Annotated in this window: 55 protein-coding genes (2 of these 55 cut by a window edge); 36 read left to right on the top strand and 19 right to left on the bottom strand. The window is 65.5% G+C overall.

Annotation, left to right across the window (positions count from 1 at the left end):
* On the bottom strand, nt 1-570 hold part of the coding region annotated (locus tag ACF07D_RS12765; protein WP_391505150.1) for an Ig-like domain-containing protein (this coding region is incomplete at its 3' end). The annotated region extends 529 nt beyond the left edge of the window; 570 of 1099 annotated nt are visible.
* A 434-nt stretch (nt 571-1004) separates the two neighbouring features.
* Here ACF07D_RS12765 and ACF07D_RS12760 point away from each other — a divergent pair.
* The 4 genes from ACF07D_RS12760 (at nt 1005) to ACF07D_RS12745 (ending at nt 5496) form a co-directional block, all read left to right on the top strand.
* Nucleotides 1005-2546, top strand: coding sequence for a LuxR C-terminal-related transcriptional regulator (locus tag ACF07D_RS12760; protein ID WP_391505149.1), 1542 nt, complete (start codon nt 1005-1007; stop codon nt 2544-2546).
* 192 nt (nt 2547-2738) lie between these two features.
* Complete coding sequence (locus ACF07D_RS12755; RefSeq protein WP_119281793.1) at nt 2739-3632, top strand: ABC transporter substrate-binding protein; 894 nt, start codon at nt 2739-2741, stop codon at nt 3630-3632.
* A 68-nt stretch (nt 3633-3700) separates the two neighbouring features.
* A complete protein-coding gene (locus tag ACF07D_RS12750; protein WP_119281792.1) occupies nt 3701-4720 on the top strand; it encodes an amino acid ABC transporter permease in 1020 nt (339 codons plus the stop codon).
* The gene (locus ACF07D_RS12745) at nt 4717-5496 is read left to right on the top strand and encodes an amino acid ABC transporter ATP-binding protein (protein ID WP_304941399.1); all 780 of its coding nucleotides are present in this window, start codon (nt 4717-4719) and stop codon (nt 5494-5496) included. The genes ACF07D_RS12750 and ACF07D_RS12745 overlap by 4 nt, the downstream gene beginning before the upstream one ends.
* Before the next feature lie 108 nt (nt 5497-5604).
* Here the strand turns inward: ACF07D_RS12745 and tagD are convergent, their stop codons facing one another.
* Nucleotides 5605-6003 carry a glycerol-3-phosphate cytidylyltransferase gene (gene tagD / locus ACF07D_RS12740; RefSeq protein WP_119281790.1) on the bottom strand — a complete coding sequence of 133 codons (399 nt, stop codon included), beginning with the start codon at nt 6001-6003 and terminating at the stop codon, nt 5605-5607.
* 117 nt (nt 6004-6120) lie between these two features.
* On the opposite strand from tagD, the gene ACF07D_RS12735 reads away from it, so the two are divergent.
* Nucleotides 6121-6324, top strand: a complete 204-nt coding sequence (locus ACF07D_RS12735; RefSeq protein ID WP_391505148.1) for a hypothetical protein — start codon at nt 6121-6123, stop codon at nt 6322-6324.
* A gap of 239 nt (nt 6325-6563) precedes the next feature.
* Here the strand turns inward: ACF07D_RS12735 and ACF07D_RS12730 are convergent, their stop codons facing one another.
* A complete protein-coding gene (locus tag ACF07D_RS12730; RefSeq protein WP_391505147.1) occupies nt 6564-6782 on the bottom strand; it encodes an SCO4848 family membrane protein in 219 nt (72 codons plus the stop codon).
* 50 nt (nt 6783-6832) lie between these two features.
* Here ACF07D_RS12730 and ACF07D_RS12725 point away from each other — a divergent pair, with 50 nt between their 5' ends.
* Complete coding sequence (locus ACF07D_RS12725) at nt 6833-7246, top strand: acyl-CoA thioesterase (protein WP_119281787.1); 414 nt, start codon at nt 6833-6835, stop codon at nt 7244-7246.
* Here the strand turns inward: ACF07D_RS12725 and ACF07D_RS12720 are convergent.
* Nucleotides 7243-7689 (bottom strand): GNAT family N-acetyltransferase, encoded by a 447-nt coding sequence (locus ACF07D_RS12720; protein ID WP_119281786.1) that lies wholly within the window; start codon nt 7687-7689, stop codon nt 7243-7245. The genes ACF07D_RS12725 and ACF07D_RS12720 overlap by 4 nt on opposite strands.
* A complete protein-coding gene (locus ACF07D_RS12715) occupies nt 7686-7976 on the bottom strand; it encodes a cupin (protein ID WP_119281785.1) in 291 nt (96 codons plus the stop codon). Before ACF07D_RS12715 ends, ACF07D_RS12720 begins: the two co-directional genes overlap by 4 nt.
* A gap of 255 nt (nt 7977-8231) precedes the next feature.
* Between ACF07D_RS12715 and ACF07D_RS12710 the strand changes: the two genes are divergently transcribed.
* Nucleotides 8232-8807, top strand: coding sequence for an HdeD family acid-resistance protein (locus tag ACF07D_RS12710; protein WP_119281784.1), 576 nt, complete (start codon nt 8232-8234; stop codon nt 8805-8807).
* A gap of 88 nt (nt 8808-8895) precedes the next feature.
* Here the strand turns inward: ACF07D_RS12710 and ACF07D_RS12705 are convergent, their stop codons facing one another.
* The 4 genes from ACF07D_RS12705 to ACF07D_RS12690 are packed head-to-tail and all read right to left on the bottom strand — an operon-like array spanning nt 8896 to nt 11348.
* Nucleotides 8896-9351: an SseB family protein gene (locus ACF07D_RS12705; RefSeq protein ID WP_119281783.1), complete on the bottom strand. Its 456-nt coding sequence runs from the start codon at nt 9349-9351 to the stop codon at nt 8896-8898.
* 9 nt (nt 9352-9360) lie between these two features.
* Nucleotides 9361-9984, bottom strand: coding sequence for an energy-coupling factor transporter transmembrane component T family protein (locus ACF07D_RS12700; RefSeq protein WP_391505146.1), 624 nt, complete (start codon nt 9982-9984; stop codon nt 9361-9363).
* Nucleotides 9981-10685: an energy-coupling factor ABC transporter ATP-binding protein gene (locus tag ACF07D_RS12695; protein WP_391505145.1), complete on the bottom strand. Its 705-nt coding sequence runs from the start codon at nt 10683-10685 to the stop codon at nt 9981-9983. Before ACF07D_RS12695 ends, ACF07D_RS12700 begins: the two co-directional genes overlap by 4 nt.
* A gap of 9 nt (nt 10686-10694) precedes the next feature.
* Nucleotides 10695-11348 carry a biotin transporter BioY gene (locus ACF07D_RS12690; RefSeq protein ID WP_391505144.1) on the bottom strand — a complete coding sequence of 218 codons (654 nt, stop codon included), beginning with the start codon at nt 11346-11348 and terminating at the stop codon, nt 10695-10697.
* Between the two features lie 72 nt (nt 11349-11420).
* Between ACF07D_RS12690 and ACF07D_RS12685 the strand changes: the two genes are divergently transcribed.
* The 3 genes from ACF07D_RS12685 (at nt 11421) to ACF07D_RS12675 (ending at nt 12599) form a co-directional block, all read left to right on the top strand.
* Nucleotides 11421-11954: a TetR family transcriptional regulator gene (locus tag ACF07D_RS12685; protein ID WP_119281779.1), complete on the top strand. Its 534-nt coding sequence runs from the start codon at nt 11421-11423 to the stop codon at nt 11952-11954.
* A gap of 107 nt (nt 11955-12061) precedes the next feature.
* Nucleotides 12062-12259 carry a hypothetical protein gene (locus ACF07D_RS12680; protein WP_391505143.1) on the top strand — a complete coding sequence of 66 codons (198 nt, stop codon included), beginning with the start codon at nt 12062-12064 and terminating at the stop codon, nt 12257-12259.
* Nucleotides 12260-12401: 142 nt separating this feature from the next.
* The gene (locus ACF07D_RS12675) at nt 12402-12599 is read left to right on the top strand and encodes a hypothetical protein (RefSeq protein WP_391505142.1); all 198 of its coding nucleotides are present in this window, start codon (nt 12402-12404) and stop codon (nt 12597-12599) included.
* A gap of 46 nt (nt 12600-12645) precedes the next feature.
* Here the strand turns inward: ACF07D_RS12675 and ACF07D_RS12670 are convergent, their stop codons facing one another.
* From ACF07D_RS12670 to ACF07D_RS12655, 4 genes are all read right to left on the bottom strand, one after another.
* The gene (locus ACF07D_RS12670; RefSeq protein WP_119281776.1) at nt 12646-13014 is read right to left on the bottom strand and encodes a DUF4190 domain-containing protein; all 369 of its coding nucleotides are present in this window, start codon (nt 13012-13014) and stop codon (nt 12646-12648) included.
* A gap of 159 nt (nt 13015-13173) precedes the next feature.
* Nucleotides 13174-13866 carry an endonuclease NucS gene (gene nucS, locus ACF07D_RS12665; RefSeq protein ID WP_119281759.1) on the bottom strand — a complete coding sequence of 231 codons (693 nt, stop codon included), beginning with the start codon at nt 13864-13866 and terminating at the stop codon, nt 13174-13176.
* 9 nt (nt 13867-13875) lie between these two features.
* The gene (locus ACF07D_RS12660; protein ID WP_391505141.1) at nt 13876-15144 is read right to left on the bottom strand and encodes an MFS transporter; all 1269 of its coding nucleotides are present in this window, start codon (nt 15142-15144) and stop codon (nt 13876-13878) included.
* Nucleotides 15145-15237: 93 nt separating this feature from the next.
* Nucleotides 15238-16575 carry an MATE family efflux transporter gene (locus tag ACF07D_RS12655; RefSeq protein ID WP_391505140.1) on the bottom strand — a complete coding sequence of 446 codons (1338 nt, stop codon included), beginning with the start codon at nt 16573-16575 and terminating at the stop codon, nt 15238-15240.
* A gap of 113 nt (nt 16576-16688) precedes the next feature.
* Between ACF07D_RS12655 and ACF07D_RS12650 the strand changes: the two genes are divergently transcribed.
* From ACF07D_RS12650 to ACF07D_RS12635, 4 genes are all read left to right on the top strand, one after another.
* Nucleotides 16689-18947 (top strand): carbon starvation CstA family protein, encoded by a 2259-nt coding sequence (locus ACF07D_RS12650; protein ID WP_391505139.1) that lies wholly within the window; start codon nt 16689-16691, stop codon nt 18945-18947.
* Nucleotides 18931-19158: a YbdD/YjiX family protein gene (locus tag ACF07D_RS12645; RefSeq protein ID WP_255808812.1), complete on the top strand. Its 228-nt coding sequence runs from the start codon at nt 18931-18933 to the stop codon at nt 19156-19158. The genes ACF07D_RS12650 and ACF07D_RS12645 overlap by 17 nt, the downstream gene beginning before the upstream one ends.
* Nucleotides 19159-19240: 82 nt before the next feature.
* A complete protein-coding gene (locus ACF07D_RS12640) occupies nt 19241-21244 on the top strand; it encodes a M13 family metallopeptidase (RefSeq protein ID WP_391505138.1) in 2004 nt (667 codons plus the stop codon).
* Between the two features lie 204 nt (nt 21245-21448).
* A complete protein-coding gene (locus ACF07D_RS12635; RefSeq protein WP_255808814.1) occupies nt 21449-22732 on the top strand; it encodes a YibE/F family protein in 1284 nt (427 codons plus the stop codon).
* A gap of 1 nt (nt 22733) precedes the next feature.
* On the opposite strand, the gene ACF07D_RS12630 is transcribed toward ACF07D_RS12635, so the two are convergent.
* A complete protein-coding gene (locus ACF07D_RS12630) occupies nt 22734-23768 on the bottom strand; it encodes a hypothetical protein (RefSeq protein ID WP_391505137.1) in 1035 nt (344 codons plus the stop codon).
* Nucleotides 23769-24210: 442 nt separating this feature from the next.
* Between ACF07D_RS12630 and ACF07D_RS12625 the strand changes: the two genes are divergently transcribed.
* From ACF07D_RS12625 to ACF07D_RS12600, 6 genes are all read left to right on the top strand, one after another.
* Nucleotides 24211-24630, top strand: a complete 420-nt coding sequence (locus ACF07D_RS12625; protein WP_391505136.1) for a GntR family transcriptional regulator — start codon at nt 24211-24213, stop codon at nt 24628-24630.
* 8 nt (nt 24631-24638) lie between these two features.
* Nucleotides 24639-25532 (top strand): ABC transporter ATP-binding protein, encoded by an 894-nt coding sequence (locus ACF07D_RS12620; protein ID WP_119281752.1) that lies wholly within the window; start codon nt 24639-24641, stop codon nt 25530-25532.
* Nucleotides 25529-26239 carry a hypothetical protein gene (locus tag ACF07D_RS12615; protein ID WP_119281751.1) on the top strand — a complete coding sequence of 237 codons (711 nt, stop codon included), beginning with the start codon at nt 25529-25531 and terminating at the stop codon, nt 26237-26239. Before ACF07D_RS12620 ends, ACF07D_RS12615 begins: the two co-directional genes overlap by 4 nt.
* A gap of 132 nt (nt 26240-26371) precedes the next feature.
* A complete protein-coding gene (locus tag ACF07D_RS12610) occupies nt 26372-27799 on the top strand; it encodes a 3' terminal RNA ribose 2'-O-methyltransferase Hen1 (RefSeq protein WP_391505135.1) in 1428 nt (475 codons plus the stop codon).
* The gene (locus ACF07D_RS12605; protein ID WP_391505134.1) at nt 27796-30480 is read left to right on the top strand and encodes a polynucleotide kinase-phosphatase; all 2685 of its coding nucleotides are present in this window, start codon (nt 27796-27798) and stop codon (nt 30478-30480) included. The genes ACF07D_RS12610 and ACF07D_RS12605 overlap by 4 nt, the downstream gene beginning before the upstream one ends.
* Before the next feature lie 345 nt (nt 30481-30825).
* Nucleotides 30826-31323, top strand: a complete 498-nt coding sequence (locus ACF07D_RS12600) for a glutathione peroxidase (protein WP_119281748.1) — start codon at nt 30826-30828, stop codon at nt 31321-31323.
* 75 nt (nt 31324-31398) lie between these two features.
* Here ACF07D_RS12600 and ACF07D_RS12595 read toward each other — a convergent pair whose 3' ends face one another.
* Both ACF07D_RS12595 and ACF07D_RS12590 read right to left on the bottom strand, forming a co-directional pair.
* On the bottom strand, nt 31399-32127 hold the full coding sequence (locus ACF07D_RS12595) for an SDR family oxidoreductase (RefSeq protein ID WP_391505133.1): 729 nt from the start codon (nt 32125-32127) through the stop codon (nt 31399-31401).
* Nucleotides 32108-34240: an FAD/NAD(P)-binding protein gene (locus ACF07D_RS12590; RefSeq protein ID WP_391505132.1), complete on the bottom strand. Its 2133-nt coding sequence runs from the start codon at nt 34238-34240 to the stop codon at nt 32108-32110. Before ACF07D_RS12590 ends, ACF07D_RS12595 begins: the two co-directional genes overlap by 20 nt.
* 227 nt (nt 34241-34467) lie before the next feature.
* Here ACF07D_RS12590 and ACF07D_RS12585 point away from each other — a divergent pair, with 227 nt between their 5' ends.
* Genes ACF07D_RS12585 through ACF07D_RS12560 form a run of 6 tightly spaced genes read left to right on the top strand, consistent with a single transcriptional unit; the run spans nt 34468 to nt 41945 of the window.
* Complete coding sequence (locus ACF07D_RS12585) at nt 34468-36120, top strand: TIGR04028 family ABC transporter substrate-binding protein (RefSeq protein WP_119281745.1); 1653 nt, start codon at nt 34468-34470, stop codon at nt 36118-36120.
* Between the two features lie 33 nt (nt 36121-36153).
* Nucleotides 36154-37179 carry an ABC transporter permease gene (locus ACF07D_RS12580; RefSeq protein WP_391505131.1) on the top strand — a complete coding sequence of 342 codons (1026 nt, stop codon included), beginning with the start codon at nt 36154-36156 and terminating at the stop codon, nt 37177-37179.
* Nucleotides 37176-38126 carry an ABC transporter permease gene (locus tag ACF07D_RS12575; protein WP_391505130.1) on the top strand — a complete coding sequence of 317 codons (951 nt, stop codon included), beginning with the start codon at nt 37176-37178 and terminating at the stop codon, nt 38124-38126. Before ACF07D_RS12580 ends, ACF07D_RS12575 begins: the two co-directional genes overlap by 4 nt.
* A complete protein-coding gene (locus ACF07D_RS12570; RefSeq protein WP_391505129.1) occupies nt 38123-39916 on the top strand; it encodes a dipeptide ABC transporter ATP-binding protein in 1794 nt (597 codons plus the stop codon). The genes ACF07D_RS12575 and ACF07D_RS12570 overlap by 4 nt, the downstream gene beginning before the upstream one ends.
* 59 nt (nt 39917-39975) lie before the next feature.
* The gene (locus ACF07D_RS12565; protein ID WP_391505128.1) at nt 39976-41277 is read left to right on the top strand and encodes an alkylhydroperoxidase domain protein; all 1302 of its coding nucleotides are present in this window, start codon (nt 39976-39978) and stop codon (nt 41275-41277) included.
* Nucleotides 41277-41945 (top strand): VOC family protein, encoded by a 669-nt coding sequence (locus ACF07D_RS12560; protein WP_391505127.1) that lies wholly within the window; start codon nt 41277-41279, stop codon nt 41943-41945. Before ACF07D_RS12565 ends, ACF07D_RS12560 begins: the two co-directional genes overlap by 1 nt.
* 298 nt (nt 41946-42243) lie before the next feature.
* On the opposite strand, the gene ACF07D_RS12555 is transcribed toward ACF07D_RS12560, so the two are convergent.
* On the bottom strand, nt 42244-43560 hold the full coding sequence (locus ACF07D_RS12555) for an ATP-dependent RecD-like DNA helicase (protein ID WP_119281739.1): 1317 nt from the start codon (nt 43558-43560) through the stop codon (nt 42244-42246).
* A gap of 95 nt (nt 43561-43655) precedes the next feature.
* Here ACF07D_RS12555 and ACF07D_RS12550 point away from each other — a divergent pair, with 95 nt between their 5' ends.
* Nucleotides 43656-44888 (top strand): MFS transporter, encoded by a 1233-nt coding sequence (locus ACF07D_RS12550; RefSeq protein WP_391505126.1) that lies wholly within the window; start codon nt 43656-43658, stop codon nt 44886-44888.
* A gap of 44 nt (nt 44889-44932) precedes the next feature.
* Here ACF07D_RS12550 and ACF07D_RS12545 read toward each other — a convergent pair whose 3' ends face one another.
* On the bottom strand, nt 44933-46324 hold the full coding sequence (locus ACF07D_RS12545; RefSeq protein ID WP_391505125.1) for an MFS transporter: 1392 nt from the start codon (nt 46322-46324) through the stop codon (nt 44933-44935).
* A 354-nt stretch (nt 46325-46678) separates the two neighbouring features.
* Here ACF07D_RS12545 and dnaK point away from each other — a divergent pair, with 354 nt between their 5' ends.
* Genes dnaK through ACF07D_RS12500 form a run of 9 tightly spaced genes read left to right on the top strand, consistent with a single transcriptional unit; the run spans nt 46679 to nt 55491 of the window.
* Nucleotides 46679-48526 carry a molecular chaperone DnaK gene (dnaK, locus tag ACF07D_RS12540; protein ID WP_255808828.1) on the top strand — a complete coding sequence of 616 codons (1848 nt, stop codon included), beginning with the start codon at nt 46679-46681 and terminating at the stop codon, nt 48524-48526.
* Between the two features lie 2 nt (nt 48527-48528).
* The gene (locus ACF07D_RS12535; RefSeq protein ID WP_119281735.1) at nt 48529-49170 is read left to right on the top strand and encodes a nucleotide exchange factor GrpE; all 642 of its coding nucleotides are present in this window, start codon (nt 48529-48531) and stop codon (nt 49168-49170) included.
* Nucleotides 49163-50116, top strand: coding sequence for a DnaJ C-terminal domain-containing protein (locus ACF07D_RS12530; RefSeq protein WP_119281734.1), 954 nt, complete (start codon nt 49163-49165; stop codon nt 50114-50116). Before ACF07D_RS12535 ends, ACF07D_RS12530 begins: the two co-directional genes overlap by 8 nt.
* Before the next feature lie 44 nt (nt 50117-50160).
* On the top strand, nt 50161-50580 hold the full coding sequence (locus tag ACF07D_RS12525) for a heat shock protein transcriptional repressor HspR (RefSeq protein ID WP_255808830.1): 420 nt from the start codon (nt 50161-50163) through the stop codon (nt 50578-50580).
* Complete coding sequence (locus tag ACF07D_RS12520) at nt 50568-51743, top strand: class I SAM-dependent methyltransferase (protein ID WP_391505124.1); 1176 nt, start codon at nt 50568-50570, stop codon at nt 51741-51743. Before ACF07D_RS12525 ends, ACF07D_RS12520 begins: the two co-directional genes overlap by 13 nt.
* 47 nt (nt 51744-51790) lie before the next feature.
* Nucleotides 51791-52435, top strand: coding sequence for a histidine phosphatase family protein (locus ACF07D_RS12515; protein WP_119281732.1), 645 nt, complete (start codon nt 51791-51793; stop codon nt 52433-52435).
* A complete protein-coding gene (locus tag ACF07D_RS12510; protein ID WP_119281731.1) occupies nt 52432-53061 on the top strand; it encodes a TlpA disulfide reductase family protein in 630 nt (209 codons plus the stop codon). The genes ACF07D_RS12515 and ACF07D_RS12510 overlap by 4 nt, the downstream gene beginning before the upstream one ends.
* Nucleotides 53061-53834 carry a cytochrome c biogenesis CcdA family protein gene (locus ACF07D_RS12505; protein WP_119281730.1) on the top strand — a complete coding sequence of 258 codons (774 nt, stop codon included), beginning with the start codon at nt 53061-53063 and terminating at the stop codon, nt 53832-53834. The genes ACF07D_RS12510 and ACF07D_RS12505 overlap by 1 nt, the downstream gene beginning before the upstream one ends.
* Entirely contained in the window at nt 53818-55491 is a 1674-nt protein-coding gene (locus ACF07D_RS12500; protein WP_119281729.1) for a cytochrome c biogenesis protein ResB, read from the top strand. The genes ACF07D_RS12505 and ACF07D_RS12500 overlap by 17 nt, the downstream gene beginning before the upstream one ends.
* A 374-nt stretch (nt 55492-55865) precedes the next feature.
* Here the strand turns inward: ACF07D_RS12500 and ACF07D_RS12495 are convergent, their stop codons facing one another.
* Nucleotides 55866-56613: the final stretch of a phospho-sugar mutase gene (locus tag ACF07D_RS12495; protein WP_391505123.1), read on the bottom strand. Its footprint extends 1016 nt past the window's final position; the window shows 748 of its 1764 coding nt (coding positions 1017-1764); its start codon lies off the right edge, out of view; the stop codon is at nt 55866-55868.

Here is a 56613-nt window from a genome sequence, read left to right as displayed (position 1 = left end):
GTCACTGAGCCACCAGCCGACTTTCGAGTTGCTCTGACCAGTACCGGCGGGGCCATCTGGAAGCAGCGTGAGCGGAAGCGTCCACGAGCTTGTACCAGTGAAGTGGAGGTCGTAGTCGGCGCCGTCGATGGTGTTCACGTTGTCGCGGTTCCATGCGAGGGAGAAATAGGCACTTCCCTGAATGTTCTGCTTGCCGCGCACAAACTCGGCAAGGGTGAAGGTAGCTGTATTGCCACTCCACCTGCCTTCAGCCACAACTTCGCCCGGGCTCCGCTCAAGATCGAACTTTGCGGTGCTCGCAGGACGAACCTCGGTGGGGAGCACGATAGTAAAGGTGTCGCCTGGCTGCGCCCCATCCGGCACGGCCCAGTTGAATGACATGCGGATCTTGTCACCGCTGCCCGCCGAGCTCTTGTCGAGTTGTGCGTTGGTAATCGACACGTTGGTTGTGGCTGCGTTGGCCGCGGGCGCCGTGAAAACGGAGCCGAGGGTGAGTAGCGCGACGAGCAGCAGACCGAGGACTCCGGGAGCCCCCAACCTGTCCCTGAGCGGTACCTTTGTGATTCTCAAAATGTTTCCTTTACTACCAGTGGCAAGAGAGCCTGTGGGGGCGATTTCGGCGCGCGCGACTGAAGTCCGCAATCGGTATTGCGGGCTCAGCAAGATGCTCTCTGCCGACTGGCGAGTGCGCACTCCCCCTCAGTGCGGTCATCACTCTCGCACGCGCACCCGGGCGGCCGTGTAGCGTTCGCGAGGGTTTCACCCCTCGGATCACCCTCCACGAGTTGCGATGCCGCAATCCGCCGATCGCTGGCGTAATCCCGCCAATTCCTCACTCGTCCGCGTGTTCACCTGGAAGTTTGCGATGCGCCGGACGGAATCATCCGTGCGGGCGTCTTCACTGGGCACGAGAGAAGGCCAATAAGCAGTATGCTCACCTTCGACGCGCACAGGGGTGACGTGCCAACGGGCCAGGGCGCGGCCTGTGTCGATGAGGAGCGACGATGGGGAGTGAATGCACCTGTGGGGGCGTCTCCGCTAACGTGACGAAGATCGTGCGGAGTTTTCTCGCGGCTGCTGACGACGGAGACCACCGAACGGTGCGCACGCTCGTAGACGAGCACGGGCTCGTGTTGTGCTTCTATGTCCCCCCGGCGCGCTTGCTTCGGATTCTCAATGCGACTGTCGCCGCCGATCCGATGCTCAGCGACATTGCGCAGGTGCTGCAGCTATTCTTGTCGCCGCTGAAGACGCGGCGGTTGCGTATCGGTGCGGTGGCTGACGGCGTCGGGCACCGTGGCTCTGCCGCGCTGTCTTCCAAAGCACATCTTCTGTATATGCTCGATCTTCGGCTGAAGGGGCACCCGAAGGCGGCCGCGCGCCACAGCCAGGGGCTCCGCGAGGGAACCGCGACCATCCACCCCCTGCGCGACGCCTGTGACGGCTGGCCGCAGTTCGTCGCCGTGCAGCGAGGAATCACTGAGATGCTCGCCGGCGACTTCACCGCAGCGCTTACAAGCTTCCAGGAAGCCCAGCTGCGAGCGACGACTCCTGGCCTGGAGTTCTTGCATCGTGAGGCGCTCGCCCGGGCAGCACTGATTCATGCGACCTTTGGGGACGCTGTCGTTGCGGCTAATCTAGTGGCCCGCGCAGCCTCGACCCCTCGCACTGCGAGTTGGCTGGAAGCCTCACTTGATGTGACGGTAGCTCTCGTTGAGGTGATGGTCGAACAAGATCCTGTCGTTGGCATCCGCATCCTCTCTGAGCTTGACCAATCCCATATTGGAGAGATGTGGCCCTTCTTTATCCACGCTGAGTACCGCGTTCTTGAAGTGGCTGGTGCGTACTCTCGCGTCTCGCGAAGGCTTGAGCATTTGGCGAAGCTTCCATTCGCGCGAACGGACGGGGAGGGCTATTCGGGCAGCGTACTGGCCCTCGCCGAGGCGTCCAATCACATTGCGACCGGAGCGTTGCGCCAGGCCAAGACTCACTTGGCGCGGGCGGATCAAAGTGTTGTACTGACCCGGGTGATGAGCGCCCTGCTTGAGGCTCAAACGGGCACCTCGCAGAAGGCCATCGCCCTGGCCAGAGAAATCAGGCAGCACACGGTGCACCTGAGACGAATGGAGATCTGGCGAGTGTCGATCCTCGCTGGCGCCTACCTTGCGCAGGGGGACGGTGCCAGCGCCGTAAACGCGCTTCAGGAGGTGGGCCAGCTTGACCGGCCACTGGATGCGCATGAAGCGACGTACTTCTCGGCTGAGCTGAGAGCGCTCGGGGAGCAGCACGTCCCTAAGTGGCCAGAGCTCGCCAAGGTATCCGTGACCTATATGGATCGGCTTCCGAATCAGGGAGAACTGCTCACAGGAAGGGAACTGGAGGTGCTGCGTCTCCTGGCCCGCGGCCTCTCGCGCCAGGAGATTAGCGACACGCTCTTTGTGACTCTGAATACTCTCAAAAGTCAGCTCCGGTCGGTGTACAAGAAGCTCGGTGCGTCTTCGAAGGAAGAGGCGCTGCGGAAAGCGTCATCTCGGGGTCTTGTTTGAATCGTAGGTATTTCACAGTCCAGGCATGGCGTGTCGGCAGTTCCCCGACACAGTTCGACAACAAAACCCCATGATCCAGTCCGGGTATGGAGCCGGATAGATACTCTGGCTACATCCGAAGTGGTGTAGCTCGCTACACTCGGCTTCGAGGTTTCACTGTCTGAATACCCCACCCTCACTAAGGAGGAATCGATGAAGATTCGCTACGCACTCCCAGCCCTTGCTGCAGTGGCAGCGCTCGCGCTCACTGGCTGCGTGAATAACGCCGAGAAGGAGGGGACCAGCGGCGGCAACGAAACGGCCTCGACAATTCAGGCAGATGAAGCGGCCGTTGCGCTGCTTCCCGCCGACGTCAAGGACTCCGGAGCACTCTCGATCGGCACCGACGCCGAGTACCCGCCGAACGAGTACAAGGATGCGAACGGCGAGCCCATTGGCTGGGGCGTCGACCTCGCCGAGGCGGTCGCCGCGAAGCTTGGCCTCGAACCGAAGTGGGAGATCCTCGGGTTCGACAGCATCATTCCCCGCATCCAAGAGGGCGTGCTGAACATGGGCTCCTCGTCGTTCACGGACAACGTCGAGCGCCAGAAGTCGGTCGACTTCGTCAACTTCCTGAACGCCGGCTCGCAGTGGGCGGCGCCGATTGGCTCGGACATCGACCCCGACGACGCGTGCGGGCTCACCATTGCCGTCCAGACCGGAACGGTGCAGCACACGGACGAGCTGCCGGCGAAGTCCGCGGCCTGCGAGGCGGCAGGTAAGGACGCGATCGAGATCCTGCCGTTCGACGGCCAGCCCGAGGTGACGAACGCCGTGATCAATGGCAAGGCTGACGCCTTCTCGGCCGACCTGCCGGTCACGGGCGACGCCGTTGGCAAGCTCAGCGATCAGCTCGAGGCTGTTGGCGAGATGTTCGACGCGGCTCCCTACGGCTTCGCGACGCAGAAGGGCAGCGACATGACGAAGGCTGTCCAGGCCGCGCTGCAGTCACTCATCGACGACGGCACCTACCTTGAGATCCTCAAGGGCGCGGGCATCGAGTCCGGCGCGCTCGACGAGGCAACAATCAACGCCGGGGCGAACTAGTAACCGGATGCAGGGGCGGCCAGTGACACACGCTGGCCGCCCTATTCAATGACCGAGGAAGTGTAGAGATGACACACTCACCAGCCGATGGCCCCGTGCAACACGCGGAGCCGGCGCCCATCGAAGCGATCAAGCTTCGACACCCGTGGCGGACCGTGTTCGCCGTCGTACTCATCGTGCTCGTCGGGATCTTCGTCTACGACGCCGCGGTAAACCGCCCCGTGTACAACTGGGCAGAGGTCGGTACCTACGTTTTCGATACGCGGATCGTGTCGGCAATCGGGTACACCCTGCAGCTCACTGTGTACTCGATGATCATCGCGATCGTGCTTGGCGTCGCACTCGCCGTGATGCGGCTGTCGCCGAACCCGGTGGTGCGCGTGGTGGCTTGGGTCTACCTGTGGATCTTCCGGGGCACCCCTGTCTACGTCCAGCTCACGTTCTGGGGTCTCGTGCCGGCGATCTACAAGTCGATCGAGCTTGGAATCCCGTTCACTGACGCCGTGGTCACCATTGCGACGAAGGAGCTGCTCAGCTTCTTCACGCTCGCGGTCATCGGTCTCGCGCTGAACGAGGCTGCGTACATGGCAGAGATCGTGCGCGCAGGCCTGCTCGCGGTGGACAAGGGGCAGGACGAGGCTGCGACCGCCCTGGGGCTCGGGTGGTGGCATACGATGACTCGTGTTGTGCTGCCGCAGGCGATGCGCGTCATCATCCCCCCGACAGGCAACGAGGTCATCTCGATGCTGAAGACGACATCACTCGTCACAGCAGTTCCGTTCACCCTTGAGCTTTACACCCGCTCACGCGACATCGCGGCAGTCACCTACCAGCCCGTGCCGATGCTCATCGTCGCGTCGATCTGGTACCTCGTCATCACGTCGATCCTGATGGTGGGCCAGTACTACCTCGAGAAACACTTCGCGAAGGGAGTCGGGCAGCGACCCGACGTACAACGCCCGAGCGTCGCGACCGAGACAATCACAGTCGTCGGCGAGGTCGAGAACGACCACCCGACGTACACCGAAAGTGACGGGCGTACGAGCATCGTGCCCCCGCACTCCGGAACAGGGGGAGGCGGACGATGACCGGCACACTCACGACGACGCCGATGGTGAAGGCCGAGGCAATCTCGAAGTCGTACGGTTCGAACGAGGTACTGAAGTCGATCTCCCTCGAGGTTGCGCGCGGCGAAGTGCTCTGCCTTGTCGGTCCATCGGGCTCAGGCAAGTCGACGTTCCTGCGCTGCATCAACCACCTCGAGACCATCAACGCAGGTAGGCTCTCGGTCGACGGCGAACTCGTCGGATATCGGCAGCACGGCGACAAGATCTACGAGATGCGGCCACGGGAAGCGGCGAAGCAACGCCGCGACATCGGCATGGTGTTCCAGCGATTTAACCTCTTCCCACACAAGACGGCGCTCGAGAACGTGATGATGGCGCCGACGCTTCTGAAGAAGGGTTCGAAGTCCCAGCTGCAGTCGCGCGCGATGGAGCTACTCGCCAGGGTGGGGCTTGCCGACAGGCACGACTACTATCCGGCGCACCTGTCTGGCGGCCAGCAGCAGCGCGTCGCGATCGCGCGGGCGCTTGCGATGGACCCGAAGCTGATGCTGTTCGATGAGCCAACGAGCGCGCTTGATCCGGAGCTCGTCGGTGAGGTCCTTGACGTGATGAAGGGGCTCGCGGAGAGCGGGATGACGATGATCGTCGTCACGCATGAGATGGGGTTTGCGAAGCAGGTCGCCGACAAGCTCGTGTTTATGGATGGTGGCGTTGTCGTCGAATCCGGTGATCCCGTCGAGGTGCTCACGAACCCGCAGCGTGAGCGAACGAAGGCGTTCCTCTCGAAGGTGCTCTAGCCTCCCCGGCAAACGGCGTGGAGATAGCGAAGCGGCCGGCGATCCTGATCGAATGGATTGCCGGCCGCTTGCGCATTCCACGCCGCAACTGCGGCGTGCGCTCGATTGCTACGAGTTCACGCCAAGGTCACGCTTGATCTTGGTTGTCGAGACGCCCTCGGTGCGGTCGAGGTAGACGACGTTGCAGTAGGGGGTAAGGATCTCGAAGCGCTCGTCGCCCTCCCAGTCGCCCCCCATGACGACAGTGTCGATCTCGTACTTGCGGACATCTTCGATCTTCTGATCCCACGAGTCCTCGGGGATGACAAGGTCGACGTAGCGCACGGCCTCGAGCATGTTCTTGCGCGTCTCGAAGTCGTGGTAGGTCTTCTTGCCCTTGCCCGCATTGAACTCCTCGGTCGACGCGGCGACGACGAGGTAGTCACCGAGGCTTCGCGCGCGCTTCAGGAGCCGAATGTGGCCCCAGTGGAGCAGGTCAAAGGTGCCGTAGGTCAGGATCCGCTTCATCCCGCCATCCTATTAGTCTGCGCTGAGGATCGCGCGTCTCGGAGAAAGCCCTGGTTGTGCCGCCCAAAGCTGCGTAGACTCTGTGGCACACGTTTCACCGCTGAAAGGGGAGCGACTATGGCTGAAGAAACACAGAAGGCACTGCCGGATCACGACTCTGATCCAGCCAGAACCCCGGGCGACGGCTGGGTCGGTGAGGGCGGTGCATCGCACCTCGGCCCTGCCACGCACACCGCATCTGGACACGAGGGCTCCGCGGAAGACGCTGGTGGCGACGCGGGTGAACTCGCTGAGAACGCCGCCGACGACGAAGCGGAGTAGCGCGACGTAGTTGGCAGGGCCGTGGGCCGCGATTTCTTGCGGCCCACGGCCCTTTGGCTCGTGCGGCCCCAGTCGTCGGGACCCTGGCGCTGGGGCGCTGCAAGGTCGCGAGGTGGCAGTTGTTGTCGCCTGGCGGCCGCTGAAGCGACAACAACTGCCACCTCCAAATGCGCGGCACGGTGGAGTCGGGCGCTGACGTGCCGGGCGCGGCACGGTCGGGTCGGTCAGGGGCCGGGCGGTTAGCCCGCCGTGAGTACGAGCACGCCCGCCACAGCAGACACCGCGGCGATGAGGAGTGCGATCGAAATTAGCACTGCGTGCACGGTGAGGAACTTGGTCGCGCGGCCCTGCTCGTCGCGAGCGCGCGGGTCCTGAGCTACGCGGGTCCAGAACCGAGGCCACACGATCACGTTGTAGGCGGCGTTTACGAGCAACAGGATTCCTGCGAAGACAACCATGCCCTCAGTCTACGGCCGGGGCTGGCAGCGCCGTCGCCTAGGCTTTAGCTATGAGCGGGCACAGGGACATCGTACGCAAATGGGTGAAGCCGGAAGATCTGAATCAGCACGACGCACTGTTCGGCGGCCGCCTACTCGAGTGGGTTGACGAAGAGGCGGCGATTGTCGCTGTCGTGCAGCTCGGCACCACAGACCTTGTTACGCGGCACATGTCGGCGGTCGACTTCGTCGGACGAGCCAATCGCGGGGACCTTCTTGAACTCGAGTACCGCGTCGTTGCGTTCGGCCGTACCTCGATCACGCTGAGCTGCCGTGTAGACAACGTGGTTACTGGGCAGGAGATCCTGCGGCTCGACAGCATCGTGTTCGTCGCCGTCGACGATTCAGGGCACCCGATGCCGCACGGCTTTACCGGCCCTACAACGGGGACCGAGCGTCTGCGCGCGGGGATCGAGATCTCCTAGACAGTGATGTCGTAGGTAACCCAGGGCGTCTGCGTTGCGAGCTTGTCGTAGAGTCCGCGAGCGGTTGCGTTTGAGTCGGCAGTGATCCACCTGACGAGCGTCGCACCCTCGTCGCGCGCGATCTCTTCGAGCCGGCCGATGAGGGCCGATGCCGCACCCTTGCCGCGCGCCGCCGGGGTCGTGAACAGGTCGTCGAGATAGATGCCTGTCGAGCCGACGAGCGGCCGGGCGAATCGGCGGTAGTGTGCGAGACCGACGATTTCGCCGCCGAGCTCAGCGACAAGGCCGCGGGTTTCGTGGGCGGGGTCGTGGAGCCAGCCCCACACAGTGTCGAAGACGGCTGGATCGTGTTCCTTCTCGTAGAAGTCGCGGTATCCGCGGTACGTGGCTTCCCACGCGGCCCGTTCGGCGGGGTCAACGGCGCGAATGATGAGCGCGCTCACGCGAGCTTCTCCACTTCAACGAAGACGATGTCGGCGTCTGAGTACGGGTTCGAGACCTCATGCTCCGAGCCCGCGGGCCGGGTGTAGCTCACACCGTGCTCGAGCGTCGCGTCGAAGACGCTGCCGTCGGTCCCTGTCACCCGCATGGTGTCTGTGACAAGCGGGATCACCACGTACTCGAAGTCGTGGCGGTGCATCGGGATGACGCCACCGGGCTTGATCGTCCACTGGGTGACGCGGAAGTGCTCGTTTTCAAGTTGCACGTCGCCGTGCGATCCGGTGCTCATGACATCCCCTTCGAGTGTGGGTCGGCCCTGGGGCCGAGCGTTTCACAAGCCTATCGCTGCGGTGTTGGCGAGACTGCTCTGCGGATCGATTCGGGCCGTGTCGCCGCCATAAAATGCATAGCCCACTAAAAGAAAACCTACAGTCATGGCCCACCAATTCGGTCATGAAAATTCACCACTTTGCGCGCGAAAAGTGAGAAGGTGAGTACATACGCCCGCTTGAGGGCGCGAGCAATGCTGATAGGAGCATCGAATATGACTGCAACAGATACCCAGGAGCGCCCGGTCGAGGAACGGGCTACTGACGGCGCACGCGTGCTGTTCGGCGTTGGCGGTCTCATCGCCATCGTTCTCGGCCTCTTTGTGATCTTCGCGCCGAAGACTTCCGCCGGCGTGACGCTGACGCTCGTCGCGGCGCTCATCGGCGCATACGCCATCGTCACTGGCATCGTGTACTTCGGCACGGCGATCTTCTCGCGCGGGCTCGGAGGCTGGTCGCGAGTCGGGCACATCCTGCTCGGCATCCTCTATGTTGTCGGTGGCGTCATCATCATGTCGAACCTCATGTTCGCTGGTGTTGTGACCGCGCTGATGTTCTCGATCATGGTCGGCATTCTCTGGCTGTTCGAGGGCATCCTCGCATTCGCGACCGCGTCGAAGTCGGACAACAAGGTATGGACGATCATCTACGGCATCATCTCGGTGATCGCAGGTATCACGCTGATGTTCTCCCCGCTCATGGGCGCGGTGACGCTGTGGTGGCTGCTCGGAATCTCGATGGTTGTTCTTGGCGTCGTGCAGGTCGTACGCGCGTTCCGCGTCGGCAAGTAACGACACGTAACGGCACAGCCGAAGCGGGGGTACGTCCCCCGCGCACGCAAAACGCCCCCTCGCGAGAGGGGGCGTTTTGCACGCGCGGTTACGCCTGCAGTGACTCGGCGGTGATCTCGTCGTCGCCGAGCACGATCATGATGAACTTCCGCAGGCACACGAGCGAGGACGACGCTTTGTCGAACTCGGCAGCGACGAAGCGGTCTGCTGTGATGAGCGACAACGCCGCGCGTGCGGGCATGATCGCGCCCTTGAGTTCAGCTCCACCCGAGGTGGGGGCAAGCGCGCGAAGCTCGGCCATCGATGTGAACACAGGGAGCACGAGCTGGCCCTTGGTCGACCGGATGGTGCGGACCCTTGGGCCCTTCTTCTTCGCCGAAGTGCCCGTCACGTCGACGACAAGGTAGCCCTCGCGCAGCGCAGTGAGAAACGTGGCGAGGTGCTCGTAGTCTGGCGAAGCAGTGAACGCGACGAGCGCGGCTCGCGCAGCCTCGTTCTCGTAGTTCTCGTCGACGCCCTCTGGGATCTCGTGCGATTCAGCCATGGCTCTAGCCTACGGGGCCTGCTCATCGCCGATGCCCCGCGCAGCGAGCGCCTGACCCGTGAGCTGTGCCTGGGAGACGGTGCGGAGCACAAGCGGCACGGTCCGGGCGCGAAGGCTGCGGTCGAGGCCGCGAGCTCGGGCGGCCTGCTGCGCGTCGCGCGCGAGATCCTGAACCGTCGGAATCATGCGAATGGCGAGCGAGAACGTCAGCGAGACGCGTTCGGTGTCGACGCCGAACCGCGCGAGTGGGGTGAGGGCCCACGAGATCGTGTCGAGCATGTCGCTCGCCCTGGTGCTCGCGGTGACTGCGCTCGCGGCGAAGATGAGGGCGAGAATGTCGGCGATGACCTCGATGCCGCGTTCCCAGCCCGAGCTCCACGTTTGAAAGACGAAGAGCGGGACCCCGATAAGTGCAAATGCCCGAGCGACCCGCCAGAAGTCGCGCCATCGGAGCCCCGCGAGGAGCGCGAGCGTGATGCCGATCGCAAGTGCGACGAGCGCGGCGATCCAGCCAGGAGCCGCAATGATCGCGATCGCGAAGGCGAAGAGCCCGACAAGTTTCGCGCCCGGCCGGAGTGCGTGAAGCGGTCCCGGGCGCGTGATGTAGGCGCCGAGAGGCGAGGCGATGCTCACGCCGCCGCCACGCGATCGCGATAGTGCGAGATCGCCGACGCCGCTTCGCCGTCATAGACGATGCGACCGCGATCCACGACGAGCGCCCGGTCAGCTCGCGCGGCAAGTTCGAGGTTGTGGGTGACGATCACAACCTGCTGTGGCAGCGACGTGAGTAGGTCGCCGATGATGCGGGTGTTGCGCAGATCGAGCAGGGTCGTGGGCTCGTCGGTGACGAGGATCCGTGGCCCTGTCGCGAGCACTGTCGCGATCGCGAGAAGCTGCTGTTGTCCCCCCGAGAGCGCGTGAACGCTCCGCTCGGCGAAGCCGTCGAGCCCGAAGCGCGCGAGCGCGGCGAGCGCGGCCCGTCTGCGCTCTGCCGCGTCGCGGTGCTCCCGGCGCAGCGAGAGTTCGACGTCTTCGATGACCGTCGGCATGATGAGCTGGGCGGCCGGGTCGGTGAACACGAACCCGACGGCCCGGCGGACGGCTGCCCCGTCAGTGACGGTGTCAAGCGGTGGAGCCGAGGTGTCGGCTGCCTCGATCGTGACTACACCTGAGGTTGGCTCGACGAGGCCGTTGATGAGCCTGGCGAGGGTCGATTTGCCAGATCCGTTCGCACCGATGACCGCGATCCGCTGCTCCGTAAGCTGGAGCGAGAACGGATGCAGGATCGTGGCGCCGTCGTGTGAGACGACGCTTGTTTGGTTGAACGAGATCACCAGGCGATCCTATGCGGTGGTGGAGGCGCTGGAGGCGGTGGGGGTCGCCGCCGGTGTCGCCGCGGCGCGACCGCGGGCTGGCAACAGCTCTGGAAACGCCCGGTGGACTGAGGTGGCGACGATCGCCATGAGTACGTTTTTCAACAGGTCGCCGGGAATGAACGAGAGGCCGAAGACGAACGCCTGGCCGAACGTGAGGTCTGCGCGCCACGCCATGCCGAGCGCTCCGAGCGGGTAGGTGATCAGGATCGACGCCAGGGCGCCGGCGATGAAAATCATGGGGATGCTCGTCGCGATTCGCTGACGGGGTAGCCGCTCAACGATGAATCCGGTGAAGAACGCGGCGATTGGGAAGGAAACAAGATAGCCAACCGAGGGGCCTGCGAACGGGGCGAGGCCAGCACCACCGGCGGTGAACACTGGGAGACCAATGATGCCGACAGCCATCCAGAGGAGCACGGCGAGCGCACCACGTGTCGAGCCGAGTACGGCGCCAGCGAGAATGACGGCAAACGTCTGGAGGGTGATCGGGACGACGCCGATCGGAATTGCGGGCAAGAACGAGCACGCGCCGATGAGAGCGGCAAAGCTCGCGATGAGCGCGAGGTCTGTCGCGGTGCTACGGCGCCCCCGCGCTGAGGCTGCTGGTGGTGTGGCGGTCATGAGGACTCCCAAAAAATCAAACCTGAACAGTGTTCTGGTGAACGGTGTTCAGGTTACAGATAGAATGGCTTGATGCGCAACACGAGAGCCGATGTCGTCGCCGCGGCGCTTCGTGTGCTCGCCACGCAGGGGCTCGAAGCGTGCTCGATGCGACGTGTCGCCGCCGAGATCGAGGTGCAGCCGAGCGCGCTCTATCATCACGTGCCGAACAAACAGAGCCTGCTAGCGCTCATGGCTGACGAGATCCTGCGCGGCGTACGCCTCGACTCCTCCGACCCGCGCGCACTCTGCGTCTCGCTGCGGCGCGCGATGCTCTCGGTACGTGACGGCGCCGATGTGGTCGCTACTGTCGAGGCGTTCAGGCTCGGGTCGTCGGCGATCGAGCGGCGGCTCGCCGAGCTCGTTGGTGTTGAGGGTGCGCGGACCCTCTTGCTGTACACGTTCGGCCACGCGCAGTCGACGCAGACGCACACACAGGCGGCCGAGTTTGGGGCGCTGCTCGACGACGCAAGCGGTCAAGAAGCTGCCACGGGGATCGACCTCGAGGCTTCGTTCGACGGCGGCATCGACATCATCCTCGGTGGCCTCCAAGCTCGCGAAAGATAGCGCGATCCAACTGAAATCTGTCTGAAAGTTGCGGCGAATCGGGGCGTTTTCTTTCAGGGAGCCGCGAAATACTGGTGACCCACCGCAGCAAACGAAGGGGGAACACAATGGGTTTTCTTGAAGATGCAAAGGACAACGCTGCCAAGGCGGCGAAGAAGGTCGGAGACGCCGTCGAAGAGGGCGTCGACAAGCTGAAAGACAAAGCCGACGAGGTTCGCGCAGAGGCTGACGTCAAGCGCGCCGAGGCCGAGCGCGACGCCCTGAAGGCTCGCAACGAAGTGAAGGACGAGCTCCGCGACAAGTAGTCCGAGTTTGTGCCTCAGGCATGATGAACTTGTTTGCCCCCGCCCTGTGGCGGGGGCAAATATGTTTCGGGGCAGGGGCCGCGGAAATGGGCCACGGGGGAGGCGACGGGTGTTTTCGGCGGCCGCGCGTTACGGTTGATACATGGAGAACAACGATTCCCGCGACCCCGCGAAGCGCAAAGCGACGATCTGGATGGTTGGGAGCGTCGCCGTTCTCGGCGCGATCGGTGGTGTGATCGGCGCGCAGCTCGGCTGGGTCGGCTGGGGCGCGGGTGTCGGCATCGGCATCGGAGCCGTCGTTGGCTTCCTGATGGGTATGTCCCCCGAGGAGAAGGACTAACGCGGCTGCGGTGCTCTGGCCGGGTCAGGCCAGAGCGCTGGGGGACTTAGAACGACGTGCTCATGCCCGAGTCTGTGCCGAACGCGATGACTGAACCCCAGAAGAGTGTCGCAGCGATGATGATCGCGAGTGTGGCGTAGCCAAACACGAGTCCGGTGATCGCCGGCCCTCGGCCTGCACCAGTGCGCTTGGACGTGCGGAGCCCCGTGTGCCCGAAGATGATCGCGAGCAGGGCGGGAATGAACGCGATGGCCCCCGCGATGATCCCGAAGATCGGAAACGGCGCCCACACGCCGATGAGCCCGCCGATGATGCCGAGCACGAGCGACGCCACAGCCATGCCGTTGACAGGCGGCGGAACTGGCGGCTGGACGGGCTGCTGATAGACGACCCGCGGTGGTGGCGTGTAGCTCATGCCTCCGATGGTACCCACTCATTGCGCGGCAAGCACGCGCGAATTCGAGATCCACAACGACACTCTCAGGCTAGCTGAAACGAGGTGCGGGGATCATCTCTCGTCAGACGGGAGCTGACGGGAGGAGTCGTGTGCCAAATAGAGGCCGTTGACAGGCGGCTAGAACAGGGTGTTCTTGTCTTCCATGCCGCGCATCGCGTCGTAGTCGAGCACAAGGCAGCGGATCCCGCGATCCTCAGCGAGCGTGCGCGCCTGCGGCTTGATCTCCTGCGCCGCGAAGACCCCCGACACGGGGGCGAGCAGCGGGTCGCGGTTCATGAGCTCAAGGTACCGGGTGAGCTGCTCGACGCCGTCGATCTCGCCGCGGCGCTTGATTTCTACAGCGACCGAGACGCCCGCCGAATCTCGGGCGAGGATGTCGACGGGGCCGATCGCCGTCATGTACTCGCGGCGCACGAGCGAGTGCCCGTCGCCGAGTAGGTCGATCTGATCGGCGAGGAGCTCCTGTAGGTGCGCCTCAACGCCGTCCTTGATGAGGCCGGGGTCGACGCCGAGATCGTAGGAAGAGTCGTGGATGATCTCGAACAGCGAGACCACGAGCTTGTCGGCGGTCTTCTTGTGCGTGACCTGCCACTGTTCGACGATGCCAGCTTCGCGCACGTCGTCGTCGAGTTCTAGCGGCTCGAGCGAACACGGAGGGCTCATCCAGTTCAGCGGCTTGTATGAGCCACCGTCTGAATGGACGAGGATCGAACCGTCGCCCTTCAGCATCAGTACGCGCTTCGCGCGCGGCAGGTGGGCCGACAGCCGACCCGCATAGTCAACGGAACAGTCAGCAACCACGATTCGCACCGTGACAGTTTAGCCGGTTGTGGTGCTGCCTGCCTGTCTGCCGGGTTCGCGGGCGGCCCCGGCTGCGAAGACAACGAAGATAAGGAATGCGACGAGCGGAAGAAACGCGTTCAAGAGCCCGAGATGCTCGCCGAGCAGGCCGATTGCCATCGGCCCGACAAGAAATGCAGCGTAGGCGATTGCCGAGACGGTCGCGACGCCGCGTACTGCCTTTGTCGGGTCATCGGCGGCGGCCGAGATGCCGATCGGGAACCCGAGGGCGCTGCCGACGCCCCACAGCCCGGCGCAGATGTACGCTGCCCAGCTGAAGGGAAGCACGTTGATGAGCACGATGCTTGCGCCGGCGGTGATCGCGCTCGCTCGGAGGATCCAGACGCGGCCGAATCGTTCGAGGAGCCAGCTGCCTGCCGCGCGGGTTGTGAGCATCGCAACGAAGAAGACGCCGAGTGCGAGCGCCGCCGCGGAGTTCGAGAAGCCGCGGTGGTCTGCAAGCGCGAGGGGGAGCCAGTCTGTCGCGGTTCCCTCGGTGAGGCTGAGGCTCATCGCCACGAAGCCGATGACGATGATGCGGGGGTCGCGCCACGGGTTGTAACTTGTGTGCTTGGGCGGCGCCGTCTCGGCTGCCGGATTCGCGAGCAGCTGGATGGGGCCGGTGTTCGTGTTGACTGGCACCGGCTCGGCAGCTGGTTCCACGGGCTCGACGCCCGGAATGCTGCGGATTGCCACGAGGACGCCAGCGATGATGACGATGAAGACGGCGGCGAGATGCACGGGGACTGGAATCTTTAGCATCTCGGCGAGCGCACCAACGCCCATCGCGCTCACACCGCCGAAGCTGTATCCGCCGTGCAGGATCGGCATGCGCGATTTTCCGAGTGCTCGCTCGGCTGCTGCCCCGCTCACGTTCATAGCGACGTCGCTCGTGCTGAAGAAGAACCCGAAGCACGCGAGTGCGAGCATTCCAGGGATCGGCATGCCAAACCACAGCAGCGTGGCGCCAAGCGGCATGAATAGCGCCTGGCCGAGCGCCCCGTAGAGAATCGATTGGCGGGGCCCGAGCCATGTCACCGTGCGGCCGGCGAACACGAGGCCGAGAAGCGATCCCGCGGCGAGCGTGAGCCCGATCACGCTCATCTCGAATGTGCTCGCGTCAAGGCGGTCGCGAACTGCAGGGATTCGGGCGAGCCAGTTGCCAAAGCCAAAGCCGAACATCGTGAACACGATGAGCACGCCGAACGTCCACCTCGACGGGGAGGGAGGCGAGTCTTTGGCAGCCACAGTGCTCCTGACGAAAAAGGTGACCGCGCTGCGGCTGAACCCCACTATTCTAGGCGTTTCGGTGGCGGTCGCGGCGAGGTGTGGCGCAGACCGCTACACGCCGAGCACGATCCACCGTCCGCCCCTGGCTCGCAGTCCGAGCGTCGTCGCCCTGGCGAGCATGAACGCGATCATGAAGCTCGCGGTGATCGCCACAAGCGCGGCGGTGCCGGTCGGTACGAGCGAGGTCGCGAGCCAGAGCACTGGCAGGTAGACGGCGAGGTTCACGAGGCTTGTCCATGCGAGATACCTGACGTCGCCTGCTCCCATGAGTACGCCGTCCAGCACGAACACGAACCCACCGAGCGGGAGCGAGATGCCAAGCACGATGAGGGCGGGCGGGAGCAGCTCGAGGACCCCGGTGTCGCTCGTGAACGCCCGCCCGATCACCTGACTGCCGAGCGCGAGCACCGCCCCAATTACAGCGCCCGCAACGAGCCCCCAGAAGATGCAGCGCGCAACGATCCTGCGCGCGAGGGTGGCGTCCCGCGAGCCGAGCGCGTCTCCGATAAGGGCCTGGGCGGCGATCGCGAGCGCGTCGAGCGCGAAGGCTGCGGTCGAGAAGATTGTGAAGACGACCTGGTAGGCGGCGGTCGCCTCGGTACCGTGGCTCGTGGCGGCAAACACGGTGGCGAGGAACGCGGCGCGGAGCCCGAGCGTGCGAACAAAGAGCCACCCGCCGGAGCGGCCAGCCTGCGACAGCCCGTCGCGGTGGGGGAGCCAGTTCGCGCCTGCGCGTCTCGCGTGGTGCGCGACGACTGCGATGTAGACGGCAACCATGCCCCACTGCGCGGCGACTGTGCCCCACGCGCTTCCGGCGATGCCCCAGCCGAGGCCGTAGATGAACCACCAGTTGAGCAGCGCGTTTGCTGAGAAGCCGATCGTCGCGACGTAGAGCGGGGTGCGGGTGTCCTGGAGACCGCGGAGCAGCCCGGTTGCGGCGAATACGAGCAGCATTGCTGGGATCCCGAGGCACGACACGGTGAGGTAGGCGAGCGCCTGGTCCGTCGTCGCCGCGTCGGCTCCAAAGAGCCGCACGATTGGGGCGCTCACCAGCCAGAGCGCCGCGCCGACGACGATCCCGATCCCGAGCGCGAGCCAGAGCCCGTCGATGCCCGCCTGCACGGCGCCGCGCACGTCGCCTGCGCCACGCCTGCGCGCGACCATTGGCGTCGTCGAGTAGGCGAGGAAGATCATGAGGCCGACTGCGGTCTGCAGGATCGCGCTTGCGATCGCGAGCCCGGCGAGGGGCGCGGCGCCAAGGTGCCCGATGAAGATCGCGTCGAGGGTGAGCAGCATGGGCTCGACGATGAGCGCGCCAAGCGCCGGGAGAGCGAGGGCTGCGATCCTGCGGTCGATGGTGCTGCGCAACGGGAACTCGCTCGGCGGCATGCGGCTAGGGTACCGCGAAACCGATCCGCCTATTAGGGTGAGGAGACATTGGGGGAATAGTCGTGCCTGATGGCACATGCAGAGCCAAATCAATGATGAAAGTAGGGATGCACATGAACTCAATGCACCAAGCGACCCCGGAGGCACACGACTCCAGCCCGCCGCTTCCGCCGGTCGCGTTGACCGCGGACGAGATCGCGGCGGACTCGCGCAACAAGCGCGGCCTGAAGATCGCGCTGTGGGTCGGGATCGGGCTCATCGGCGCCATCGGCTGGGCAATGCTTGCGCTCTCGCGCGGCGAAACCATCAACGCGATCTGGTTCGTGTTCGCTGGCGTCGCGACCTACCTCATCGCTTACCGGTTCTACTCGCGCTTCATTGAAGCGAAGATTGTGCACGCCGACGACACCCGCGCGACGCCGGCCGAGTACAAAGCGAACGGCAAGGACTATGTTGCCACGCACCGCAACGTTCTTTTCGGGCATCATTTCGCCGCGATCGCCGGCGCGGGCCCGCTCGTCGGCCCCGTGCTCGCCGCGCAGTGGGGATTTCTTCCTGGCACGATATGGATCATCGTCGGCGTCATCGTCGCAGGCGCCGTGCAGGACTACCTCGTCATGTTCTTCTCGACCCGCCGAGGTGGACGGTCGCTTGGGCAGATGGCCCGGGACCAGCTCGGCCGCGTCGGCGGCACCGCCGCGATCATCGCCACGCTGCTCATCATGGTGATCATCGTCGCGATCCTCGCCCTCGTCGTCGTGAACGCTCTCGCCGAAAGCCCGTGGGGCGTCTTCTCCGTCGGCATGACCATCCCGATCGCGCTCTTCATGGGCGTCTACCTCCGCTGGATTCGCCCAGGCAAGATCACCGAGATCTCGATCATCGGCTTCGTGCTGCTCATGGTCGCGATCGTCGCGGGTGGCTGGGTCGCCGGCACCGAGTGGGGCACAGCCCTGTTCACCCTCGATAAGGTCTCGCTCGCCTGGTTTGTCGCAATCTACGGCTTCGTTGCCGCCGTGCTACCCGTCTGGCTGCTGCTCGCGCCGCGTGACTACCTGTCGACGTTCATGAAGATCGGCGTGATCGTGCTGCTCGCCGCGGCAGTCGTTATCGCGAACCCGCTGGTGCAGGCGCCGCGGGTCAGCCAGTTCGCCGCGACCGAGGTGAACCCAGTGGTATCGGGCAACATCTTTCCGTTCCTGTTCGTCACGATTGCGTGTGGAGCGCTCTCGGGCTTTCACGCGCTCATCGCCTCGGGCACGACACCCAAGATGGTGCAGAAGGAGCGTCAGACCCGATTCATTGGGTTCGGCGGCATGCTCATGGAGTCGTTCGTCGCGCTCATGGCGCTCGTCGCCGCAGTCACCCTCGATCAGGGCATCTACTTTGCGATGAACTCGTCAGCCGCAGCGACAGGCGGCACCGTCGAGGGCGCGGTCGAGTTCGTGATGGGGCTCGGCATCGCGGGCGTCGACGTGACCCCCGAGATGCTCACTTCAGCGGCCCAGGCTGTCGGTGAGGAAAGCATCGTCTCGCGCACGGGTGGCGCTCCAACCCTCGCCCTTGGCCTCGCAAACATCATGAAGGACGTCATTGGCGGCCCGGCAATGATGGGCTTCTGGTACCACTTCGCGATCATGTTCGAGGCGCTGTTCATTCTCACCGCCGTCGACGCCGGTACCCGCGTGGCTCGCTTCATGCTGCAGGACACGATGGGCAACTTCGCCCCGAAGTTCCGCGACAACTCGTGGCGACCAGGCGTGTGGCTCACGACACTCATCATGGTTGCTGCGTGGGGCGCGATCCTGCTCATGGGCGTGACAGACCCGCTCGGCGGCATCAATACGCTGTTCCCGCTGTTCGGCATCGCGAACCAGCTGCTGGCAGCCATCGCGCTCGCTGTGGTGATGGCGATCATCGCCGCGAAGCAGAACTTCAAGTACCTGTGGGTCGTCGCCGCGCCGCTCGCGTTCATCGCCGTGGTCACGATTACTGGCTCCCTGTACAAGATCTTCTCGCCGGTCCCAGCTGTTGGGTACTTCGCGAACCACGTGAAGTACCGTGATGCGCTCGCCGCAGGCGACACGTCGCTCGGCCCAGTGGAGAGCCTCGAAGCAATTGTGCGCAACACAATGGTGCAGGGCGTGCTGTCGATCGTCTTCGTGACGCTCGCCATCATCGTGATTGTCACCGCGGTTGCCGCTGTTATTCGCTCGTACCGGACTGGGAAGGTCGTCGACACCGAGGATCCCTACGTGCCGAGCCGGACCTTTGGGCCAGCAGGGTTCATTGCAACCCCGAGCGAGCGCAAGCTGCAGGCAGAGTGGGACGCGCTGCCCGAGGAGCTGAGGCCCGATGTTCAGCAGCACTAGTCGCGCAGCGCGCCGCCCCGGCAGCGGCTTGCGCCGCAGACTACGCGCCGCGCTGAAGTACCTGCACGAGCTCACGGGTGAGGGCGCCTACGCGGCCTATGTCGCCCACGCTGGGCGCGCGCACCCGGGTGCCGCAGTGCTCACCGAGCGCGAATTCTGGCGTGAGCGTTACGCAGACGAAGACGCTCACCCTGGATCCCGCTGCTGTTGACCATCGTCGGCGTTCACTCACAGACGGATCGCTGTGAGTGAACGCCGGTCGCGCCCTCGCGCGCCCCGGCTAGGCTGAGTGCATGAGCAACGCAGCGCCCGGCAAGTCCGGCATCGACCTCTCCGAACTTGATCCGGCGGTGCGCCCGCAGGACGACCTCTTCCGTCACATGAACGGCAAATGGATCGACCGAACCGAGATCCCAGCCGACAAGGCCCGCTACGGCTCCTTCGCCGTGCTCGCCGAGAACGCTGAGGAAGCGGTGCGCGACATCATTACAGGCACCGAGGCGCCAGCGGCAGGGCTCATCGAGGGCGGCGCCGACGCGGAGGCCGACAAGGTCGCCGCACTTTACGCGAGCTTCATGGACACGGAGCGGATCGACGCTCTCGGAGCGGAGCCGATTCGCGCAGACCTCGACAGGGCGCTTTCCGTCCCGTCGATCCCCGAGCTCGTACGGGTGACCGCTGAGCTCGAGCGGAAGGGCCTCGGCGGCTTCTATGGCATGTTCATCGACAATGACCCGGGCGACCCCGCGCGCTACATCCTCTTCGTCATGCAGGGCGGCATCGGGCTGCCCGACGAGTCGTACTACCGCGAGGAGCAGTTCGCCGAGGTTCGCGAGCAGTACCGCGCGCACATCGCCCGCATGCTCACGCTCGCCGGCGTCGGATCGAAGACCGCCGGAGACCCTGAGCGCCTCGCCGAGCTCGCCTTCGACCTTGAGACGCGCATCGCCGCAAGCCACTGGGATACCGTCGCGAGCCGCGACATCCAGAAGCTCTACAACCTGCGAGATTTCGCCGGCCTGCAAGAGATCACACCACAGCTCGACTGGCAGTCATACATCGCTGCGATGGGCGCCCCAGAGGCGGCCTTCTCCGAGGTCGTCGCCGCTCAGCCCGACGCGCTTGCGGGGCTCGCTTCGCTGCTCGTCGAGGACGAGCTCGAGGCGTGGCAGGCCTGGCTCGCGTGGTCGATCGTCCGCTCATCCGCTGCGCTCCTTACGCAGGAGATGTCGCGCGCGAACTTCGACTTCTACGGCACCGCGCTCACCGGAGCGACCGAGCAGCGCGAGCGCTGGCGCCGCGGCGTCTCGTTTGTCGAGGGGGCCATGGGTGAGGCCGTCGGCCGCATCTACGTCGAGCGCCACTTCGACGAGAACTCGAAGGCAGCAATGGACGAGCTCGTCGGCCACCTCATTGAGGCGTACCGCGACTCGATCAAAGAGCTGTCATGGATGGGTGAGGGCACGCGTGAGCGCGCGCTCGAGAAACTCGGCAAGTTCACCCCGAAGATCGGCTACCCCGAGAAGTGGCGCGACTACTCGGCGCTCGCCGCAGACGCGGGCGACCTCGTCGGCAACTCGCAGCGCGTGGCAGAGTACGAGTTCCAGCGCGAATTTGGCAAGATCGGCAAGCCCATCGACGCGACAGAGTGGTTCATGACTCCGCAGACGGTGAACGCATACTACAACCCGGGTATGAACGAGATCGTGTTCCCCGCGGCGATCCTGCAGCCCCCGTTCTTCGACGTGACCTGGGACGCGGCGACGAATTTCGGCGCGATCGGCGCCGTCATCGGACACGAGATCGGTCATGGATTCGACGATCAGGGTTCGCGCTACGACGGTGACGGCAAGCTCACCGACTGGTGGACCGAGCAGGATCGCGAGGCGTTCGAGAAGCTCACCGGGGCGCTCATCGGCCAGTACAACGAGCTCTCGCCCGAGGGTGCCGACGGCCAGACCGTCAACGGCGAGCTCACGATCGGCGAGAACATCGGCGACCTGTCGGGCCTCGAGATCGCGTGGAAGGCGTACCTGCGCTCGCTCGCCGGTGCCGAGTCGCCAGTCATCGACGGTCTCACTGGTGCCGAGCGCTTCTTCCTGGCTTGGGCGCAGGCGTGGCAGCAGAAGTCGCGCCCGGCTGAGGTCGTGCGGCTCCTGACTATCGACCCGCACTCGCCGAACGAGTTCCGCTGCAACCAGATCCTGAAGAATCTCGACGCGTACCACGAGGCGTACGCGACGAAGCCTGGCGACAAGCTGTACCTCGCGCCCGAGGAGCGCGTGAGCATCTGGTAATTTGACGGCTCGTCGAGCGCCCCGGGGTGTACCCCCGGGGCGCTCGATCTGTTTGCGGGTCCAATCGACCGCGGCTGGCTGCGAAACGCGCCCGACAGGCGCCGGCAAGTAATGAAAACCAATATCATTAACGCATGAGATGCCGCGCTTTGCTCCATTTGTCCCAGTGTTCAGTGGCCCGCCAGCGCGAGGCGGGCCCGACTCATGCGGGCTAGCGCCGGCGCAGCGGGCAGCTTCGCAGGCAAGTGGCTGGCGAAGGTGCGCGGCGGCGGGCGCTGGCGGATGCATGCGGTGCTTGGCGCCATCGTTGGGGCCATCCTCATCGCGACGTCGCTCGCGACCGCCGCGCTCTGGCCAGACTCGGAGCAGGTCCCGATCCACGGCGATGTTGGTCCAGGCGGGAGCCAGATCCTCACCGTCCGTGTCACAGATGTCGTTGCCGCCCCTTGCGCGCAGGGTGGGCCCGGGTTCGGAGCGGCGCCCGGAGATGAGGCCGCCGACGGGAAGCGAGCAGGGGAGTGCTTTGAGGTGCGCGCGACGCTACCTATCGGTAAGCCCGTGAGCTTCACGCTCGATCACATGAACACCCACCCAGTCACCCCGCAGGAGGGCGACAGAGTGCGAGTGATCACGAGCGGGTCGGCGGAATCCGAAACCACGCAGTACTACTTCTACGACTACCCCCGCAGCGGGAAGATGCTCGCAATCGCGGTTGTGTTCGCGCTCATCGTTATCGGCGTCGGGAGGTGGCGTGGTGCCTTGTCGCTCGTCGGCGTGGCGGCGGCGGTCGGGGTGTTGGTCGCGTTTGTGCTCCCCGCCGTGCTCGCCGGCAAGCCTCCCGTTCTTGTCGCGGTGACTGCCTCTATCGGCATCATGACGCTCGTGCTGTACCTCGCCCACGGAATCTCACACCGTACGACGGCCGCACTCTTCGGGGCGATATTTGGAATCCTGTTCACCGCCGCGGCGGGCTTTGGGGCCACGAGGTGGCTTCGCTTCAGCGGGATCGCCTCGACCGAGGACGCGAGCCTGCTGGTGGCGGTGCCCGACCTGAACATGAACGACCTGCTCACCGCAACGATTGTGATCGCCGGGCTCGGCGTCTTGAATGACATCACGGTTGCCCAGGCGTCGGCGGTGTGGGAGATGCGTGAGCTCAACCCACAGGCGACGAAGCGGCGACTCTACCTCGCGGCGATGCGGATCGGGAGGGACCACATTGCGTCAAGCATCTACACCCTCGTGTTCGCCTACGCGGGGGCGATGCTCGGAGTGCTGCTGTTGATCTACACCTACCCGCGGGACCTGTTGGACCTCATTACGTCCGAGCAGATTGCCCAAGAAGTCGTTCGCACGCTGATTGGTGCCGCTGGGCTCGTGCTCTCGATGCCGGTGACAACTGCGTTGGCCGTGCTGTTTGCGCGGGAGCCGCAGGGCGCCGACGCCTCCCCGGGTAGCGGGGAGGCTCCCGCGGTTCAGGTGAGCTGAGCTAGGGGGTCTCGACAGTTCCAGGGTCAGTGCCTGGAGCGGCGTCTGGGTCTGCGCCGAACCGCTCAAGCTGCTTTCGTTCAGCGGCGGTCTGCTTGCGCTCGATACTGAGCCGCTTTCGGCCGGCCGCGAGCTGCTTGCGTTCGGCGCGGCGGACCTCGCGAGGCTGCCTGGGAGGTACCGCTGCGAGGTGCTCGGGATACACGAACGGCGCGGGGCCGAAGGCGGTGCGCGCCGAGCGCACGACCTTGCGGCCGAGCAGCCTGTTCCCTGTGCCGCCAATCACCGCGCCGACGCCGTAGGGGATCGCCTTGCCGATGACCGACGCGGTTCCGGTCTTCGCGAGCTTCTTTAGAAACATCGACCGAAGCTGGTCGAGCGCAGGGCCGACGAGGTTCTTCGGCATCGCGGTTGTGACGATCTCGCTCCAGAACGCGTTTCGTGCCATCCCTCCGGCAACCTGGCCGGTGACCTGACGCAGCAGCGTTGCGCCCTCCTCACCGAGCATGAGCGCCAGGATCAGGGCGTGCGTGCGGTCGCGGTCGGTGAGCACGATCCCGTGGACCTCGGCGACGGCGTGAGCGAACAGCGCGGTTGCCTCGATAAAGCCGAGGGTCTCCGCGCCGGCGAGCGCGAGGGACGCCGCGGTGCCGACCGCAGGGATTGCGGCGGCGGCGCCGACGCCCGCGCCGCCAGTCATGACTGTGGTGAGGTAGTGGCGTTCGAGCATCTCAACAAGCTGTTGCGGCGTCGCCCCGGGATGGCGTGAGCGGATGCGCTTGAGGTGCGCGAGCACGATCGGCCGCTGCACGGTGAGCACCCCGTCGAGCGCCTTCGCGACCATCGGGTGGTGCTGGCCGCCGGCTGCGCTGGAGCCAGGCGCTCCCGAGAAGCTCGGGCCCAGGGTGCCCGCTCCGGCACCGTTCTGTGAACCCTGGGCCGAGCCGCGCCCACCTGCCGGGGTGCTCGGTGCCGCATCGACGACGATGATTGGCTCCTCGGGCCGGGGCTCGTAGCGGTAGCGGGGCTGGTTCATAGCATCATGCTACGCAGCGAGGCTGTGCGGGAGATAGCTGTTCGCTGTCGGGTGAGCCTCCGGCCACCGTCCTGCAGGTGCCGGTGGCCCTGCCGCTCTGTCGCCACCGCAACCCGATCTCGTCGCCCCTGCCGCTCTGTCGTCGCCGCAACCCGATCTCGCCGCATACCCATGAGATCTACGTTAGAAATGCCCGATCCAGTCCGTGCTGCGATTCCTTCTGCAGATTGCAGGCGTATCGACTGGTGGGGTGGGCGGCCCGCGCTCGAATCTGTGACTTGTCTAGGCGTGCCGTGTGGGCCAGCGAAGTCGATTGCCTCGGATTGCCGTGGACTGCTTGACAATTGCCACTCCGCCTCGTAGGTTCATTAGTGAAGTAATGAACCAAGGGAGTGGATATGATGCGAGCACGGGTACCGGGCCCGAGGTGACGAGGTGACACGTGTTTGAGGATTCAAGGCCGATCTTTCAGCAGCTCGCCGAGCGGATTGTCGACGACATTCTGCGCGGCCGCTACGAGGAGGGTGGGCAGGTGCCCTCAACTAATGAGCTCGCGAGTTATCTCCGGATCAACCCCGCGACGGCAGGCAAGGGCCTCGGCTTGCTTGTCGACAGGGGCATCCTCGTGAAGCGCCGCGGCATCGGCATGTTCGTTGCCGAGGGCGCAACCGAGCGGATCGCTGCCGAGCGACGCGACCGGTTCGTCCAAGACTTCATCCAGCCAATGCTCGCAGAGGCGAGCACCATTGGGCTCGACAGGGCGGCGCTTCGCCGCCTCATCGACGAGTCCCAGACCCCCGATGAGTCCGCCCCGGGTGCGGAGGCGGGTACTCACCCCGCCGTCGGCCCCGAAACAGAATGAGAACGGATATGACCTACGCGATCAAGGCCCAAGGCCTCACGCGCGTCCACGGTGCAACCCGCGCCCTCGACGACGTCACCCTGAACGTGCACGAGAACACGATCACCGGCTTGCTTGGCCGCAACGGCGCAGGCAAGACGACGTTCATGTCGCTCGCAACGGCGCAGGATCGCCCGACCTCAGGCACCGTCAGTGTGCTTGGCTCGGAACCCTTCGAGCACGCCAAGGTGCTCGAACAGCTCTGCTTCATCCGAGACAACCAGCGCTACCCAGACGACTACAAGCTTGGGCACGCGCTGCGCGCCGCACGGATCTTTTACCCGAACTGGGATCAGGGCCTCGCCGACGAACTCGTCGAGCTCTTTCGTATCCCGCCGAAGACAGTCGTGAAGAAGTTCTCGCGAGGGCAAACCTCGGCGCTCGGGATTGTGCTGGGTCTCGCCTCCCGTGCCCCAATCACGTTCTTCGACGAGCCCTACCTCGGCCTCGACGCGACTGCCCGGAGCTACTTCTACGACGTGCTGCTGCGGGACTATCAGGAGCACCCGCGCACGATCCTGCTCTCGACTCACCTCATCGACGAGATGGACAGGTTGCTTGAGCGCGTCGTCATCCTCGACCGTGGCCGCGTCGTGCAGGACGCCGACGTCGACGAGCTCCGCGGCGCTGCACACCAGGCGGCAGGGTCGGCCGAGGCCGTTGCTGCCTACTCTGAGGGCAGAAAGGTGCTCAGCAGGCACCGGCTCGGCGGTCTCGCCACTGTCGTTGTTGAGGGCCAGCCTGACATGGCCGCAGCCGCTGGCGACGTCGAACTGAGCGCTGTGTCCCTGCAGGAACTCGTCGCAGCCTACGGCTTTGACGGCGGAGATAGCCCCGCAAGCGAGAAGGAGGTGCGCGCATGAATCGCGTGCTGAAGGTGACACGGCTCCACATGAACAAGCCTGGCGCAATGTTCGGTGTCCCCCTGCAGATCGTGCTCGTGGTGCTCGTCGTGTCGGCGCTCATCTCCCTCATGCTGCAGCGTGGTGGCCTCGACCCGGCCTCTGCCGAGTACGTTGAGGGAGCCCGCTGGAATCAGGGCATGATCTGGTCGCTCCCCGGCTTCTTGATCTACTACGGGGTTCAGGCGATCGCGACGACCTACCCGTTCTCGCTCGCGCTCGGGGCGACCCGCCGTGCTCACGTGCTTGGGACAGCCATCGCGAACGTCGTGCTGTCTCTCTTCATTGCCGCCGTGATGGTGCTCCTGCTTGGACTCGAGCTAGTGACGGGTCACTGGTTCATCCACCTGTACGCCCTCGACGTGTACCTACTCGGTTCGGGCAATCCCCTCGTGTTGTTTGTGACGATGTTCCTCATCACGTTCGTGGCGACGAGCATCGGCGGGTTCTTCGGGGCGGTCTGGGTCCGTTTCGGGTCGAAAGGGCCGACTGTCGCAGCCCTCGGACTCGCGCTCGTGCTCGTCGTGCTGCTGCTCATCTTCGTGCCCCAGCTTGGGGAGATCATTGCGGCGATCACTCGTCCGCTGTTGGCAGGCGTCGGAGTCGGTATCGCTGTGCTTGCGATCTTCGGCACCTGGCTGTCAATGCGCCGCGCTTCGGTGCGGTAGCTGCGCCCTGCGGCGTGCCGCGCTGCAGGCCTCGCGGGCCCGCTGCTTTGACGCCCCATCCCGGGGCCAAGGTAGCGGCGCTGGCCCGCATGGGGCCGGGCGACACGCCCGGCCCCATGCAACAATGGGCCAGTGTACGTTTCGCTGAGCACCACCACTGCCCCTGTCGAGGACCTGACGTTCCTACTGCACAAGCATCCGGCTCGGGCGCATACGCGAAAGCTGTCGGTCGGTGCGGTGAGCGTCGTCTGCACTGAACTCACCGATGAGCGCTGCACTGTCGCGCTCGCCCTCGAGGTCGACCCGATCGGACTGCTTCGCGGCCAGGGCGCCGCGATGGAGAGCTTCACCCTTGGGCAGTACGTGAACGACAGGCCGTATGTGGCATCGTCGTTGCTCACCGGGGCGATTCGCGGGGTGTACGGAACCGCGCTTGCCGGAAACTGTGAGGCCAGACCAGATAAAGTCGCTGAGCCCCTTGATCTTGAGGTGCACCTTCCGACCGTCGCCTGCGCCGACGGAGCGCAGCTCATCCGCAGGCTGTTCGAGCCGCTCGGCTGGACCGTGTCGGCAAGCGCGCTGCCGCTCGACCCCGAGGTCCCAGAGTGGGGCGATTCAGAGATCTTCGACGTCACCCTTACGGGAAGCGCAGTGCTGCAGGTCGCCCTGCAGCAACTCACGATCTTGCTCCCCGTGCTCGATGACGCGAAGCACTACTGGGTCGACCAGACTGAGAACGACAAGCTGCTCAGGCACGGCGGCGAATGGCTCGCAGCTCACCCCGAGCGCGGGCTCATTCTGCGCCGTTTCCTCCGGCACCAACGCGACCTCATCGCTGCCGTCGATGAGGCGAACGAAGCTGACGGCGTGGGAGCGCAGGCCGCAGGCGATCCTGACGGAGCCGCCCAGACCGATGCCCGTCGACCGTCGCTCGCGCGTGAGCGCCGCGACGCCGTACACGCCGAGCTCACACGACTTGGCGCTGCAAGCGTGCTCGACATGGGGTGCGGCCAGGGCGCTCTGCTCGCGCCGCTTGCCCGCGACCCGCGCATCAAGCGGCTCGTCGGTGCTGACGTCTCGGCCCGCGCGCTCGCTCAGGCGGCCCGCAGGCTCGGGCTCGACGGCGCTTCGGACGGCGCCGCCGACGGCGCGCCCGAAGCGATCCGCGAGAAGGTCGGGCTCATCCAGTCTTCGCTGACCTATCGGGACGACAGGCTCCGCGGCTTCGACGCGATGGTACTCATGGAGGTCATCGAGCACCTTGATCCTGAGCGGGTGCCGGTGCTTGAACAGACTGTGTTTGCCGAGGCGCGCCCCAGCCACGTGATCGTGACGACCCCGAACATTGAGTACAACGCCGCCTACCCCGGGCTCGCGCCCGGGGAGCTTCGCAACCACGACCACCGATTCGAGTGGACCCGCGCTGAGTTCGCGGCCTGGGCCGACAGGGTCGCGCTCGCACACGGTTACTCGGTCGTGCTGGCTGGCATCGGTCCGACAGTAGACGGGCTCGGCTCGGCGACACAGATGGCGACGTTCACTCGGGGAGGAACCAAATGACCGAGATTTCGATCCCAGAGGTCGCACTTGTGTTGCTTGTCGGCGCGTCAGGATCAGGCAAAAGCCGGTTCGCTCGTGAGCACTTCGGCCCATACGAGACTGTGTCGAGCGATGAGTGCCGCGGAATAGTCTCGAACGATCCGAACAATCAGGCCGCGACGAAGCCGGCGTTCGAGCTGCTTCACACGATCGCGTCGAAGCGGCTCGAGGCTGGGCTGCTGACAGTCATCGACGCCACGAACGTGCAACCCGAGTCGCGCGCCTCGCTCATCAAGCTTGCTCGCGACCATGACGTGCTTCCCGTCGCGATCGTGTTTGATCTCGAGGAGTCGGTGCTCTTTGAGCACGACCGCGGGCGTGACGACACCCCGCGGGGCGAGAAAGTGATTCGCCGCCAGCAGGGGCAACTTCGCCGCTCAATGCGCGGCCTGAGGCGTGAGGGGCTGCGCGGCGTACACGTGCTCAACACGACGGACGAGGTTGCCGCCGCGACGATCGTTCGGCGAAGGCTCCTCACTGACTTCCGCGACGATCACGGCCCGTTTGACGTCATCGGCGACGTGCATGGCTGCCTCCCCGAGCTTGAGGAGATGCTCGTCACGCTCGGCTATGCGATCGTGCGCGACGACGCAGGCCGTGCGATCGATGCGAGTCACCCCGGCGGGCGTCGAGCGCTGTTTCTCGGTGACCTCGTCGACCGTGGGCCAGATTCGGTGGGGGTGCTGCGTCTCGCGATGGGCATGCACCGGGCTGGCCACGCACTCGCGGTGCCAGGCAACCACGAAGAGAAGCTTGTGCAGGCGCTCGACGGTAAGCGGAAGACCATGACGCACGGCCTCGCCGAGACGATGCTCCAACTGGCGGGTGAGACTGACGAGTTTCGGCGTGAGGTGCGGGACTGGGCGCACGGCCTCGTTTCGCACCTCGTGCTCGACGACGGCAACCTTGTCGTTGCCCACGCTGGGTTGAAGGAGGCGTACCAGGGCCGCAGCTCTGGGCGGGTACGTGCGTTTGCGCTCTACGGCGACACGACTGGCGAGGTCGACGAGCACGGCCTGCCCGTGCGGCTCGACTGGGCGGCTGACTATCGCGGGAAGGCCGCCGTGCTGCACGGTCACACCCCCGTCGAAGAGGCCGAGTGGTTCAACAATGTGATGTGCCTCGACACGGGGTGCGTGTTTGGCGGGAAGCTCTCGGCGCTGCGTTACCCCGAGCGGGAGCTTGTCGAGGTGCAGGCGCGCGAGCGCTACGCGGACCCGATCAGGCCGCTCGCGCCGCCGCGGGGGAGCATGGCGACACCTGTCGGCGGTCAGGATCGCCAGCAGCTCGCCGGCCCTGCTACCGGGGTGCCGGGCGGGGCCGGGCACGGTTCTGCGCCATCGAGCTCGGGTTCGTCTGCGGCGGCGAACGCTGGACCGGGCGGTGCTGGGCAGCGCGCCAGTGGCGAACTTCGCGCGGCCGATGTGCTCGGCAAGCGCGTCATCGAGACGAGGCTCCACGGCCGAGTCGGGATCCGTGCGGAGCACGCAGCCGGCGGATTCGAGACGCTCAGCAGGTTCGCCGTCGCGCCCTCGTGGCTGCCGTACCTGCCGCCGACGATGGCGCCGTCGCCGACAAGCTCCGAGCCCGGATACCTCGAGCACCCGCGCGAGGCGTTCAAGGTATTTGCTGCAGCGGGCGTCGAGCGCGTCGTGTGCGAGGAGAAGCACATGGGTTCGCGCGCTGTCGTGCTGCTATGCCGCGACGAAGCGACCGCAGCACGACGCTTCGGAGGGCGGCCCGGAGAGACCGGAATGGTCACCACCCGCACGGGCCGGGCGCTGTTCGAGCGTGAGCTTATGGAGGAGTTTCTCGCGGGGCTCCGCGCTGCAGTCAACGCGGCAGGGCTCTGGGAGGAGCTCGAGACTGACTGGATCCTGTTCGACGGCGAGATGCTGCCGTGGTCGCTGAAAGCGGGCGACCTGCTCACGGGCGTCTACGCACCGGCAGGCGCTGTCGCGCGGGCGGGGCTTGAGGCTGCAGCCGAAGCGTTCGCCGCCGCTCAGGCGCGAGGCGTGGACGCGACCAAGCTCGAAGCGCGTGCGAGCGAACGCCTCGCAGATGCCGAAGCCTTCACCCGTGCGTACCGGCGCTACGTCTGGCCGACCTCCGGGCTCGAAGGCGTGAGTTATGCGCCGTTTCAGGTGCTCGCTACCGAGGGGAAGGCTCGCTACGGCGACCCGCACCCCTGGCACCTCGACCTCGCTGGCAGGCTCGCGGACGCGGCGCCCGACCTCGTGCGACGCACCCGTGCGCTCGTGGTGATACCCGCCGACGCCGAGAGCGTTGATGCGGGCATTCGCTGGTGGGAGGAGCTCACCGGTGCTGGCGGTGAGGGAATGGTCGTGAAGCCTGAGCAGTCAGTCGTGCTCGGCAAGAAGGGGCTCGTGCCCCCGGGGTTGAAGGTGCGCGGCAGGGAGTATCTGCGGATCATCTACGGCCCAGAGTACTTGGACCCCGCGAACCTCTCGCGGCTGCGCGAGCGTGATCTTGGGCGCAAGCGCTCCCTCGCCGGGCGCGAGTTCGCACTCGGTGCAGAGGCGATTGACAGGTTCGTCGCAGGTGAGCCGCTGTGGCGGGTGCACGAGGCTGTCGCGGCGGTGCTCGCGCTTGAGTCTGACCCTGTCGACCCGCGGCTGTAGGTCAGCAGCTTGCGCCACTGCCAGTGCCAACGCCACTGCCAGTGCCAACGCCAACGCTGGGCCCGCAAATCTGCGGTCTGAATGTCGGTCTTGTAGATGATGCGGCATTTCTTCTGCAGATCCCAGGGCTACCGCTCGCTCGCGGAGGAGGAGGCATAGGCAATATGTACATGCTGAGGCAAGGCTGGGGCAAGGCTGAGGCAGAGCTGGGGCGCAGCTGAGGCAGAGCTGAGGCGAGGCTAAGGCAGCTGGGCGAGGCCGGACCATCTCCAGCTGCACACGATTCGCGGCAACCTCCCTGTCAGCCTGACCCGCAGGGGGAGTACCTTGGGAGCAGGAGGCATCATGCGAGATATTGAAGTGACACTTGCAAGCGGCGAGGTGCGGAGGTTTGGTGAGCTCGCACCCGGTGCGGCGCTCGTCATCAACGTCGCCTCGAAGTGCGGCTTCACGCCCCAGTACGCGGGCCTTGAGGAGCTCTACCAAGAGTTCGGCGACAAAGGCCTGGCCGTGATCGGAATGCCCTGCAACCAGTTTCTTATGCAGGAGCCCGGCTCGGACCAGGAGATTGCCGAGTTTTGCACGCTCAACTATGGGGTCACGTTCCCGCTGCTTGCGAAGGGCAAGGTGAACGGACGTGGCACCGAGCCGTTGTTTAAAGAACTGCGGAAGGGCAAAGATGCCGCGGGCGCAGGCGGTCTGGTCCGCTGGAACTTTGAGAAGTTCGTCGTGAGCCGCGACCCCGAAGGCGGTGGGTCCCCGACGGTCACCCGTTTCCGCTCAGCTGTCGAGCCAAACGACCCGGCGATCCGCGCGGCGATTGAGGCCGCGCTCGCAGCCTAGCCCTGAGCCTCCGAGCGCAGCCGAGCCCTGTCGCCGCGCTCGGAACTCGGCACCGGTACAGCTGTGAGAGGTCGCCTAGATTCGGGCGATCTCTTGGCGCGGCCTGACAGCGAGGTCTGTGAGCTGCACGTCTGCAGGAGCGTCGACGATGAAGCGAACTGTGTCCGCGATCGACTGTGGCCTGATGTACCGCTCAGCCCGGTAGCTCTCGGCGGGGATGCTCGCGCGGAGCATCTCGGTGTCAGTCTGCCCCGGGGCGAGCGTGACGACGCGCACCAGGTGAGGCTCCTCGTCGATACGGAGGACATCGGCGAGCCCACGGAGGGCGTGTTTCGTCGCCGTGTAGATGGCGCTTCCTGGCACAGGCCGCGTTCCGGCGCCCGAACCAATGAAGACAACGGTGCCTGCTGCGGTCCGAAGAAGCGGCAATGTGAGGCGAGTGAGCTCAGCTGGGGCCGTGACGTTGAGCGCGAAGCTGTCGGCCCAGTCCTCGACGTTTGCGCTCTCGACCGACACCGCGCCGCCGCGCGCGGCCGAGTGGATGAGCACGTCAAGCCTGTCGAGGCCTGCCACCCTTTCGGCGAGCGATCTGCTGTCGGTAATGTCGATGGCCCACGTTTCGGCGTTCGCCGCATGCTCGAGCTCGGCGAGGCGGGCGGAATTTCGGCCGACAGCAATAACGTGGTGAGTTGTCGCGAGCTCGCGTACGATTGCCGACCCCATGCCGCCTGTCGCGCCCGTGACGAGTGCGACGGGGCGCGGCGAGGCGTTTGTGGCTGCAGACTCAGAGAGCGGATGAGGCACTGAGGGCTCCTTCGTAGATTCGGGGTGCTGCCGCATGCAGCGCGACCGCGAGCGCGCTCGCCGACACGCGATCGGTCTCGCGGAGCATTGGCGGGTCGGTTCCAGGCATTGGGCTGATGACAGTGCCGTGCAGCGTGTCATCGACTGGGATCCCTGCGAAGTGCACAGCCTCGTCTGGGGTGCCGTCAGCGCCGATGATGCGGCCGGTGGCTTCGTCAATGTCGATGCCGCCTGTGGCCGCGGCGGCTCCGGTGCGTGAAGCAATCGAGAACACGCGGGCGCGCCCGGCGGTGAGCAGTGACACGGTGAACGGGTCTTCGCTTGCGCGGGCGTCGTGAAACTGCATCCACGAGTCGATGAGCACCCTCGCGGTGACCTCGGAACCGGTGACGGCGTGTGACGATGCGACGAAACCGCGGTCGTCGACGCTCAGCGATGCGTCTGGGCCGATGAAGCGCACGATGCCGGCGGCAACGAGCGCGAGGAGTTCGTTGTTTCTGAATGCTGGGGGACCTGAGCCGACCATGCCGCCGAGCGCGGTGAGGAGTGCGAGGCCGTTCTCTCTGGACTCGGAGTCGAACCCGCCGAGCGTGCCGACCTGGGCTGCGAAGCCGCGGGCCGAGCTCACCGACCAGAGGCCGGCTTTCACGGGGCTGTCGATGCCGAGGTCGACTTCTCGAAGATCGTCGGCGACGCGCTCTGCGACCCAGGCGGTGAATGCGTTGGGCGTCGCGAACGTGTCGTTGACTGGCGTGATTTCGCCGGCGAGGTCGAGGCGATCCTCCGCCGCGGGAATGAACGCTGCGACTGCCGTCGACACCGCGTCGACGACGTCGCCGAGATTGGGTGCGGCCGTTCCAGACGCTGTCGGCGCGATCGCTTTGCGGATCGCTTCTTCGATGCCCGCGAGCGCACGCGAGGGGTCAGGATCACCGGGAGTCGCGTCGGTAGCCGTTGTAAGGGCGTTCGGCTTCACCCGCGCGAGCGTTTCGGCGTGTGCGAGGAATGCGTCGCCGACGATGCGCGGCCAGAGCGCGGTGTCGAAATTGATGGGGCGCGGTACCTGTTGCCAGTCCGCCTCGCGCAGGAGCCGTTGCTCAGCCCGCGGCGGCAGCGCGTTGTAGCGGGACTTTGCGCGGAAAGGGACGCCGCGGCGGGAGGTGACGTGGAGCACGGGTTCGTTTCCGGACGCGACGTACCTGAGCCCGCCGGGGGTCTCGGGCGCGTGCACATACCGCCCGCCGCGGCCCAGCGTGAGGAGCGTCACGGTGTCGAAGAAGCCCATGCCGAGGCCACGGACGATTGCATGCTCGCCGGGTCCGACCTCGGAGAGGTCCTGCTCGACTGGGCTTCCCTGCCGCACCCATGTGAGATCCGGCCGCGCCTCGACGCCCGCCGCGAGCGCGACGTCTGATCGTGACGCGGCACGCGGAAGCCACCCCGTCGCTGCAATCACGGCATCGACGGTGACTGTGTTGCCAGTCGTGGCCTCCCCACGGTCGAGCGTGACGCGTTCGCGGCCGTCGATGCGTTCGACAGCGGTCGCTCGGGCTTCGTGATGCACGACCGTCACGGAGTCTGGCAGCTCGGCGATCGCCCGCTGCAGGAACCACGAGAGGTATTCGCCGTAGAGCGCGCGGCTTGGATGCGACTCGGGCCGGAGCTTCGCGAGCTCGTCGCGATACTCGGCCGCGAGGCCTTGCCGTGCGGGGTGGGCGTTGAACGCGGCGGCGCGGGACGCCGGGATCGCGGCCGCCGCAGCACTCTCAGGTGCTTCGTCGCCGAGCGCATATTCGCGGGCGAGAATGCACCACTCGTACAGGGTTGGGCCTGGAACGACTTCGCCTTCGACGGTACTTCCGGGCTCGGTGAAGAGCGTCACCGCGTCGGCGAGGGTGTTCATGCACAGATCGCGAGTCTGATCGGTCCGCCAAATCCTGCCGGCGCCGGGTTGGGCGTCGTCGATGAGGTGCAGTTCGAGGGGCGGTGTCGTCGGCAGTGCTTTGAGGTGAACGCCGAGCCGCTCAACCAGCGACCCGCCGCGCGGGCCGAGGCCGACGATGGCGATGCGTGCCTGGGCGGCGGGCGCATCGTGTGGTGCGAGGGGTGTCATGTGGCAAGTCCAAGTATTGATTGCTGGTTTATGGCTGATATAACCCTAGCTTGGGTTTGTGTGGGGCTGCATCAGGGATGTCGCTGGGTTACGGAGTGTGACGCGTGCCGAAGTGGCCACGTTGCGCGACAGCTTGCCCGCATGCAAGGATAACGTTTCGTAATGCCACGCAGAAGCTAATCGTATGTTTCTCGCGTTCTCGATCACAATCCACGGAGACCGAATCCATGTCACGTATACGTCGCACGGCACTCGCCGCGCTGTCCCTCGCCGCAACGACCGCGCTGCTCGCGGGCTGCGCAAGTGGCGCACCAGCAGGCGAAACGCCAACCGGTGACCCCGTCACGGGCGGCACGCTCAGCTACCTTGAGCCGCAGACATGGACGACGCTTTACCCGCCCGCAGGTGGCTTCTACCCGAACGGCGGCATCGTTAACAACATCACCGACCGACTGCTCTACCAAGACCCGGAGACGCTTGAACTCACCCCGTGGATCGCGACGGCACTGCCCGAGGTGAACGCCGACGCAACCGAGTACACCTTTACGATCCGCGACGACGTCACCTACTCGGACGGAACGCCGCTCACCGCCGAAAACGTCGTGAAGAACATCGACCTCTACGGCAAGGGCGACGCAGACCGGGCACTCACCCCCTCGGAAGCGATCAACAACTATGACCACGGCGAGGTCGTCGACGCGACGACAGTGAAGTTCACATTCACTGCGCCCTCACCAGGTTTCGCCCAAGCCGTGTCGACAATCAACTCGGGTCTCGTCTCTGACGCGACACTCGACCTCGACAGCGAGGGCTTCGGCCCCGGTGGCGCGAAATCCGTTATTGGCAGCGGCCCATTTGTGATCGCCGATGAAAAGATCGGCACCGAAACCCAGCTGAAGGTGCGCGAGGATTACGACTGGGCGCCGGAGGCCGCGGCCCACGACGGCCGCGCATACCTCGATGGCATCACGTACACCGTCGCAGGCGAGAACAGCGTGCGCGTCGGCACCGTTGTCGCGAAGCAGGCGGACGTCGCCCGCCAGATCCCCGCGCCTGACGAGCCGCAGTTCGCGGCTGACGGGCTGTCGGTGCTCGCGGCGTCAACGAACGGCGTCACGAACAGCCTGAACTTCCGGTTCACGAACCCGCTGCTCAGCGACATTCGTGTGCGCCAGGCGCTCATCGCTGGCATCGACCGCGAGAAGATCGTGGAGACACTCTTCACCGATAGCTACCCGCTCGCGACAGGTGCGCTCGCGACGACGGCGCTCGGCTACGTCGACACGTCTGAGTTCTACACCTACGACCCGAAGCAGGCCGAAAAGCTGCTCGCGGAGGCTGGCTGGAAGGCCGGCAGCGACGGCGTCCTCGAGAAAGACGGGGAGCGCCTGAGCATCACCTTCAACGAGGCGATGCCGCAGCCACGCTCCAAAGAGGTCGTGACTCTCATCCAGGAGCAGCTCGGAGAGCTCGGTATCGAGGTGAACCTCTTCGCAGGAGACTATGCGGCACAGACTGCAGCCAGCCTCGACCCCGACACGATCCAGGTCTACCACTCGATGGTTGGCCGTGCCGACTACGACGTGCTGAAGTCGCAGTTCTTCTCGACGAACCGCAACACGCTCTTGAACTACAACACGGCCACCGAGAAGAACGCTGATCAAGAGCTCGACGACCTCCTCGCACAGGTCGCCTCAGCGCCGACCCCCGAGGAACGCGCGGCAGCATCTGAGGCAGCGCAGCTCCACCTTGCCGAGCAGGCGTACATCCTGCCGCTCTTCGAGGAGCCGCAGGTCTACGGCCTCACTGACGCGGTGCAGGGCTTCGCAACCGAATCGGTCGGGCGGCCGAACTTCTACAACACCTGGCTGACGCGCTAGCGGCGCGAGCCTGTCCCCGGGAAGGACCCAACAATGCCATACGTCGCAAGGCGTCTCCTGCAGGCGCTGATCGTGCTCGCGCTCGCGTACACGATCGCGTATGTGCTGCTGTCGGCCCTTCCCGGGGACGCAGTTCTCGCCCGATACGGGAGCCCTGAGCTCGGGCTCTCACCCGATCAGCTCGATGAGATTCGCGACAGCTATGGCACAGACAGGCCCCCGCTCGAGCGTTACTTCGATTCGATCCTGTCGTTCGTGCGCGGCGACTTTGGATACTCGGTCAACAGCGGTGCGGCGGTCTCGACCCTGCTCGCCGCCGCGCTGCCGTCGACCCTCGCACTCGCGCTCTCCAGCCTCGTCGTCGCGGTGGTGCTCGCGGTGACGATCGCCTTCACGGCGAGCTACGGTGGAGCCGCGTGGCTGCGTCGGCTCTTCCGTGGGCTGCCGCCGCTATTTGTTTCGCTGCCTGTGTTCTGGGTGGGCATCATGCTCATTCAGATCTTCTCGTTCAAGCTTGGCCTCGTGCCGGCGATCGGGGCGACTGGGCTCCAAGGCCTTGTGCTTCCCATGCTGACCATCGCGATCCCGATCGCGGCCCCGCTCGCCCAGGTGCTGCTGCGCTCGATCGACGAGGTGCGCACCCAGCCGTTCGTTGCGGTGGTGAAGGCTCGCGGCGCGAGCACATCATGGCTGCTCTGGCGCAACGTCGCCCGCAACGCGCTGCTGCCCACCTTGACTATGGCTGGCGTGCTGTTCGGCGAGCTCGTCGGTGGCGCAGTCGTCTCAGAGACTGTGTTCGCGCGAGCGGGCATCGGGCAGCTTACTGCGCAGTCGGTTGCGGCTCGTGACACCCCGGTGCTGCTCGCCATCGTCGTGCTGGCGGCGCTCACGTTTGTGCTCATCAACCTCGTCGTCGATTTGCTCTACCCAGTTCTTGACCCGCGACTGCGTGCGCGGGCGGCCGCCTTGAAGTCCGCAGCGCAGACAGTGTCAACCACCGCAGCGAATCCGCAGGGACCTGCAACCGCTGCCGCGAATACCCAGGGAGTGACACGATGAGCATCTTCACCCCACCAGTGCGCGACACGGGGAGGCAGGATCCCGCTTCCCGGAGCCCGCAGGAAGGCCGCCCGGGCGAATCTCGCCCGACTGATAACGGTCAGACGCGACAAGCCGGCCCCGCGAGGCGCCCGAGCCGGTTCGGCCCTGGTGCCCGAAAGACAGCGGCATTCGCGGTGCCAGCGGCAGTGATCCTGATCGGACTCGCGTGGGCGATCGCCCCCGGCATCTTCGCGCACGGCAGCCCGACGGAGACTGTCGGTCAGGCGCTCCAAGCACCGAGCGCGCAGTTCTGGTTCGGCACCGATGCGACAGGACGAGACCTCTACACGAGAGTGATCTACGGTGCGTCAGAGTCGATCGTTGGCGCACTCGTCGCGGTGCTCGTCGGTTTTATCGCTGGCACGACGCTCGGAGTGCTTGCGGGCTCGGTCGGCGGGCTGCTTGACGAAGCCATCATGCGCTTCGTCGACGTGCTGCTCGCAATTCCCGCACTGCTGCTCTCGCTGAGCATCGTGATCCTGCTCGGCTTCGGCACCACGAACGCGGCGATCGCTGTCGGCGTGACCTCAATCGCGGTCTTCGCAAGGCTCGCCCGTTCGCAGGTTGTGAGCGTCCGCGTGAGCGAATACGTTGAAGCGGCCTACGGCTCCGGGGGCACGTTCTGGACGGTGCTGTGGCGCCACATCCTGCCAAACTCCCTCACCCCAGTCGTCGCGCTCGCGGCTCTTCAGCTCGGGTCTGCGATTCTGCAGATCTCGACGCTCGGCTTCCTCGGCTACGGTGCGCCGCCGCCGACGCCTGAGTGGGGTCTGCTCATTGCCGAGGGGCGAAACTACGTCGCGACGGCGTGGTGGCTGACTGTGCTTCCGGGCCTCGTCGTCGTCGCCATTGTGCTCGCAACCAACCGTCTCAGCCACGCCATCCGAGGAGGAGAAGCAGCATGAGTGAACAGTCGCTCCTGAGCGTGCGCGACCTGCGGGTCGCTTACGACACCCCTGCTGGAACCGTGGAGGCCGTCCGCGGCGTCTCGCTCGATGTCCTGCCGGGCGAGGTCACTGCGCTCGTCGGCGAGTCAGGATCGGGCAAGACCACTGTCGCGCAGTCGGTCATCGGGTTGCTCGCGGGCAACGGCAGGGTCGCCGGCGGTGCAATCACCCTCGCGAGCGAGGCGCACGGTGCCGAGCAGCTTGTCGGGTTGAGCGAGCGAGCGTGGCGCGGCATTCGCGGGCGAAGGATCGGGCTCATTCCGCAGGACCCAGGCAACTCCCTCAACCCCGTGCTCCGCATTGGCGCGAGCGTTGGCGAGGCGCTCAAGATCCACGGTTGGCGTGACAAGCGCGCAGTTGCAGCCCGCGTGCTCGACCTTCTCGAGCGCGTCGGCATCGACGACCCGGAGCGCCGAGCACGCCAGTTCCCCCACGAGCTCTCGGGCGGAATGCGGCAGCGCGTGCTCATCGCCGCTGCGCTCGCGCTCGAGCCCGAACTCGTGATTGCCGACGAACCGACGAGCGCGCTCGACGTGACTATTCAGCGCACGGTGCTCGACCTGCTCGATCGTTTGCGGCGCGAGACGGGTATGGGCGTGCTGTTCATCACGCACGACCTCGCCGTCGCAGCTGACCGCTCAGACTCGATCGTGGTCATGCAGGGCGGCGAGGTGCAGGAGGCTGGGCCCTCCGCCGAGGTGCTCGCGAATCCGTCGGCCGATTACACCCGCAAGCTGCTCGCAGACGCGCCGTCGCTCGCGCGCGTTGTCGTGCGCGAGCGCCCCGAGACGCGGGCCGACGCCGACGCTGCGGGGCCTAGCGTTGCTGCGGACCGCGCTGACCTCACCGAACCGCTCGTGCGCGTGAGCAACCTCAGGCAGGAGTTCAAGACCCCGGGCAGAGCGGAGCCCTTCGTCGCCGTCGACGACATTTCGTTCACAGTTAAGCGCGGGACGACACACGCGCTCGTCGGCGAATCAGGATCGGGGAAGACCACGACAGGTCGCGCGATCGCCGGGTTCCAGCGCCCCACCTCCGGCGAGGTCACCGTCGCGGGTACCGAGCTCGTCGGGAAGCGACCGGGCAGGGAGTTCCGCAGGCACACGCAGCTCGTCTACCAGAACCCGTACGGCTCGCTCGACCCACGACACACAATCGGCGCGACGCTCGCAGAGCCCCTTCGTAACTTCAAGATCGGGTCGCGGGCCGACCGTGAGAGCCGGATCGCGCACGCGCTCGACCTCGTCGCGCTCGCTCCCGGGATAGCCGACCGCAAACCGACCGAACTTTCTGGCGGGCAGCGGCAGCGCGTCGCAATCGCTCGGGCTCTCATCGTCGAGCCCGAGCTCGTCGTCCTTGACGAGGCCGTATCTGCGCTCGACGTGACCGTGCAGGCTCAGATCCTGAGACTACTCGCCGACCTGCAGCGCGAGCTGGGGCTCACCTACGTGTTCATCTCTCACGACCTCGCTGTCGTACACCAGATTGCAGACACAGTATCGGTGCTGCAGCGCGGTCGCCAGGTCGAATACGGCGGGGCCGAGGAGATCTTCAGGGCGCCCACGCACGAATACACGCGGGCGCTGCTTGACGCGATCCCGGGCGGTGGAGCGCTCGCCGCGGGTGCCGGTGCGGGTGCCGGTGCCGTTGAAGCCGACGGCCGTGATCGTGCCGTGCCCGAAGGCGCCGCGAACGCCACTCTTGCGACCCCGGCACCCGATCGCCTCCTTGTCAGCGCGAACCGCTGACGCCCACTCAACCACCGTCGCGCTTGACGGTTACAACAGCCACTCAACCGAAGGAACTCATGACCGCCGCACTCACTGCTGACATCATCGACATCCTCGCGGGCCTCGGCCCGGGGCACGACATTGCGACTCTGCGTGGCCAGCGTGCGCAGGCGCGAGACAACGCCCAGCTGAGCTTCGCCGCGCTCCTCGAGCCGAAGGACTCCGGGGACTTCACCCTCGCCGAGCGCTACGCCGTCGCGCTGTTTGTCTCCCAGCTCCACGGCTTCCCAGAAGCGGTCGAGTTCTATGCCGACCTGCTCGGCGATGAGGCTCCAGAGCTCGTGGCGACGGTTGCTGCACTGGCAACTGACGCTGCTGCGATCGGCCCTGTCGGCAACTACCGGGAACCCGGCCTGCACAACGAGAGCATCGCCGTCGAGCCGTGGGCGCCGACGGCGGCGGCAGCGGGCGCGATCGGCCACAGGCTGGCCGCCGCGCTTTCGCACACCCACCTGCTCGTTATCCGTCCTCGGGAAGCGTCGGCCGATGCGCTCTCCGCGCTCGTGCGCGCAGGGTGGAGCGCCGACGACATCGTGTCGCTGTCGCAGCTCGTCGCTTTCCTGTCGTTCCAGCTGCGCTCGGCGTGGGGTCTGCGAGTTCTCGCCGGTGTGCCTCGCGGCGAGGGCGTCGACCTCGGTACGGGTGCCGGCGCTGATGCTCGCGCCGTCGCTGACGCTGCCGAGGCCGTTGACAGTGAATCCGTCGCCGAGCTCATCACCGAGTACCCAGACCTGAACCGGCCCGACCGGTTCACGCAGCAGAGCCTCGGGTGGGTGCCGTGGCTCGCGCCGGTTGACGAGGCTGACCTGACTCCTGAACAGCGCGACGCGCTCGTCGATCCGCTGCGCGCGAAGATGCCGTACTTCCGGTTACTCGCACGCGATCCTGAAGCGCTGCGTGCACGCACCCTGACCGACCTCGACATCTTCTTCAACACCGACGGTGGCATCGGTCGGGCTGAGCGCGAGCTCGCGGCGACGGCCGCGTCACGGCACAACGGGTGCGTCTTCTGCGCGTCGGTGCACTCCGCTGCAGCGACACGCGAGTCCGGGCGAGAATCGACAGTGCAGGCGCTCCTCGACGAGGGGGTCGGCGCAGACCTCGGCGACGCGAAATGGAACGCAGTCGTGAGCGCATCCGTCTCGCTCACGAACACGCCGCTCGGGTTCGGCGAGGCCGACATCGCCGGGTTGCGGGCGGCAGGACTCTCTGACGCCGAGATCATCGACGTCATCAACGGCGCGGCCTTCTTCAACTGGGCGAACAGACTCATGCTGTCTCTTGGTGAGCCTGAGGTGCCAGCGAAGCGCGGGCAGTAATGGCCACTCCAGCGGAGCTTGACCACATTGTCATCGCGAGCCCAAACCTTCCAGAGCTCGTCGACTGGTTTGCGCGGCTTACGGGTGTTGCCGCAGAGCCCGGGGGTCGCCACCCAACTGGAACGCAGAACGCCCTCGTTGCGCTCACCGTCGAAGGCGACCGCGGGCGGCAGTACATCGAACTCATCGGGCCGCACGACGACTCACTGGGTGATCCGTTGCCACAGACCTTCGGAATAGACAGGCTCGAAGCGCCGACGGTGCAGACGTTCGCGATCCGCGTGCCCAATATTGACGCGAGCGTGGAGCAGGCACGTGCCGTCGGTTGGCACACGGGACCCGTCGGCGACTTGTCGCGTCGCACACCAGAGGGAGGCCTGCTCGAATGGCGACTCACGCGCACCGATGACAGTCAGCCTGAGGAGTTTCAGCTCCCGTTTCTCATCGACTGGGGCGAGACGCCCCACCCGGGGGAGACCAACGGCCCGGCGATCGAGCTCGTCGAGTTTGTGAGGTTTGAGCCGACTACTGAGCGTGCCGAGACTCTTCGGAGGCAGCTCGCTGCAGTGGGCGGAGGTGCAATCGATGTGCGCGTCGGGGGTTCACCGGGGTTCGGGCTCACATTGCGGGCGGCAGACGGGGCACTCGTCGAGATACTGCCTGCCTGAGGAAGTGGGCGGGCGCCGAGCGCCGGGCACTGCCCGTCCCTACCACCGCGCTCGCACGCCCGTGCCCGCGCTGCACACGGCGCCCGCGCGCGCACGCCCGCCCGCGCGCGCACGCCCGCCCGCGCGCGCACGCCCGCCCGCGCGCGCACGCCCGCCCGCGCGCGCACGCCCGCCCGCGCTCGCACGCCCGCCCGCCCGCCCGCAAGAGAGTACATTCCTGTCCAAAGGCCCCCTTACCAACCGTGGGCAAGGGGGCCTTTGGTGAGAAACACGCTCTTTTGCGAACGTCGGGCGGCCCCTATGCCGGCGCGGAGCTCTCCGTGGATGATGCCGACGCGGCCGCCTGCTTCGGCTGCCGCTCGGCGAAGAAACGCACAACGTTCGGGTCGACGATCACATCGCGCGGCTGCAGGGGCCTTGCGAGGTAGAGCCCGTCGAGCGAGCGCACGCGGCTGAGCGCGACGTACGTTTGGCCGGCGCTAAACGCGCGGGGTCCGAGGTCGATCGCCGCAGCGTCGTAGGTGTGCCCCTGCGACTTGTGAATCGTCACGGCCCAGGCGAGACGGAGCGGGAACTGCTCAAACTCCGCGACAACTTCCTTCTCGAGCTTCTTGGTGTCGGCGTCGTAGCGGTACCTGAACCGTTCCCACGTCGCGGGTTCAACCTCGTGCTCTTCATCGCCGACGATCACCCAGACCGTGCCCTCGATCTTTGAGACGGTGCCGATGGTGCCGTTCACCCAGCGCCCGTCTGGATCGTTGCGCAGAAACATGACCTGAGCGCCCTTCTTGAGCTCGAGCACCTCGTCTGCTGGATATGTGTTTTCGCGGAACTCGCCGGTGATCTCAGCGGCGGCCTTCAGGCCCGAGCCCTTGATCTCGGCGAGCCGCTCGGCGTTGATTCGGTTCACCGTCGCGTTTGTCGTCGCGAGCGTGATCACGTCGCGCGGCGCCTGGCGAGCGCCCGCCCCATTGAGCTCGTTCGCCTGCGCCTCATCGACGACCCCGTAGCGAACTGCGCCGAGGATCTGCTTGAACCTGTCGTCGCTCTGCCTGTGCACCTCGGTGAGCTCGATGACGTCGAGCGGGGTCTCTTGCCAAATCTTTGAGTCGAAGAACCAGAGCGATCGGTACGTATCGTCGAAGTAGGCGCGCTCGTGCGGGTCGCGCGGCGGCACGGGCGGCAGCTGGAATGGGTCACCGAACATGATGATCTGCGCCCCACCGAACGGGTCGTGGCGTTTGCCGCGCGCTTGCCTGAGCGAACGATCGATGGCGTCCATGAGATCGGCAGAGACCATCGAGATCTCGTCGATGATGAGGGTGTCGATGGACGCGAGCATCTTCTTGAGCTCGGCGGGCTGCTCGAGCTCGTGGTCGGCGATCACGCCGGTCGGCAGCCGGAGCAGCGAGTGGATCGTCTGGCCGCCGACGTTCAGCGCGGCAACGCCTGTCGGGGCGCACACAGCGATGATCTTCGACGTGTTCCACGACAGGTGGTTCAGGATCGTCGACTTGCCGGTGCCAGCCCGTCCGGTCACGAAGATGTGTTCGCGGGTGTGCTCGATGCGCTCGTAGACGTTGAGTTGCTGGGGGCTGAGTTCGGGGCGCGACACTCGAATAGGCTACCCCGCAATGGGATACTAGTGCGGCGCGTACGCGCGCGGTCCGCATTCGGACCAGACATCTGCCATGGAAGGCGACAAGCTTCGTGCCCCCACTCACCACTACTCGCCGGAACCTCGCGCTCTTTGCGTTAGCCCTTGGCGGATTCGCGATCGGAACGACAGAGTTTGCGACGATGGGGGTGCTCCCTGAGATCGCACACGATCTGGTGCCTGGCTACGCCGCTGACCCGCAATGGGGCATCGCGCAGGCGGGCAACCTCATCACGCTCTATGCGCTTGGCGTTGTTGTCGGTGCGCCCGTGTTCGCCGTGCTCGGCGCGCGAATGTCGCAGACGAAGCTCGCGATCTGGCTGCTCGTCTTACTCATCGCGGGCACCGTCGGCTCCGCGCTCGTGCCGGGCTTCGGCACTGTCGCGGTCTTCCGGTTTATCTCTGGGCTGCCGCACGGCGCCTACTTTGGCGTGGCGTCGTTGCTCGCCGCGAGGCTCATGGGGCCGGGCAACATGGGCAAGGGCATCGCGCTCGCGATGAGCGGGCTCACTGTGGCGAACGTCATCGGCGTTCCGCTCTCGACGGTGCTTGGGCAGCAGCTTGGTTGGCGCTGGGTGTACGCCCTCGTCGCCGTGCTGTTTGCGGCGACGCTGCTGCTCGTTGCGCTGTATGTGCCGCGATTCCCGGGGAGCCCTGAGCGTAGCCCGCTGCGTGAGCTCAGTGCGCTGGGGAGCGCGCGCGTCTGGATCATGGTGGCGGTGCTCTCAATCGGCTTCGGCGGGTTCTTCGCCGTCTACTCCTATATTGCAGAGGTGACGACGCGTGAGGCGGGGCTCGGCGCCGGAATGGTTCCGTGGGTGATTGCGACGATGGGCATCGGCATGGTGCTTGGCAACATCCTCGGCGGGATCCTCACAGATCGGAGCCCGGTCGGCACCGCCATCTGGGGCTTCGTGCTCTTCATCTCGTCGTTCGTGCTCTACTCGCTGTTCGCGGCGCACCCGGTTGGGCTCTTCGCGTTCGCGTTCCTCGTGAGCCTTGCGTCATCAATTTTGCTCCCCGGTTTGCAGGCCCGCCTCATTCGAATGTCGAGCGAGGCGCGGCTGCTGGGCGCCGCGCTCAACCACGCTGCAGGTAACGTGGCGAACAGCCTCGGGGCTTGGCTCGGCGGTCTCGTGATTGCGGGCGGGTTCGGCTATCTCGCACCGGGGTGGCTCGGCGCAGTGCTCGCCGGGGCCGGTTTCGTGCTGCTGCTTGTGAGCCTCGCGGTGCAGCGCCGAGACGGCGGGAAGAGCCTCGACACCGCCGGGATCCCTGTTAGCTAGCCGGCTGCCGCCTGTCAGCCGCCAGTTGCCGGCCGCGGGGGCCGCTACTCGAGCTCGGCTGCAGAAGTGTCGGGTTTGCGCACGAATACAAGCGTGAGGGCGAGTCCGAGCGCAACGACGATGATGAGGCCGAGGATGCCGAAGTGCGTCGCACCAAACCAGCCGATGAACGCAGCCCAGAGCCAGGGCGACAGGAAGCTCATGACTCTGCCGGTCGTGGCGTAGAGGCCGAACACCTCGCCCTGCATGTTCGCGGGCGTCATGTGGGTGAGTAGCGAGCGGCTCGAGGCCTGTGCTGGGCCGACTGCGGCGGAGAGGATGAGCCCGCCGATCCAGAAAATGGACTTGCCCTCCTCTCGGAAGAAGAAGATAAAGAGGCCGCTCACCACGAGGATCAGGAGCGATGTCACGATGATTGCGCGAGGGCCGAACCTGTCGTCGAGCCTGCCCGCGATGATCGTCGAGATACCTGCGACGAGGTTGAGTGCGACGCCGAAGATCATTACCTCGGTCGCAGAGAAACCGAACGACACTGCCGCGAGAATGCCGCCGAACGCGAAGATGCCGGCGAGGCCGTCGCGGTACACGGCGCTCGAAATGAGAAACCAGAAGGTTTGCCGCTGCTCGCGAAACAGCGCGCCGAGGTCTCGCACGAGCACAGCGTAGCTGCGGAAGAACCCGACGCGTGGCCTGTCGGTGCGGGCCGGCGGCTCGGGCACCCACAGTACGAACGGGATCGAGAACACGATCGTCCAGACTGCCGCGCCGACGGCGATGAGTCTGTATGCGAGCCCATCTGACACGTCCATGCCGAACCAGTCGAGTTCGGTGAGCAGGACGACGATGATGAGGGCGACGATGCCTCCGATGTACCCGAGGCCCCAGCCGAGGCCGCTCACGCGTCCGACTGTTTTCTTCGTAGACACATCGAACAGCATCGCGTTGTAGCTGACGCCCGCGATCTCACTTGCGACGGCGCCGAGGGCGACGGCGGCTGCGCCGAACCAGAAGTATTGGGGGTCGGAGTACACGAAGAATAGCGCGAACTGGATGAGCGCAAGTGCAGCAGTTCCGAGTACCACCCAGCGCTTCTTGTTGCCGCGCGCGTCGGCCTGCTGGCCGAGCACGGGGGCGAGCAGCAGGATCAGGATCCCGGCTGCAAACGTGACCCAGCCGTAGCTCGCTGAGAGATCTGCGAGGCCAGTGCAGTACGCGGTTCCAGCGTCGCCGGCTTGTGAGCAGACGAGGCTGCCGTCGGCGTTCTGCGCGGCAACATCATCGGGGAGGAACGCATCGGAGACGAGGTAGAGCGACACCCACACGAACGTGAGGATCACGGAGTTGAATGGTTGCGTTGCCCAGTCCCAGATCGCCCAGGAGGCGACTGTCCGCTTCGTCGCGGGGAGTGGGTTCGGTGCGGGGATTGTCTCGCTCACAGCCCCAGGCTACTGCGTGCGCGGCTACTGGGCGCGGATTATGAGGATTGCTGGGAGATGAACGCTAGGGTGCATCGGATCTGCCACAGGTTGAGGGCTACTTGGGTGGCGATTTGGGCGGACCGGGTCGGAGCCCTGGCGCTGCCTGGGACTCGGGTTTGCGCACGAACGACTGCTTCGTGAACGGATGCTGAGAGTTGAGTGAATTCGACTCAAGTTTGGGTCAATCGACTTGACTCTCGCGGCCGTCTCGCTAAACTTGAGTGCATCAGGCTCAACTTGCCAGTGAGGTGATTTGGGTCCAGCGAACCACCGGCGCACGCCGCCGGTCCCATAACAACGCAAGGAGAATATATGTCACGTGCAGTAGGTATTGACCTCGGCACCACCAACTCGGTTGTTGCCGTTCTTGAGGGCGGCGAGCCCACCGTTATTGCGAACGCCGAAGGCTTCCGCACCACCCCGTCGATCGTCGCGTTTACGAAGGATGGCGAGGTGCTCGTTGGCGAGACCGCAAAGCGCCAGGCAGTCACGAACGTCGACCGTACCCTCGCTTCGGTCAAGCGCCACATGGGCACTGACTGGAAGAGCGACGACATTGACGGCAAGAAGTACACCGCGCAGGAGATCAGCGCTCGCACGCTGATGAAGCTGAAGCGCGACGCCGAGACCTACCTCGGTGACAAGGTCACCGACGCTGTCATCACCGTCCCCGCTTACTTCAACGACGCAGAGCGTCAGGCAACGAAGGAAGCCGGCGAGATCGCCGGCCTCAACGTGCTCCGCATCATCAACGAGCCCACCGCTGCGGCTCTTGCGTACGGCCTCGACAAGGGCAAGGAAGACGAGCTCATCCTCGTGTTCGACCTCGGCGGAGGTACCTTCGACGTTTCGCTGCTCGAGGTAGGCAAGGACGACGACTTCTCGACGATTCAGGTCCGAGCGACAGCCGGTGACAACCGCCTCGGCGGCGACGACTGGGACCAGCGCGTCGTCGATTGGCTCGCGACTCAGTTCAAGAACTCGACCGGCGTTGACGTGTCGGGTGACAAGATTGCACTGCAGCGTCTGAAGGAAGCCGCTGAGCAGGCGAAGAAGGAGCTCTCGAACTCGACGAGCACCCAGATTCAGCTTCCCTACCTCTCGCTCACCGAAAACGGCCCGGCGAACCTCGACGAGACGCTGACCCGCGCGAAGTTCGAGGAGCTCACCAAGGATCTGCTCGAGCGCACCCGCAAGCCGTTCGAGGACGTCATCAAGGAAGCCGGCGTGAAGGTGGCAGACATCGCGCACGTCGTGCTCGTTGGCGGCTCCACCCGCATGCCCGCAGTCACCGAGCTCGTGAAGCAGCTCACCGGCGGCCGTGAGCCCAATAAGGGTGTAAACCCTGACGAGGTCGTGGCAGTCGGCGCGGCCCTCCAGGCAGGCGTTTTGAAGGGTGAGCGCAAGGACGTGCTGCTCATCGACGTGACCCCCCTCTCGCTCGGTATCGAGACCAAGGGTGGCATCATGACGAAGCTCATCGAGCGCAACACCGCGATCCCGACGAAGCGCTCCGAGACCTTCACCACCGCAGAGGACAACCAGCCCTCTGTCGCGATCCAGGTCTTCCAGGGCGAGCGCGAGTTCACCCGCGATAACAAGAACCTCGGAACGTTCGAGCTCACCGGTATCGCACCCGCTCCGCGCGGCGTGCCGCAGGTCGAGGTGACCTTCGACATCGATGCGAACGGCATCGTCCAGGTCTCCGCGAAGGACAAGGGCACGGGCAAGGAGCAGACAATCACCATCTCCGGTGGATCGACGCTCTCGAAGGACGACATCGAGCGCATGGTGCGCGAGGCTGAGGAGCACGCCGCTGACGACAAGAAGCGTCGCGAGGCTGCTGAGCAGCGCAACAACGCCGAGCAGCTCGCCTACTCGGTCGAAAAGCTCATCACTGAGAACGAGGACAAGCTCCCCGAAGACGTCAAGACTGAGGTGCAGGGCGACCTCGACGCGCTCAAGACGGCGCTCGCCGGCGAAGACGATGACGCGGTGAAGACCGCGGCTGACAAGCTTGGCGAGAGCCAGCAGAAGCTCGGTGAGGCGATCTACGCTCAGGCGCAGGAGGCACCTGAGGCAGCAGCGGAAGGCGCGGAGTCGAACGATGAGGACGTTGTCGACGCTGAGGTTGTTGAAGACGACGAGGAGCAGAAGTAACCATGGCACACGAGGAACATCTGGGCGACGACCAGCCGGTGAACGATGTTCCGGCGGGCCAGGCCGACGACGCATCGCAGAACGATGCGGCATCGGCCCCCGGGGCGGAGGGAACCCCCTCCGCTCCCGGGCCGGAAGGCGACGATCTCACGGTAGACGACATTCTCGGCGCTGAGCAGACCGAGGCGGCCGCTGGCGCGGACGCCGACGCTGCCGAGGGCGACGAGGAGAACCCCTACCTTGAGGATCTCCGTAGGCTCACGGCCGAGTACGCGAACTACCGGAAGCGTACCGAGGCGAACGTCGAGCTCGACAAGCAGCGCGCGAAGGCCTCGGTCGTGCTGCAGCTGCTGTCGGTACTCGACGACCTCGACCGTGCAGAACAGCACGGCGACTTGACCGAGGGCAGCGCATTCGCCACGATCGCGCAGAAGCTGCGCGCCAGCCTTGAACGGCTCGGCGTCGAAAGCTTCGGCGAGAAGGGGGAGCCTTTCGACCCGCAGGTGCACGAAGCAATCGCTCAGGTGCCGGTTCCCGGCACCGAGCAGCACACTGTGCTTGACGTAGTCGAGCGGGGCTATCGCATCGGAGATGTTGAACTGCGCCCCGCCAAGGTAGCGGTGGCGGTGGGAGCTGATGGCTAGTCAAGATTGGTTAGACAAAGACTTCTACCGCACTCTCGGGGTCTCGAAGGATGCCGACGACGCTGAACTGAAAAAGGTTTACCGCAAGCTTGCGCGAAAGTATCACCCTGATTCGAACCCAGGAGATGCGGCCGCTGAAGCAAAGTTCAAGGAGATTTCCGAGGCCTACTCGGTGCTCTCCGACAAAGAGCAGCGCTCTGAGTACGACCAGATTCGGGCGATGGGAGCCGGCGGTGCCCGGTTCACATCGGGTGGCCAGGGCGGCCAGGGCTTCGAGGATGTCTTCGGTGGCATGTTCGGCGGCGGCCACGGTGGCAGGAACACGCAGTACACGTTCCAGCAGGGCGGCGGCTACGACGACCTGTTCAACATGTTCGGTGGCGCGCCGCGCGGCCCCCAAAAGGGTCGTGATGTGAACGCGTCGACGACGATCGATTTCGAGACTGCGGTGAGTGGCGACACTGTCACGCTGCAGACCTCGACTGGCAACGTGAAGGTCAAGATCCCTGCCGGGGTTTCCAACGGCCAGAAGATCAGGTTGCGTGGCAAGGGCGAACAGGGGCCTGCGGGTACGCCTGCGGGAGACCTGCTGCTCACGGTTACCGTGCGCAAGCACCCGGTGTTCGAGCGCGACGGTCAGAACCTGAAGCTCAAGCTCCCTGTGACGTTTACCGAGGCGACACTCGGCGCGACAGTCGAGGTGCCAACACTTGGTGGCGACACCGTGAAGCTCAAAGTGCAGCCTGGGACCCCGAGCGGCAGAGTGCTGCGCGTGAAGGGCCGCGGAGTGAAGACCTCAAAGGGCACGGGAGACCTGCTCGCAGAGATTCAGGTCGCGGTTCCGAGTCACCTGAGCGACGAGGCGCGCGAGGCGCTCGAAGCGTTTCAGCAGGTCGAGCCGCAGGAGAACCCGCGCGCGGATCTGCTCTCGCGGGCTCGCGCCTAGCTCACAACGAAACACAACTCAGAAGAAAGGCGTAGGGAGGGGCAATGGTCAACGTGCCAATGGACAGGTTTACTCCGGTCTTTGCGATCGCCGCTGCCTCCGAACTCGCCGAGATGCACCCGCAGACGCTGCGGCAGTACGACCGAATCGGGCTCGTGGTGCCGCAGCGTACGAGCGGAAACACGCGGCGATACTCCCTCTACGACGTGCACAGGCTGCGTGAGGTCGCGAGACTCTCTGCAGAGGGCCTGAGTCTCGAGGGGATTCGCCGCGTGTTGACGCTCGAGGACCGGGTGCGCGAGCTTGAGTCCCAGGTGCATGAGCTCGAACGTGCACTGTCAGACGAAATGCTCAAGCGCCCGGAGCGCCGCGTCTTCGCGGCCGGGGCTGGCGGCGAGGTCGTCACGTTGCGGCGCGGAACTCGCACGCGTCGCAACGCGGAAGTTGTTGTGTGGAAGCCGTAGCTGCGCGGCTCGAAGAGTTCTGCGGGGCGCTCAGTCGCGACCCCGATTTCGACGCGCCAGAGCTCCAGGCGTACGACACTGCAGACGTGCACATCCTGACCGCCGCGGCCGAGCGCGTTCGCTCTGCTGCGCCTGGAACCGTCGTCACGATTGGTGACAGGCACGGGGCGCTCACTCTTGGCGCGGCAGCAGTGCTCGGCGCTGGTGCTGTCAGGTCCTATCAGGATCCAGTGCTCGGCGAGCGGGCTCTCGCGGCCAATGCGGTGAGGCTCGGCCTGCGAGACCGCTACGAGTCAGCACCCCTCGGACCCGAGCTTCTCGATGGGGCCGAGACAGTGCTTGTGCAGTTGCCCCGCGGCCTCGAAGCGCTCGAGGAGATCGCGTGGAAGATCGCGCGCTTCGCGAGCCCAACCGTGCGCGTGTTCGCGGGCGGCCGGGTGAAGCACATGACCCGTGCCCAGAACGACGTTCTCGGGCGGTACTTCGGCGCGGTGACCGCCGGCCTGGGGTGGCGAAAGTCCCGGGTGCTGCAGGCGACGTCCCCGCTCCCGATGCTTGCCGGTGCGAAACCGCCGTTTCCGAAGTGGGGGCAGGATCGCGAGCTCACGTTTGGCCTCGCGGCGTTTGGCGCCACTTTCGGTGGCACCAAACTCGACCACGGCAGCCGGCTGCTGCTCAGCACCTTCGAACGAGGTGGGGCCGGTGCAAGCTGGGCCGACATCGCCCCGGGCGCCAACGTATTTGACCTGGGTTGCGGAAGCGGTGTGCTCGCGGTGTCCGCTGCGCTCGCATTGCCGAGCGCGCGAGTTCTTGCGAGTGATCAGTCGGATGCGGCCGTTCGCTCGGCCGCGCTGACTGCCGAGGCAGCTGGAGTCGGGGAGCGGATGGCGATTCACCGGGCTGATGGCGCTGAGGCGGTCGCTGACGGGTGGGCTGACCTCGTGCTACTCAACCCGCCGTTCCACACCGGATCGACAGTGCATGCGGGGGTAGCCCACCGGCTGATCCGTGACTGTGCGCGCGTGCTGAAGCCCGGCGGCGAACTGCGTATCGTGTTCAACTCGCACCTCGGTTATCGACGGCTCCTTGAACGCGTCATTGGCCCCGCAAGGCAGCTCCAGCGCGACGCAACGTTCACCGTGCTGGAAGTGACAAAGCGTTAGGGATTCAGCCACCGAACTCACAGGCAGCTGAAGCCTAGAATGAGTGTGTGAGCGATAAACTCTTGCACTTGGTGCGCCACGGGGAGGTCCATAACCCCGACCTCGTCCTGTACGGCCGTATCCCCGGCTTCCGTCTCTCAGAGCGAGGCCACGCCATGGCTGAGGCTGCTGCGCTTGAACTCGCAGGTAGCGACCGGAAAGTAGTCGCCCTCTACGCGTCGCCGCTTGAGCGCGCGCAGCAGTCCGCGCGACCCATCGCGAGCGCACTTGGACTGGAGATCCAGACTGAGGATCGCATCATCGAACCTACGAACTTCTTCGAGGGCAAGGTGAACTCGGGGCCCGACGCGGCGTTCAAGAAGCCGCGGTACTGGTACAAGTTTGTCAACCCATTCCGCCCGAGCTGGGGGGAACCCTACCGCCAGGTTGCGGCGCGCGTGCGCGAAGCGATGAACGACGCGTGGGACAAGGCGCAGGGTGGCGACATTGTGATGGTCGCGCACCAGTCCCCGATCTGGATGGCGCACCTCGACATCGCAGGCAAGCCCCTGTTCCATAACCCAGCCACTCGGCGCTGCGACCTCTCGAGCATCACGACATTCGAGCGCCGCGGGAACCGCTGGTTCGAGGTCGATTACCGAAACCCGGCGAAGTCACTCATGGACGACGCTACCGATGTAGGAGCTGTATGACCGCGCGACGCCGAATCGCCGCCATCGCCGCCACTGCCGCGGCCCTCGCAGTTGGCCTCGCCGGCTGCAGCACCACCGAAGGTGACTCTCTCGCCGCACAGTGGCAACAGGGTGGCGACAAGGGCTTCGTCGCAGGCGATGGCTCTTCGGCCTCGTTCCCCGCAGACAAGCGTGGCGAACCCGTTGAGTTCACGGGCGAGACCGAGTTTGGCAACGAACTGAGCTCAGCCGACACGATCGGCAGCGTCACAGTAGTGAACTTCTGGTACGCGGGCTGTGCCCCGTGCCGGGCCGAGGCGCCAGACCTCGTCGAGGCATACAACGAGTTCGAGCCGCAAGGCGTCAAGTTCGTTGGTGTGAACACTCGCGATCAGGCCGCGCAGGCGAAGCAGTTCGGAGTCGAGTTCGGTATCGAATACGAGTCGATCCTCGATAACCCCGGCGGCCGCACCGTGCAGCGCGCATTCGCAGGGCAGATCCCGCTGAACGCGGTTCCGACGACGCTGATTCTTGACGCTGAGGGGCGCGTTGCGCACACGGTAGTCGGGCAGCTTGCAGGGGTGTCGCAACTGCAAACGCTCGTCACGGAGACGCTCGACGAGCAGGCCGCCGCCGGCGCGAACTGATGGGGATCCAGGAGATCATTGCCGACGGGCAGCTGCTCGTTGCCTCGGCCATCGCAATCGCTGCAGGGCTCGTTTCGTTCCTCTCGCCGTGCGTGCTCCCGCTCATCCCGGGCTACCTTGCATACGTCTCTGGCGTGGCAGGTACGCCGAGCGCAAACGCGGCGAATCCAAAGGCTGCGGGCAGACGCGAGCGTAACCGGATGGTGCTCGGGTCGATCCTCTTCGTGCTCGGCTTCGCCATCGTGTTCGTCGTGCTGCTCACGCTGTCTGGCGCGGTTGGCGCGAGCACGTGGTACCTCGACTGGCAAGACGTGATCCTGCGCGTCATGGGCGTCGTTGTGATCGTGATGGGCCTCGTCTTCATGGGCGCCTTCGCGAAGTTTCAGCGAACAACGAGACTGAAGATCAGCCCAAAGGTCGGCCTTGCTGGGGCCCCGCTGCTGGGCATCGTGTTCGCGATCGGGTGGGCACCCTGCCTCGGCCCCACGATCGGTACCGTGAGCCTGCTCGCGATGCAGCAGGGCTCGATCGGGCGTGCGGCATTGCTCGCACTGCTCTACTCGCTTGGGCTCGGAATTCCGTTCGTGCTTGCGGCCTTCGGCTTCGGCTGGATGACGCAGACGATGAGCTTCTTCAAACGCCATATCCGTGCGGTCAACATCGTCGGCGGCGTCATTCTTATCATCCTCGGTGTTCTCATGGTGACTGGCCTCTGGGGCCTCATCATGAGCGAACTTCAGATATGGATTGGTGGCTATGTCACGCCCCTCTGACTATGACGACGGATCTGGCGCGCCAGCGCCCGTGACGAGCCCGGAGCTCGGCCTCACAGGCTGGCTCCGCTGGTTCTGGCGTCAGCTCACAAGCATGCGGGTCGCGCTGATCCTGCTGCTTCTGCTCGCTGTCGCCGCGATCCCAGGCTCGCTCGTGCCGCAGCGCGGCGCCGACCCGAACGGCGTGCTGCAGTACGAGAAAGATAATCCGACGCTCTTCAAGATCCTTGATGCGTTCCCGATCCAGGCGTTTGACGTCTACGGCTCGGTATGGTTCTCGGCGATCTACCTGCTGCTGTTCATCTCGCTCATCGGCTGCGTGCTGCCCCGAATCAAGCATCACTGGCAGGCGTGGCGAGGCAAGCCTCCGAAGACGCCCGCAAGGCTCAACCGCATGGCTGGTTTCTCTGAGACCCGCGTGACGAACGCCGAGGCGACTGAGGCGGAGCGGCTCGAGTTCGCGCGCGCAGCAGTCGAGTCTGCCGCCGAGATCCTCCGCCGTCAGCGTTACCGCGTCGAGATCCAGGAGGCAACGCACCGCGGCGTCGCAGAGGTCTCGGTCTCCTCCGAGCGCGGCTACCTGCGCGAAACAGGCAACCTGTTGTTCCACACCGCGCTCGTCGGGGTGCTCGTCTGCGTCGGCCTCGGCAGCGCATTCACCTTCAACGGCCAGCGAGTGCTCTACGAAGGCGAAAGCTTCGTCAACCAGATCATCGACTACGACTCGGCGAACTCGGGCCGCGCGTTCAGCTCGGACACACTCGAGCCGTTCAGCCTGCGCCTCGACGATCTCGACGTCAACTACATCGCCCCCGATGACGAGGATGCGAGCCCGAACTCGATCGGGCAAGTGCGCGAGTTCATCGCGAGCATGACGCTCACAGACCCCGAAGGAAACGAGAGCGCTGAAGAGATCAGGGTGAATCACCCACTGCGCGTGCACGGCTCGCCGATCTACCTGCTCGCGAACGGCTACGCGCCGACAATCGTGATCCGTAACGCCGACGGCGAGATCGTGTTCCAGGAGTCGGTGCCGTTCATCCCGCAGGGCGCTGACCCGAACCTCACCTCGCTCGGCGTCGTGAAGGTGCTCGATGGCATGACGAACGATGCGGGTGAAGAAACCGAGCTTGGCCTGCGCGGCTTCTTCTACCCGACACAGACGAAGCTCGAATCCGGCGCGTACACCTCGAACTACCCTGACCTCGAGAACCCGGTGCTCACGCTCGACGCCTTCATGGGTGATACGGGCGTCGATAACGAGTTCGGCATCCCGCAGTCGGTCTACTCGCTTGAAACCGAGAACATGGAGCAGCTCACCGGCCGTGCCATCGACAAGCCGTCGATTGAGCTACGGCCCGGTGAGACGGCAGACCTGCCGCGCGGCCTCGGCACCGTAACCCTCGAAGCCGTGCCCAGGTACGCGTCATTCGACGTGATGCAGAATCCGTTCCAGATCGGGATCCTGATCTTTGCCCTGCTCTCGCTCGGCGGGCTCTTGTGGTCGCTGTTCGTGCCGCGCCGCCGGGTGTGGGTGAAGGCGATCCCAACGAAGGATGGCGTCGTGCTGCAGTACGCCGGTCTCGCCCGCGGCGACGACCCAGCGCTCGACCGGGCGGTCGAGGAGATGCGTGAGGCGCACCGCGAGGTGCTGTAGCCCCGGCTCGCGTCGGCGTGCCGCAATGCTCTGCGCCACGGCCGCAGCTCCACCCGTGGCACCACGCCGCAGCCCTACCTGCACCGCCAGGCCGCAGCTCAGCCTGTAACGCCGTGCCGCAGCCCTACCTGTTGCTCCACGCCGCAGCGCCACCTGCAGCGCCGTGCCGCAGCGCCACCGTATGCGATCTGCGATTCCTATGCCCACTGCGCTGGGCTGGGGCATACGAATCGTCGATCCCAGGGGGTGGCGCTGGGAAAAGGCACGCTCTCAGGGGTCGCAGAACTCTCCGAGCAGCCGACACCAAGCCAGAGCACCCCGCGCCAAGCCAGAGCACCCCGCGCAGAGCCGTGCTGCTGTGGACCCTGCCTGAGCTAGCCCTGCAGCGCCTCGAGGAACGCCGTCACGTCGGCCTCGAGCTCACTGAGCGCGCGCTCAGCGGCCGCCCTGCGCTTGGAAGCCTTGCCCTTCTCGCTGAACGTGTCGAGGTAGATCTTCAGCTTGGGCTCGGTGCCGCTCGGGCGGATCATGACCCGGGAGCCGTCGGCAAGGTCGTAACGCAACACATTCGAAGGAATCGCTGCAAGGCCGGGCTCGAGCAGATCCTGCGCGCTACTCACCGCGCGCACACCGAATGCTGTCGGCGGCGCAAGCCTGATCTTTGCGGCGAGCTCCGTCGCGGCAGCCATCGACGCGAGCCTGAGGGTGATCTGGCCGCTCGCGAAATGCCCGAAGCGTTCTGTCGCCTCTTCGAGGAGGCCCCAGATGTCGGTTCCGCGGCCCTTCGCCCACCGCGCCATAGCGACTGCATCGGCGCCTGCAGAGATGCCATCCTTGTCTCGCACGACGTGAGGCTGCGTGAGATACCCGAGGGCCTCTTCGAAACCGAATACGAGATTGGGTACGCGGGAGACCCACTTGAAGCCTGAGAGCGTCTCGGCGTAGTCAAGTCCGTAGTCCTTCGCAACGGCGCTGAGCGCCGGCGACGACACAATCGTGCATGCAAGGGTGCCGGTGAGCGGCACACCGCGCTGCTCGGCGTCCTGCATCGCGCGCTCGGCGGCCCGCCACCCGAGCAGCAGCCCGAGCTCGTTGCCTGTCAGTCGGCGGTAACCCGACTCC

Origin of the sequence: Leucobacter sp. NPDC015123 (assembly GCF_043080205.1) — a bacterium.
In the GTDB taxonomy this organism is placed as follows: Bacteria; Actinomycetota; Actinomycetes; order Actinomycetales; family Microbacteriaceae; genus Leucobacter; species Leucobacter aridicollis_A.
This window is presented reverse-complemented; position numbering and strand designations above follow the sequence as displayed.

Coding starts and splice junctions, on each gene's coding strand:
- ACF07D_RS12760 (WP_391505149.1), top strand. CDS start 1,005: ATGGGGAGTGAATGCACCTGTGGGGGCGTCTCCGCTAACGTGACGAAG.
- ACF07D_RS12755 (WP_119281793.1), top strand. CDS start 2,739: ATGAAGATTCGCTACGCACTCCCAGCCCTTGCTGCAGTGGCAGCGCTC.
- ACF07D_RS12750 (WP_119281792.1), top strand. CDS start 3,701: ATGACACACTCACCAGCCGATGGCCCCGTGCAACACGCGGAGCCGGCG.
- ACF07D_RS12745 (WP_304941399.1), top strand. CDS start 4,717: ATGACCGGCACACTCACGACGACGCCGATGGTGAAGGCCGAGGCAATC.
- tagD (WP_119281790.1), bottom strand. CDS start 6,003: ATGAAGCGGATCCTGACCTACGGCACCTTTGACCTGCTCCACTGGGGC.
- ACF07D_RS12735 (WP_391505148.1), top strand. CDS start 6,121: ATGGCTGAAGAAACACAGAAGGCACTGCCGGATCACGACTCTGATCCA.
- ACF07D_RS12730 (WP_391505147.1), bottom strand. CDS start 6,782: ATGGTTGTCTTCGCAGGAATCCTGTTGCTCGTAAACGCCGCCTACAAC.
- ACF07D_RS12725 (WP_119281787.1), top strand. CDS start 6,833: ATGAGCGGGCACAGGGACATCGTACGCAAATGGGTGAAGCCGGAAGAT.
- ACF07D_RS12715 (WP_119281785.1), bottom strand. CDS start 7,976: ATGAGCACCGGATCGCACGGCGACGTGCAACTTGAAAACGAGCACTTC.
- ACF07D_RS12710 (WP_119281784.1), top strand. CDS start 8,232: ATGACTGCAACAGATACCCAGGAGCGCCCGGTCGAGGAACGGGCTACT.
- ACF07D_RS12705 (WP_119281783.1), bottom strand. CDS start 9,351: ATGGCTGAATCGCACGAGATCCCAGAGGGCGTCGACGAGAACTACGAG.
- ACF07D_RS12690 (WP_391505144.1), bottom strand. CDS start 11,348: ATGACCGCCACACCACCAGCAGCCTCAGCGCGGGGGCGCCGTAGCACC.
- ACF07D_RS12685 (WP_119281779.1), top strand. CDS start 11,421: ATGCGCAACACGAGAGCCGATGTCGTCGCCGCGGCGCTTCGTGTGCTC.
- ACF07D_RS12680 (WP_391505143.1), top strand. CDS start 12,062: ATGGGTTTTCTTGAAGATGCAAAGGACAACGCTGCCAAGGCGGCGAAG.
- ACF07D_RS12675 (WP_391505142.1), top strand. CDS start 12,402: ATGGAGAACAACGATTCCCGCGACCCCGCGAAGCGCAAAGCGACGATC.
- ACF07D_RS12670 (WP_119281776.1), bottom strand. CDS start 13,014: ATGAGCTACACGCCACCACCGCGGGTCGTCTATCAGCAGCCCGTCCAG.
- ACF07D_RS12655 (WP_391505140.1), bottom strand. CDS start 16,575: ATGCCGCCGAGCGAGTTCCCGTTGCGCAGCACCATCGACCGCAGGATC.
- ACF07D_RS12650 (WP_391505139.1), top strand. CDS start 16,689: ATGAACTCAATGCACCAAGCGACCCCGGAGGCACACGACTCCAGCCCG.
- ACF07D_RS12645 (WP_255808812.1), top strand. CDS start 18,931: ATGTTCAGCAGCACTAGTCGCGCAGCGCGCCGCCCCGGCAGCGGCTTG.
- ACF07D_RS12640 (WP_391505138.1), top strand. CDS start 19,241: ATGAGCAACGCAGCGCCCGGCAAGTCCGGCATCGACCTCTCCGAACTT.
- ACF07D_RS12635 (WP_255808814.1), top strand. CDS start 21,449: ATGCGGGCTAGCGCCGGCGCAGCGGGCAGCTTCGCAGGCAAGTGGCTG.
- ACF07D_RS12630 (WP_391505137.1), bottom strand. CDS start 23,768: ATGAACCAGCCCCGCTACCGCTACGAGCCCCGGCCCGAGGAGCCAATC.
- ACF07D_RS12620 (WP_119281752.1), top strand. CDS start 24,639: ATGACCTACGCGATCAAGGCCCAAGGCCTCACGCGCGTCCACGGTGCA.
- ACF07D_RS12615 (WP_119281751.1), top strand. CDS start 25,529: ATGAATCGCGTGCTGAAGGTGACACGGCTCCACATGAACAAGCCTGGC.
- ACF07D_RS12605 (WP_391505134.1), top strand. CDS start 27,796: ATGACCGAGATTTCGATCCCAGAGGTCGCACTTGTGTTGCTTGTCGGC.
- ACF07D_RS12600 (WP_119281748.1), top strand. CDS start 30,826: ATGCGAGATATTGAAGTGACACTTGCAAGCGGCGAGGTGCGGAGGTTT.
- ACF07D_RS12590 (WP_391505132.1), bottom strand. CDS start 34,240: ATGACACCCCTCGCACCACACGATGCGCCCGCCGCCCAGGCACGCATC.
- ACF07D_RS12585 (WP_119281745.1), top strand. CDS start 34,468: ATGTCACGTATACGTCGCACGGCACTCGCCGCGCTGTCCCTCGCCGCA.
- ACF07D_RS12580 (WP_391505131.1), top strand. CDS start 36,154: ATGCCATACGTCGCAAGGCGTCTCCTGCAGGCGCTGATCGTGCTCGCG.
- ACF07D_RS12575 (WP_391505130.1), top strand. CDS start 37,176: ATGAGCATCTTCACCCCACCAGTGCGCGACACGGGGAGGCAGGATCCC.
- ACF07D_RS12570 (WP_391505129.1), top strand. CDS start 38,123: ATGAGTGAACAGTCGCTCCTGAGCGTGCGCGACCTGCGGGTCGCTTAC.
- ACF07D_RS12565 (WP_391505128.1), top strand. CDS start 39,976: ATGACCGCCGCACTCACTGCTGACATCATCGACATCCTCGCGGGCCTC.
- ACF07D_RS12560 (WP_391505127.1), top strand. CDS start 41,277: ATGGCCACTCCAGCGGAGCTTGACCACATTGTCATCGCGAGCCCAAAC.
- dnaK (WP_255808828.1), top strand. CDS start 46,679: ATGTCACGTGCAGTAGGTATTGACCTCGGCACCACCAACTCGGTTGTT.
- ACF07D_RS12535 (WP_119281735.1), top strand. CDS start 48,529: ATGGCACACGAGGAACATCTGGGCGACGACCAGCCGGTGAACGATGTT.
- ACF07D_RS12530 (WP_119281734.1), top strand. CDS start 49,163: ATGGCTAGTCAAGATTGGTTAGACAAAGACTTCTACCGCACTCTCGGG.
- ACF07D_RS12525 (WP_255808830.1), top strand. CDS start 50,161: ATGGTCAACGTGCCAATGGACAGGTTTACTCCGGTCTTTGCGATCGCC.
- ACF07D_RS12510 (WP_119281731.1), top strand. CDS start 52,432: ATGACCGCGCGACGCCGAATCGCCGCCATCGCCGCCACTGCCGCGGCC.
- ACF07D_RS12505 (WP_119281730.1), top strand. CDS start 53,061: ATGGGGATCCAGGAGATCATTGCCGACGGGCAGCTGCTCGTTGCCTCG.
- ACF07D_RS12500 (WP_119281729.1), top strand. CDS start 53,818: ATGTCACGCCCCTCTGACTATGACGACGGATCTGGCGCGCCAGCGCCC.